Origin of the sequence: Flavobacterium sp. CECT 9288 (assembly GCF_918731615.1) — a bacterium.
GTDB lineage: Bacteria > Bacteroidota > Bacteroidia > Flavobacteriales > Flavobacteriaceae > Flavobacterium.
In genome coordinates this window covers 3,604,628-3,662,298 of record NZ_OU957226.1, presented here as the reverse complement: position 1 = coordinate 3,662,298, position 57,671 = coordinate 3,604,628, and the positions used below count along the sequence as shown (strand labels likewise).

The 57,671-nt window shown below is 35.1% G+C and carries 50 protein-coding genes, 1 tRNA gene and 1 pseudogene (2 of these 52 running past the window's edge); 21 read left to right on the top strand and 31 right to left on the bottom strand.

Translation table 11 applies throughout. The annotated features are described in order from the left end of the window. Positions 1-988 carry the 5' portion of an aspartate--tRNA ligase gene (aspS, locus tag LQ189_RS16100; RefSeq protein ID WP_230158571.1) on the bottom strand. Its footprint begins 758 nt before the window's first position, so the window shows 988 of its 1,746 coding nt (coding positions 1-988); the start codon lies at positions 986-988; its stop codon lies beyond the left edge, outside the window. 226 nt (positions 989-1,214) lie between these two features. Here aspS and LQ189_RS16095 point away from each other — a divergent pair, with 226 nt between their 5' ends. Next, positions 1,215-1,559 carry a toxin-antitoxin system YwqK family antitoxin gene (locus tag LQ189_RS16095; RefSeq protein WP_086453174.1) on the top strand — a complete coding sequence of 115 codons (345 nt, stop codon included), beginning with the start codon at positions 1,215-1,217 and terminating at the stop codon, positions 1,557-1,559. A gap of 195 nt (positions 1,560-1,754) precedes the next feature. On the opposite strand, the gene LQ189_RS16090 is transcribed toward LQ189_RS16095, so the two are convergent. From LQ189_RS16090 to LQ189_RS16060, 7 genes are all read right to left on the bottom strand, one after another. Then, positions 1,755-3,425, bottom strand: a complete 1,671-nt coding sequence (locus LQ189_RS16090) for a sodium/sugar symporter (protein WP_230158569.1) — start codon at positions 3,423-3,425, stop codon at positions 1,755-1,757. A gap of 12 nt (positions 3,426-3,437) precedes the next feature. Further along, complete coding sequence (locus tag LQ189_RS16085; RefSeq protein WP_230158568.1) at positions 3,438-4,496, bottom strand: UDP-glucose--hexose-1-phosphate uridylyltransferase; 1,059 nt, start codon at positions 4,494-4,496, stop codon at positions 3,438-3,440. A 1-nt stretch (position 4,497) separates the two neighbouring features. Next, complete coding sequence (galK, locus tag LQ189_RS16080; protein ID WP_230158567.1) at positions 4,498-5,667, bottom strand: galactokinase; 1,170 nt, start codon at positions 5,665-5,667, stop codon at positions 4,498-4,500. A 107-nt stretch (positions 5,668-5,774) separates the two neighbouring features. Next, the gene (locus tag LQ189_RS16075; RefSeq protein WP_230158566.1) at positions 5,775-8,201 is read right to left on the bottom strand and encodes a DUF4982 domain-containing protein; all 2,427 of its coding nucleotides are present in this window, start codon (positions 8,199-8,201) and stop codon (positions 5,775-5,777) included. A 135-nt stretch (positions 8,202-8,336) separates the two neighbouring features. Beyond that, positions 8,337-9,374 carry a glycosyl hydrolase 53 family protein gene (locus LQ189_RS16070; protein ID WP_230158565.1) on the bottom strand — a complete coding sequence of 346 codons (1,038 nt, stop codon included), beginning with the start codon at positions 9,372-9,374 and terminating at the stop codon, positions 8,337-8,339. Positions 9,375-9,376: 2 nt separating this feature from the next. Further along, positions 9,377-10,480, bottom strand: coding sequence for a glycosyl hydrolase 53 family protein (locus LQ189_RS16065; RefSeq protein WP_230158564.1), 1,104 nt, complete (start codon positions 10,478-10,480; stop codon positions 9,377-9,379). 1 nt (position 10,481) lies between these two features. Beyond that, the gene (locus LQ189_RS16060; RefSeq protein ID WP_230158562.1) at positions 10,482-11,534 is read right to left on the bottom strand and encodes an aldose epimerase family protein; all 1,053 of its coding nucleotides are present in this window, start codon (positions 11,532-11,534) and stop codon (positions 10,482-10,484) included. Positions 11,535-11,639: 105 nt separating this feature from the next. Here LQ189_RS16060 and LQ189_RS16055 point away from each other — a divergent pair, with 105 nt between their 5' ends. Then, the gene (locus LQ189_RS16055) at positions 11,640-12,638 is read left to right on the top strand and encodes a GntR family transcriptional regulator (protein ID WP_230158561.1); all 999 of its coding nucleotides are present in this window, start codon (positions 11,640-11,642) and stop codon (positions 12,636-12,638) included. A gap of 39 nt (positions 12,639-12,677) precedes the next feature. Here LQ189_RS16055 and LQ189_RS16050 read toward each other — a convergent pair. After that, positions 12,678-12,757 (bottom strand) — tRNA-Leu (locus LQ189_RS16050). Positions 12,758-13,044: 287 nt separating this feature from the next. Here LQ189_RS16050 and LQ189_RS16045 point away from each other — a divergent pair. The 7 genes from LQ189_RS16045 to bioB all read left to right on the top strand — a co-directional run bounded on the left by LQ189_RS16045 (position 13,045) and on the right by bioB (position 20,672). Beyond that, positions 13,045-13,986, top strand: coding sequence for a ribose-phosphate pyrophosphokinase (locus tag LQ189_RS16045; protein ID WP_086453166.1), 942 nt, complete (start codon positions 13,045-13,047; stop codon positions 13,984-13,986). 105 nt (positions 13,987-14,091) lie between these two features. After that, positions 14,092-14,703 carry a 50S ribosomal protein L25/general stress protein Ctc gene (locus LQ189_RS16040; protein WP_086453165.1) on the top strand — a complete coding sequence of 204 codons (612 nt, stop codon included), beginning with the start codon at positions 14,092-14,094 and terminating at the stop codon, positions 14,701-14,703. 280 nt (positions 14,704-14,983) lie between these two features. Then, positions 14,984-15,610, top strand: a complete 627-nt coding sequence (gene pth / locus LQ189_RS16035) for an aminoacyl-tRNA hydrolase (protein ID WP_230158560.1) — start codon at positions 14,984-14,986, stop codon at positions 15,608-15,610. Between the two features lie 141 nt (positions 15,611-15,751). After that, positions 15,752-17,800, top strand: coding sequence for a T9SS type A sorting domain-containing protein (locus LQ189_RS16030; protein WP_230158559.1), 2,049 nt, complete (start codon positions 15,752-15,754; stop codon positions 17,798-17,800). A gap of 99 nt (positions 17,801-17,899) precedes the next feature. Next, the gene (locus tag LQ189_RS16025) at positions 17,900-18,823 is read left to right on the top strand and encodes a bifunctional riboflavin kinase/FAD synthetase (RefSeq protein ID WP_230158558.1); all 924 of its coding nucleotides are present in this window, start codon (positions 17,900-17,902) and stop codon (positions 18,821-18,823) included. 96 nt (positions 18,824-18,919) lie between these two features. Further along, positions 18,920-19,375 (top strand): hypothetical protein, encoded by a 456-nt coding sequence (locus LQ189_RS16020; protein ID WP_230158557.1) that lies wholly within the window; start codon positions 18,920-18,922, stop codon positions 19,373-19,375. 211 nt (positions 19,376-19,586) lie between these two features. Beyond that, positions 19,587-20,672, top strand: a complete 1,086-nt coding sequence (gene bioB / locus LQ189_RS16015; RefSeq protein ID WP_230158556.1) for a biotin synthase BioB — start codon at positions 19,587-19,589, stop codon at positions 20,670-20,672. An 85-nt stretch (positions 20,673-20,757) separates the two neighbouring features. Here bioB and LQ189_RS16345 read toward each other — a convergent pair whose 3' ends face one another. From LQ189_RS16345 to LQ189_RS16335, 3 genes and pseudogenes are all read right to left on the bottom strand, one after another. Then, positions 20,758-20,934 carry a T9SS sorting signal type C domain-containing protein gene (locus LQ189_RS16345; RefSeq protein ID WP_370634902.1) on the bottom strand — a complete coding sequence of 59 codons (177 nt, stop codon included), beginning with the start codon at positions 20,932-20,934 and terminating at the stop codon, positions 20,758-20,760. A gap of 2,499 nt (positions 20,935-23,433) precedes the next feature. Further along, positions 23,434-23,655: pseudogene (locus LQ189_RS16340) on the bottom strand (hypothetical protein); the annotation flags it as partial. Positions 23,656-23,668: 13 nt separating this feature from the next. Next, the gene (locus LQ189_RS16335; protein WP_370634900.1) at positions 23,669-23,716 is read right to left on the bottom strand and encodes a hypothetical protein; all 48 of its coding nucleotides are present in this window, start codon (positions 23,714-23,716) and stop codon (positions 23,669-23,671) included. Positions 23,717-25,412: 1,696 nt separating this feature from the next. Here LQ189_RS16335 and LQ189_RS16005 point away from each other — a divergent pair. Beyond that, positions 25,413-25,883, top strand: a complete 471-nt coding sequence (locus LQ189_RS16005) for a regulatory protein RecX (RefSeq protein ID WP_230158553.1) — start codon at positions 25,413-25,415, stop codon at positions 25,881-25,883. Here LQ189_RS16005 and LQ189_RS16000 read toward each other — a convergent pair. The 5 genes from LQ189_RS16000 to LQ189_RS15980 form a co-directional block, all read right to left on the bottom strand. After that, positions 25,869-27,023, bottom strand: a complete 1,155-nt coding sequence (locus tag LQ189_RS16000) for a beta-ketoacyl synthase N-terminal-like domain-containing protein (RefSeq protein WP_230158551.1) — start codon at positions 27,021-27,023, stop codon at positions 25,869-25,871. The genes LQ189_RS16005 and LQ189_RS16000 overlap by 15 nt on opposite strands. 127 nt (positions 27,024-27,150) lie before the next feature. Next, positions 27,151-28,422: an adenosylmethionine--8-amino-7-oxononanoate transaminase gene (gene bioA, locus LQ189_RS15995; RefSeq protein WP_230158548.1), complete on the bottom strand. Its 1,272-nt coding sequence runs from the start codon at positions 28,420-28,422 to the stop codon at positions 27,151-27,153. Positions 28,423-28,479: 57 nt separating this feature from the next. Then, on the bottom strand, positions 28,480-29,097 hold the full coding sequence (gene bioD, locus LQ189_RS15990; RefSeq protein WP_230158546.1) for a dethiobiotin synthase: 618 nt from the start codon (positions 29,095-29,097) through the stop codon (positions 28,480-28,482). A gap of 189 nt (positions 29,098-29,286) precedes the next feature. Further along, positions 29,287-30,165, bottom strand: coding sequence for a TraB/GumN family protein (locus LQ189_RS15985; RefSeq protein ID WP_230158544.1), 879 nt, complete (start codon positions 30,163-30,165; stop codon positions 29,287-29,289). Between the two features lie 74 nt (positions 30,166-30,239). Then, positions 30,240-31,376 carry an 8-amino-7-oxononanoate synthase gene (locus LQ189_RS15980; RefSeq protein WP_230158543.1) on the bottom strand — a complete coding sequence of 379 codons (1,137 nt, stop codon included), beginning with the start codon at positions 31,374-31,376 and terminating at the stop codon, positions 30,240-30,242. A 637-nt stretch (positions 31,377-32,013) separates the two neighbouring features. Between LQ189_RS15980 and LQ189_RS15975 the strand changes: the two genes are divergently transcribed. Together LQ189_RS15975 and LQ189_RS15970 are read left to right on the top strand one after the other, a co-directional pair. Beyond that, positions 32,014-33,090: an exopolyphosphatase gene (locus LQ189_RS15975; protein ID WP_086454112.1), complete on the top strand. Its 1,077-nt coding sequence runs from the start codon at positions 32,014-32,016 to the stop codon at positions 33,088-33,090. A 223-nt stretch (positions 33,091-33,313) separates the two neighbouring features. Further along, a complete protein-coding gene (locus tag LQ189_RS15970) occupies positions 33,314-33,856 on the top strand; it encodes a GNAT family N-acetyltransferase (protein WP_230158542.1) in 543 nt (180 codons plus the stop codon). A gap of 44 nt (positions 33,857-33,900) precedes the next feature. On the opposite strand, the gene LQ189_RS15965 is transcribed toward LQ189_RS15970, so the two are convergent. The 7 genes from LQ189_RS15965 to LQ189_RS15935 form a co-directional block, all read right to left on the bottom strand. Further along, positions 33,901-34,182, bottom strand: a complete 282-nt coding sequence (locus tag LQ189_RS15965; protein ID WP_230158541.1) for a F0F1 ATP synthase subunit epsilon — start codon at positions 34,180-34,182, stop codon at positions 33,901-33,903. A gap of 69 nt (positions 34,183-34,251) precedes the next feature. Continuing rightward, positions 34,252-35,763, bottom strand: a complete 1,512-nt coding sequence (gene atpD / locus LQ189_RS15960; protein WP_086454109.1) for a F0F1 ATP synthase subunit beta — start codon at positions 35,761-35,763, stop codon at positions 34,252-34,254. Between the two features lie 257 nt (positions 35,764-36,020). Further along, positions 36,021-37,619, bottom strand: coding sequence for an SGNH/GDSL hydrolase family protein (locus LQ189_RS15955; RefSeq protein WP_230158540.1), 1,599 nt, complete (start codon positions 37,617-37,619; stop codon positions 36,021-36,023). A gap of 30 nt (positions 37,620-37,649) precedes the next feature. Continuing rightward, on the bottom strand, positions 37,650-40,427 hold the full coding sequence (locus LQ189_RS15950) for a TonB-dependent receptor (protein ID WP_230158539.1): 2,778 nt from the start codon (positions 40,425-40,427) through the stop codon (positions 37,650-37,652). Positions 40,428-40,790: 363 nt separating this feature from the next. Further along, positions 40,791-42,638 carry a glutamine--fructose-6-phosphate transaminase (isomerizing) gene (gene glmS, locus LQ189_RS15945; RefSeq protein WP_230158538.1) on the bottom strand — a complete coding sequence of 616 codons (1,848 nt, stop codon included), beginning with the start codon at positions 42,636-42,638 and terminating at the stop codon, positions 40,791-40,793. Positions 42,639-42,647: 9 nt separating this feature from the next. After that, positions 42,648-44,315: a DUF4270 domain-containing protein gene (locus tag LQ189_RS15940; RefSeq protein WP_230158536.1), complete on the bottom strand. Its 1,668-nt coding sequence runs from the start codon at positions 44,313-44,315 to the stop codon at positions 42,648-42,650. A 20-nt stretch (positions 44,316-44,335) separates the two neighbouring features. Then, on the bottom strand, positions 44,336-45,142 hold the full coding sequence (locus LQ189_RS15935; RefSeq protein WP_230158534.1) for a glycogen/starch synthase: 807 nt from the start codon (positions 45,140-45,142) through the stop codon (positions 44,336-44,338). Between the two features lie 108 nt (positions 45,143-45,250). Here LQ189_RS15935 and panC point away from each other — a divergent pair, with 108 nt between their 5' ends. From panC to LQ189_RS15895, 8 genes are all read left to right on the top strand, one after another. After that, entirely contained in the window at positions 45,251-46,099 is an 849-nt protein-coding gene (panC, locus tag LQ189_RS15930; protein ID WP_230158532.1) for a pantoate--beta-alanine ligase, read from the top strand. Between the two features lie 14 nt (positions 46,100-46,113). Then, positions 46,114-46,464 (top strand): aspartate 1-decarboxylase, encoded by a 351-nt coding sequence (gene panD, locus LQ189_RS15925; RefSeq protein WP_230158530.1) that lies wholly within the window; start codon positions 46,114-46,116, stop codon positions 46,462-46,464. A 255-nt stretch (positions 46,465-46,719) separates the two neighbouring features. Beyond that, complete coding sequence (locus tag LQ189_RS15920) at positions 46,720-47,868, top strand: alpha/beta hydrolase-fold protein (protein ID WP_230158527.1); 1,149 nt, start codon at positions 46,720-46,722, stop codon at positions 47,866-47,868. After that, entirely contained in the window at positions 47,868-49,229 is a 1,362-nt protein-coding gene (gene radA / locus LQ189_RS15915; RefSeq protein WP_230158525.1) for a DNA repair protein RadA, read from the top strand. The genes LQ189_RS15920 and radA overlap by 1 nt, the downstream gene beginning before the upstream one ends. A 33-nt stretch (positions 49,230-49,262) precedes the next feature. Next, the gene (locus tag LQ189_RS15910; protein WP_230158523.1) at positions 49,263-50,102 is read left to right on the top strand and encodes an AraC family transcriptional regulator; all 840 of its coding nucleotides are present in this window, start codon (positions 49,263-49,265) and stop codon (positions 50,100-50,102) included. An 87-nt stretch (positions 50,103-50,189) separates the two neighbouring features. Continuing rightward, complete coding sequence (locus LQ189_RS15905) at positions 50,190-50,738, top strand: YbhB/YbcL family Raf kinase inhibitor-like protein (protein ID WP_230158522.1); 549 nt, start codon at positions 50,190-50,192, stop codon at positions 50,736-50,738. A gap of 215 nt (positions 50,739-50,953) precedes the next feature. Beyond that, a complete protein-coding gene (locus LQ189_RS15900; protein WP_230158521.1) occupies positions 50,954-51,355 on the top strand; it encodes a heme-binding protein in 402 nt (133 codons plus the stop codon). A gap of 209 nt (positions 51,356-51,564) precedes the next feature. Then, on the top strand, positions 51,565-52,077 hold the full coding sequence (locus LQ189_RS15895; RefSeq protein ID WP_230158520.1) for a hypothetical protein: 513 nt from the start codon (positions 51,565-51,567) through the stop codon (positions 52,075-52,077). Positions 52,078-52,222: 145 nt separating this feature from the next. On the opposite strand, the gene LQ189_RS15890 is transcribed toward LQ189_RS15895, so the two are convergent. The 6 genes from LQ189_RS15890 to LQ189_RS16325 all read right to left on the bottom strand — a co-directional run bounded on the left by LQ189_RS15890 (position 52,223) and on the right by LQ189_RS16325 (position 54,415). Next, positions 52,223-52,732, bottom strand: a complete 510-nt coding sequence (locus tag LQ189_RS15890) for a hypothetical protein (RefSeq protein ID WP_230158519.1) — start codon at positions 52,730-52,732, stop codon at positions 52,223-52,225. Next, positions 52,726-53,058 (bottom strand): polymorphic toxin type 23 domain-containing protein, encoded by a 333-nt coding sequence (locus LQ189_RS15885; protein ID WP_255667907.1) that lies wholly within the window; start codon positions 53,056-53,058, stop codon positions 52,726-52,728. The genes LQ189_RS15890 and LQ189_RS15885 overlap by 7 nt, the downstream gene beginning before the upstream one ends. Further along, entirely contained in the window at positions 52,970-53,167 is a 198-nt protein-coding gene (locus LQ189_RS16330; RefSeq protein ID WP_370634899.1) for a polymorphic toxin type 23 domain-containing protein, read from the bottom strand. The genes LQ189_RS15885 and LQ189_RS16330 overlap by 89 nt, the downstream gene beginning before the upstream one ends. Positions 53,168-53,318: 151 nt before the next feature. Further along, positions 53,319-53,789: an Imm44 family immunity protein gene (locus tag LQ189_RS15880; protein WP_230158518.1), complete on the bottom strand. Its 471-nt coding sequence runs from the start codon at positions 53,787-53,789 to the stop codon at positions 53,319-53,321. 109 nt (positions 53,790-53,898) lie between these two features. Next, the gene (locus LQ189_RS15875) at positions 53,899-54,273 is read right to left on the bottom strand and encodes a barstar family protein (protein ID WP_230158517.1); all 375 of its coding nucleotides are present in this window, start codon (positions 54,271-54,273) and stop codon (positions 53,899-53,901) included. A gap of 4 nt (positions 54,274-54,277) precedes the next feature. Continuing rightward, on the bottom strand, positions 54,278-54,415 hold the full coding sequence (locus LQ189_RS16325; protein WP_370634880.1) for a ribonuclease domain-containing protein: 138 nt from the start codon (positions 54,413-54,415) through the stop codon (positions 54,278-54,280). Positions 54,416-55,084: 669 nt separating this feature from the next. Between LQ189_RS16325 and LQ189_RS15870 the strand changes: the two genes are divergently transcribed. Further along, positions 55,085-57,052, top strand: coding sequence for a transglycosylase domain-containing protein (locus LQ189_RS15870; RefSeq protein WP_230158515.1), 1,968 nt, complete (start codon positions 55,085-55,087; stop codon positions 57,050-57,052). A 111-nt stretch (positions 57,053-57,163) separates the two neighbouring features. Here LQ189_RS15870 and LQ189_RS15865 read toward each other — a convergent pair whose 3' ends face one another. Continuing rightward, positions 57,164-57,671, bottom strand: partial view of an aldo/keto reductase gene (locus tag LQ189_RS15865; RefSeq protein WP_230158513.1) — the final stretch only. Its footprint extends 530 nt past the window's final position; only the last 508 of its 1,038 coding nucleotides appear in the window; its start codon lies beyond the right edge, outside the window — the gene reads right to left on this strand; it ends in the stop codon at positions 57,164-57,166.

The window sequence follows — 57,671 nt, the reverse complement described above, 5'->3', positions numbered from 1 at the left end:
TTCTTGTGTAAGCTGCACAATTTGGAGCAGCAATTCCAACTACCAATTCAGCTGCATTGAAAACTGGAAATTCTTTGTGCTGCGCTACTTCGTTTAACTCCCCAAACTGCATTCCGAAACGAATGTCTGGTTTGTCGTTACCGTATGTTTTCATGGCGTAATCGTAGGTAATTCTTGGGAATTTTTCTACTTCTATACCTTTTATTTCTTTTAATAAATGACGTGTTAATCCTTCAAAAACATTTAAGATATCTTCTTGTTCAACAAATGCCATCTCACAATCAATTTGTGTAAACTCAGGTTGTCTATCTGCGCGAAGGTCCTCGTCACGGAAACATTTTACAATTTGAAAATATTTATCCATACCACCCACCATTAACAATTGCTTGAACGTTTGCGGAGATTGTGGCAAAGCATAAAACTGTCCTTCGTTCATACGAGAAGGCACTACAAAATCTCTAGCTCCTTCTGGCGTAGACTTTATTAAATAAGGTGTTTCCACCTCACAAAAATCTAAATCCGAAAGATACTTACGCACTTCCATAGCTACTTTGTGACGAAAAAGTAAGCTGTTTTTTACAGGATTACGTCTGATGTCTAAGTAACGGTACTTCATTCGAATGTCTTCTCCGCCATCCGTTTCATCTTCAATAGTGAAAGGAGGAGTTAAAGCTGCGTTTAGAATTGTTAATTCGGTTACAAGAATTTCTATTTCACCAGTAGGGATATTTTTATTCTTAGCTTCACGCTCAATAACAGTTCCTTTAACCTGAATTACAAATTCACGGCCAAGAGTTTTTGCTAATTCAAAAACAGATTTTTCAGTACGACTTTCGTCAAAAATTAATTGTGTTATTCCATAACGGTCTCTTAAATCGACCCAATTCATAAACCCTTTATCACGTGATTTTTGAACCCAACCCGCAAGAGTTACATTATTACCAGTATGCGAGGCATTTAACTCGCCACAATTATGACTTCTATACATCTTCAAAATTTTAGTTTGTTTTGTCCTTAGACTTGTGTGCAAATTTAGGACTAATTATGAATAATGAATTGTGAAATAAGAATTTTTAGCAATAGGATTTTTAAACCTTTTGAGTTCAAATGTTAAATTTTAGTTCAATGTTACCAAATTGTTAACATAAAGTTTTTTTATTGTAAAATACTTTTTATCTTTGTTAAGCTAATATGAATTTTAAAACCCCCACATCATGAAAAAATATATCATCTTTGCCGTATTACTGTTTACAGGAATCGCATCAGCTCAAGAAAGTAATCCAAAACTAGAAGCCATTGGAGAATTAGTAAAAACAACTTACTACTTTGAAAATGGAAAAGTTCAACAAGAAGGATTTTTCAAAAACGGAAAATTAGAAGGGATTTGGACTTCATTTGACGAAAACGGAAACAAACTAAGTGTTGCTACTTATGCAAATGGAGAAAAAATTGGAAAATGGCTTTTTTGGAATGGAAACAAACTAAATGAAGTTGAATATTCAAACAGTAGAATTGCATCTGTTAAAACTTGGAAACAAGACGCCCTAGTTAACAATTAATTCGTTTTTATAAAGGTTAAAAAAAAGCTTTCGATTTACTCGAAAGCTTTTTTTTTGATTTAGAATTAGTACCAAATTGTAAGGTAATTTCAAATAAAGTTCATTAGATCTAATTTATTAATCAAAATGAACCTCATCAAGATATGAAAACCCTGCTCTGAAGATATCTTTTTAAAATTCAGAGGAGGTTATCGCTTACCAAAAAATAGTATAAAACGCTGCTATCAGAGATAATACCACCAACATCCCAACTATAAAACCAGGTGACATTTTAAACATGGTACGGTCTATTTCTAAACCATTTGTTTTAACTCCGCGCGCAGTTTCATACATGCTTATGGCGTACATGCCAACGATACAAATCAAGAACACAAATCCCATACGGTCAATAAAAGGAATTTCAAAAATACCATCTGCATTTGGAACCGCAAATCCCGTTGAATGTAAAAATGACAAATCAACAACAGCTGGCATAAATTTGAAAGCAAGCGACAATAAGAAACCACCAATGGTTGCAAACAAAGCCGCATTTGAAGTTGTTTTCTTCCAGAAGAAACCAAGAATAAACATGGCAAAAACTCCAGGACTCACAAAACCTGTATACTCTTGAATATATTGAAATCCTCCTTTTTTATCAATTCCTAAAAATGGAGCCACAACTACAGCAATAAGCATAGCAACTACAATTGCTTTTTTACCAATGCTAACAAGTTTCTTCTCATCGGCATCAACGTTTAATTTGGTTTTGTAAATATCTAATGTAAAAATAGTCGCAATACTATTCGCTTTTCCAGCTAACGAAGCTACAATTGCAGCAGTAAGTGCAGCAAAAGAAAGCCCTTTTAAACCTACTGGTAATAAATTTAACAACACTGGATAAGCACGATCTGGATTTACGGTTCCATCTTGAAGCATTTCGGTTCCAAAATGCCCATTTTGATATAATACAAAGGCTGCTATTCCGGGTAATACTACAATTATTGGCATTAATAATTTCAAAAATGCAGCAAATAAAATTCCGTTTCTAGCCGTTTTAAGATCAGCTCCTAATGCACGTTGCGTAATATACTGGTTACAACCCCAATAATTAAGATTAATGATTAACATTCCTCCAATCAAAACAGACAGACCTGGTAAATCCATATAATTCGGGTTCGTTTTTTTAAAAATCATATGAAAATGGTCGTTTGCCTCGGTAGTCATAAGGTTAAAACCATTAATAACTCCTGTTGTACCAAACTCTTCGGCAACTAAATTCAAGGCTAAATAAGTCGTTACCAATCCTCCTAATATCAAGAAGAAAACTTGGATCACATCAGTATAGCCTATTACCTTCATACCGCCGAGCGTAATCATTACTGCAAAAAAAGCTAAGAAAATCATACACAAAGTAATATCAAGACCAGAAATGCTACTAATTGCCAGAGCCCCTAAATACAATATTGAGGTAAGATTGACTAAAACATATAATAGCAACCAAAACACGGCCATAATCATGGCTACATTGCTATTATACCTTTGATTCAAATACTGAGGCATTGTGAAAATTTTGTTTTTCAAATACACTGGAATAAAGAAAACAGCAACAATAATCAACGTAAAAGCCGCCATCCACTCGTAAGTTGCAATAGCTAGCCCCATCTTGAAACCACTACCACTCATTCCTATAAATTGCTCCGCACTAATATTACTGGCAATTAATGATGCACCAATGGCCCACCAAGTCAAGGATCCTTCGGCTAAGAAATAATCCTTACTGCTGGTTTCTTCTTTCTTTTTCTTTTTATAAATCCAAATTCCATACCCTACAATCAGGATGAAATAACACAAAAAGACAATATAATCTTGGGTGGCTAATGTTTGCATGGGTTAAATTTTTTAGTTTTGGATAACAGATTTATAATGAATATTTGATTGACATTTTAATACCTCAGCACTTTTCTCTGGAGTAATATCACGCTGTGACTCGCCCATCATTTCGTAACCTACCATAAATTTCTTTACTGCGGCAGAGCGTAACAAAGGCGGATAAAAATGCATGTGAAAATGCCATGCTGGATGTTCTTGACCATCAGTAGGCGCTTGATGAATTCCCGAAGAATACGGAAATGAGGTTTCAAAAAGATTATCGTATTTGGTGGTTAATTGTTTTAAAATAACAGCAAAATCTGTAACCTCAGCTGAAGTAAAATCAGTGATTTTGGACACGCTACGTTTACTCACAATCATGGTCTCGTAAGGCCAAATTGCCCAAAAAGGTACCAAAGCTACAAAATGCTCATTCTCGATCACGATGCGCTCTTGCACCTTCAATTCTTCTTGAACATAATCTTGCAATAAGGTTCGGCCTTGTTGCTCATAATACTGCTTCAAGCTATTATGTGTTTTTTCAACTTGCGTAGGCAAAGACGATTGCGCCCAAATTTGACCGTGTGGATGCGGATTACTACAGCCCATCACACTGCCTTTGTTTTCAAAAATTTGAACATGATTAATATAATCTATAGCGCCCAAAGTGGTGTATTCTTTTTGCCAAGTCGCTACAATATTCTCGATATTCTCGACCTCTATTTGAGGTAAAGTCAAATCGTGTCTTGGTGAAAAACAAACCACTCTAGAAATGCCTCGTTCTGGTTTTGCTTTAAAAAAAGTAGGGGTATTATTTTCTTCAAAAGCAATAGGTTCTTGTTTTAGCGCAGCAAAATCATTTTCAAAAACATAACAAGAATCGTAGTTAGGATTCACTTCGCCATTAGCACGCACATTACCTGGGCACAAGTAACATTCGGGGTCGTAGTCAGGTAATTGAACAACTGAAATGTTTTCTTTTTGGCCCTGCCAAGGCCTTTTGGAACGATGGGGCGAAACCAAAACCCATTCGTTGATTAAGGGATTAAAACGCCTATGAGGATCTTCGTTGATATCAAAATTTTTCATCTTAATTTGCATTATATAAGGATGTACCGTTTCCGATTTTCACATCATAAATTTTCAATTCAATGTTCCATTTTTCTAGGTACAATTGGGCAAATTTTTGTTTTACAGCTTCTTCATTTCCTTTTTTAATCAAGTTGATGGTGCAACCTCCAAAACCACCACCCATCAATCGGGAACCTATTACTGAATCTTCGGCTAAGGCCAATTCGACCAAGTAATCCAACTCGGGGCAGCTCACTTCATATTCTCTAGACAAACCATCGTGTGTTTCAAAAAGTAACTGCCCCAAAAGCTCAATATTTCCAGCATCCAAAGCTTCGCAGGCTTTAGACACACGAGCAATTTCTTTTACTACATAATACACGCGTGTAAAAACAACAGCATCCATTTTGTCTTTCAAAGTCAACAATTGCGTTTCGGTACAATTTCTGAAACTATTAATTTCAGGAAAATTAGCTTTAATAATCGCCAAACCTTCCTCACATTCTTCTCTTCTTTTGTTATACGCGGATGTAAACAAGGAATGCTTCACATTACTATCGAACAACACCAAAGCATAGTCTTTAAAATCAGCGTTATGGTACTCAAATTCTAAGGTATTGCAATCCAATTTGATAACCTTATTTTCTAGTCCGTGCACACTGGCAAATTGGTCCATAATACCACAATTGATTCCCACCCAATGTTCTGCCTTTTGGCTCATCAAAGCGCGATTTTGTTGGCTAATGTCTAGATTGAAAAGTGATTGCATTCCGAAAAGGAAACCACATTCTAAAGCAGCCGAAGACGACAATCCAGAACCTACAGGAATATTGCTACTAAATACGCAATTGACTCCACTACAATCAAATCCATTGTCTTGTAACTGTTTCAAAACCCCTAAAATGTAATTGTTCCAAACGGTTGAACTGAGTTGAATGCTTTGCGACAAATCGATTTCGAATTCTTGATTCAAATCGATAGCCACAATTCGAGAAGTAGTGGTGTTGCTTTTTTCGAAAGCAAAGCAAATAATCTTATCTATAGCAGCAGGCAGTACATAGCCATCGTTGTAATCTACGTGTTCCCCAATGATGTTAATTCTTCCTGGAGAAAGCACTATTTTTTCGGGTGCATTACCAAATGTTTCCTGAAAAAAAGCGGTCGTTTTTTGTATTAATGAATCATTCATTATTCTTAAAATTATTAAAGTGTTGCATCGCAAAAACTCGCTTTAATGTCTTTGCAATAATTTTGTATTTGAAATATGATAAGGAGGCATACCTCTTGTTTATCTATTTATTTCTTTGCTTCCAAAGTCAATTTACCTGTCTTTAATCCAGCTCCGTTAACTTCTAATTGGATGGCTCCATCGGTAGTTTTCGATCGTACTAGTACAACCAATTTTCCGCTAAACAATTTCATCGTGTCTTTATGGAACATCTCGAGTGAAGTCGCATCTCCATTACAAGCGGCGCGATACGTACCCGCTCCAGACACTTTAAATTTCAACTGGTTCGTTGCTGTTGGACAAGGAACTCCATTTTTATCCACTACAGAAACCGTCACAAACGAAATATCCTCGCCATCGGCTGTGATGGTTTTTCGATCTGCATCCAAAACAATCTGGTACGGTTGACCTGCCGTTTGAATTTCCTTCTCTTCAGCCACTTTGCCATTGTCATCATAAGCTACGACTTTTACCGTTCCTGGTTCATATTTTACATCCATCCACATCAAGCGGTAACGGTTTTGCGGCGTGTTCTTGTTTTTGGTTTGTACGCCCATACTTTTGCCATTGATAAAAAGTTCAGCACTGTTGTAACTGGTGTACACAAAAACAGGAGTTGTTTGTCCTTCACGACCTTCCCAATTCCAATGGGGTAAGATGTGTAGCGTAGTTGCCTTGGTGTTCCAACGGCTTCGGTACAAATAATAACGGTCTTTCGGTAAGCCTGCTAAATCGTTAATTCCGAAATAAGAACTACGAGACGGCCAGCTTTCGTCATAAGGTGTCGGTTCGCCCAAATAATCAAATCCTGTCCAAACGAATTCACCAATTACCCAAGGTTTATCATCCTGAAGTACGAAATCTTCATCGGGAACATTGGACCAACTACAGGCTTCCAAATCATACGATGAAGATTGAAAGTCTGGATACTGCTTCATTTTTTCTTGCACGACAGGAAATTTGTAAATCCCTCTAGAACTCACCGTTGAAGCAGTTTCGGAACCCAAAATGAATCCTTGTGGGAATTTTTTGAATGCCTCATCATACAAATGCACGCGATAATTCAATCCTGGAATATCCAACAAAGCTCCAAAACCAGACTCCATAGTCGCTTTTACTTGATCCATTCCTACGGTTACAGGACGCGTTGGGTCTTCTCTATGAAAAATCTCCTGCAACCATTTGGCTCGTTTTACACCCGCTTCTCCCCACTGATCTGGGACTTCATTTCCTGAACTCCACATCACAATAGAAGGATGATTTCGTGTCGCTTGCACCAAATTCACAATGTCTTTTTCGGCATATTCGTCAAAAAAGCGGTGGTAGCCGTTTTCTACTTTTGGTAAAACCCATTCGTCGAAACTCTCTGCCAAAAACAAAAAGCCCATTTCGTCTGCCAACTCCAATTGCTCGAAAGAAGGCATATTGTGCGAACTGCGAATGGCATTGCATCCCATATCTTTTAAAATGGTCAACTGTCTACGCAAAGCGGCTTTGTTTACCGCAGCACCAAGAGGTCCCAAATCGTGATGCAAACAAACCCCTTTGAATTTGGTCACTTTTCCATTAAGACTAAATCCTTTATTGGCTTCATACTTTATTTCTCGGATTCCAAAACGGGTGGTAAGCTCGTCTTTCAATTCATTGCCAACATACAATTGAGCAACCGCTTTGTACAAATAAGGAGTTTCTGGACTCCACAATTTTGGATTCTCTACTTTTAAATTTTGATCGAACTCTTTTCCGAAGCGTAAGGAAGATTCCTCTGCACTTATTTTGTGTCCTTCGGCATCAAAAATGGTGGTCACCAAACGCGTGTTTTCGCCTGAGGCTTTGGTCTTAATATTCACTTTGGCCACGGCATCACTAATAAAAGGTGTCGTTATAAATTGCCCCCATTGGTCAATGCTTTCATTGTTCTTAATAATAACACTTACTTTTCGATACAAACCAGCTCCGGGATACCAACGGGAGGCAAATTCTTTATTGGATAATTTTACAGCTAATGTATTGTCTCCTTCTTGAATAAATTGAGAAACATCAAAATAAAAATAACTATAGCCATACGCCCATTCTCCCACTTTTTTCCCATTCAAATACACTTGAGGTTCGCTCATAGCGCCTTCATAAAGCAATAGTATCTTTTTTCCTTTGGCATCTTTTGGCAAAGTAAAAGTATTGCGATACCACGCGGTGCCAATATGTGGTAAGGCTCCGGTTCTTCCTGTTTTTTCGGTAGCTACATTTTCTCCATTTTGAATAATGGCTACATTTTGTATGTCCACTTTTTTATCAAAAGGACCATAAATTGCCCAGTCGTGTGGCACAGTAACCGATTCCCATTTCGAGTCGTTGAAGTTGGCATTAAAAGCGTCTTCAAAATTTCCTTTTTGAAATTTCCAATGAGTATCCAATACCTTTACCACTCGGGCTTGAGAAAAAACTATGGCGGTGAAGGCTATAAAAACCAACAAAAAAGAGAGTGTTTTTTTCATTTATACAACATATTTTTGAACTATATAAGGCATTTAAGGCCATATAAGGTTTTTATTTCAATCTATAGAGTTTCCTCATTTCTAACATTCAGAAATATGGTTTACTTATTTCGTTTTTATTCTGAATCCAATTCATTATTCTTTAAAAGCATCCAATGCTGGTGAAGGTTTTCCGTCTTGTTGCCAAGCACTCAAGCCATAACCACTCCAAGATTTGGCTCCTTGCGGCTCCCAATACAAAACGCCCAAGCCTTTATGATTAGGAACGGCTCTTACGGCTTTGATCGTAGCAACTAGAAGTTCTTTGGTGTTTTGTACTTGTTCATCAACACCGCCAACTTCTACCACCATTACCTCTTTCTGATAACGAGAAGCCATATCGTTTAGGTTTTTTTGTAAATCGGCTATGGTTTCTGAATAGTCTTTCTTGATCCAAAATGGATAGTAAGACAGACCAATAACGTCATACTTTACTTGATGTTCAGTAGCTTTATCAAAAAACCAACGGAATTTTTCGTTGTTGTTTCCCTCATCTACGTGCACAATTACTTTGATTTTGTCATTCACAGCTTTGGTCGCTTCGTAACCTTTATTCAATAATTGCGCTAGTTGAGCCAAATTGTTCGTACTCCCATCAGGCCAAAGCATTCCGCCTGGAATTTCATTCCCCACCTGAACCCATTCTGGAGTAACACCTGCTTTTTTTAAAGCGGTCAACACATCAAATGTATGTTCATAGACTTTATTTTGTAACGCATCGAATGATAAATTGGCCCAAGCAGCAGGTTTGGCTTGTTTGGCTGGATCGGCCCAAGTATCGCTATAATGAAAATCAATCATAATGCGCATTTTGGCTTTTTGAGCACGCAAGGCCATAGCTACTGTTTCTTCCTTACTGCAATGACCACTGGCTTTGTCTTGACTTGGATTGACAAACACACGCAAACGAATGGTATTCATACCGCGTTCTTTTAGCAATTGCAAACAATCTTTTTCCTTTCCGTCGGCATCATAAAAACGGTAACCAGTGGCTTCCATTTGAGGTAACCAACTCACGTCTGCCCCTTTGGCGAAAGCCAATTTATTTTTCTTTTGTCCCAAAGCGATAGTGGTACTACTTATAAAAAGAAGCAGTAACACTAATCTTTGAAAAATTCTAACAGTGGCAATCATGACTAATTGGTAAAGGCTTGTAAAACCGGCAATGATTTATTAGAAAAATCATAGAATGCTTGGTTTTCGAAAGTAGAACCATTGGTAGCTTTGTCGCCTTTAAAAGAAACCCATTCGCCTCCCCAATACGCAAACCCTTGTCCGTAAGTAGAGGATTTTACCAAATCTTTAATCGCCAAAACAAAACTCTTTTGACCTTCGGGAGTCGCAGGAAATCCAGATATTAATTGTGATTCTAGACCCATAATATTATTTGTCCAGTCATTCCAACTTAAGGTAAAAGGATAAGCAGTTTCTGCAATGATAACTTTTTTAGAAAAGTTTTTTCCCAAGGCATCAATGGTCGTTTTTACCGCAGCCATATCTTTCCCATGCCAAATAGGGTAATATGACAAACCGATATAATCATAATCAACACTTTTTACTTTATTAAAAAACCAATTAGTATCTGTAGCCGAAACGCCTGCATAGTGAATCATAAGTTTGGTACTTGGCGCTTTGCTTCGAATGGTGGCACTCGCTGTTTTTAACAAATCTATACATTGTGCTTCTTGATTGATTAAATGCCCTTGAGGCCAAAGCAATCCGGTATTGATTTCGTTCCCGATTTGAATAATATCTGGATTAATTTCGGTCAAAATAGTTGTGGTGTAAGTGACTACCGCAGCTTTTAAATCGGTAAAAGATAAGTTTTTCCAAGAAGCTGGAGTGGTTTGAACCGCAGGATCAGCCCAATCGTCAGAAAAGTGAACAGTTAACCAAACTTTTAAGCCCGCTTGTTTTACGCGCTGCGCCAAAGCCTTTACCTCGGTCAATCCAGAATGTCCGTTGGCTGGATCTTTCCACAAACGAATTCTGATGGTATTACAACCAACACTTTTTAGTGTGGTTAACATGTCTTCTGTTTTTCCGTTGTTAGTGAAAATTACTCCCGCAGCTTCTATTTCTGGCAAATACGAAATATCAGCGGCTTTGATAAACTCCTCAGTAACCACAGGTGGTTTTGCAACAGGAGTTTCTGTAGCGCTACTGTCACCAGCATCAGAACAAGAAAAAACAAATATGACAAGCGAAAGCAATGCCGAGTTTTTAAAGTATTTTTTCATCTCAAAAAGATTTAAATTTATAAATAGTTTTATGGTAATATAGCTCGCCTTTTTTGAGAATCGCACTCGGGAAATGATCATGATTAGGAGCATCAGGGAAATTTTGAGTTTCAAAACAAATCCCACTAGTAGCGTGATATGCCGCGTTATCTTTCCCTTTTATTTGTCCAAAACAATTCCCGCCTACATATACATGTACAGCAGGTTGATTGGTGTAAACAGACATTCTTAATAATTTATCGCTGCTGTACAAAGAAGCAGCGTACTCTTTTTCTTTGTTTAAAACAAAAGTAGTATCTATTGTAGCGGGACAATTTCTGCTATTTGTAAAATCGAAAGGGCAATTAGCAACATTCAAAAATCGACCGGTGGGAATTCCTGAACTTGTGGTTTCTAATATTCTTTGTGAATTAACACGCATCTCCTGATCAGCAACAGAATTATGATGTCCATCTAGGTTAAAATAGCTGTGATGCGTTAGGTTTAAAATAGTGTCTTGTGATGCATGCGCCACATACTCTACTATCATTTCATTTTCATCGGTAAGCATATAAGTCACATCAACCACAACGTCTCCAGGAAAAAATTCTTCATTATGCTTACTGCAATAGGTGAACGTAACAGATGGATTTTTACCTTCTTTTTTACTCTTTAGTTTCCAGTTTCTCTGGCTCAGGCCAATGCTACCTCCGTGTAACGAATTTCCATTGTTGTTTTTATTTAACAAGTAAGATTTTCCACCAAGCTTGAATTCGGCATTACTTATCCTTCCTGCAAACCTTCCTACAATAGCACCAAAATAAGGAGCACTTGGCAAATCATAGGATTTTATATATTCCTCTAGGGTTTCAAAACCCAAAACTACGTCAACCAAATTACCATTTTTTAAAGGCACTTTTAAAGATGTAAGTGTAGCTCCATAACCCATCACCGTCATTTGCATTCCCTTACTGTTGACAAGTTCACAAATAGAGACCTCTTCACCATTAAGCATAGAACTAAATGATTTCAGTACAGAAACCGTATTAAAATGTGATATATGTTTTATTTTCATGAATAAATTATGAAATGTGAAAAACCAAAAGTAAAATAATTGTTAAGCATTACATACCAGTACCTACCAGTTTTTGTATATTGCGATTTGAAAAACACTTTTTACATGAAACTAATCAGCATTCAAAACAATAAAGGCATTCCTAAATACCAGCAAATCATAACCTCTATTGAAGTAGCCCTACAACAAGAATTATTACAAAAAGGAGACAGACTTCCATCAGTAAATAAAGTGCGTTTAGAATTCTCTTTGTCTAGAGATACCGTTTTACTTGCCTATGATGAGTTAAAGAAAAGAGGGATAATTTATGCCATTCCTGGCAAAGGGTATTATGTAAAAAGCGTTGAAATATCCATAAAACAAAAGATATTTTTACTCTTTGACGAATTAAACATTTTTAAAGAAGATTTGTACAATTCCTTTCTCGAAAACATAGGGACTACTGCTCAGGTTGATATTTTTTTTCATCATTTTAACGTTCCCGTTTTTCAAAAACTAATTCATGACAGCAACGGTAATTACACAAAATACATTATCATGCCAACCAATCTTGAAGAAGCTGCATCAATTATAAAAACCCTACCAGTTCAGGACGTTTATATTCTTGACCAAACAAATCCAGAATTATTGAACTATCCTGCAGTGTACCAAAATTTTGTAAAAGATATTTATGAAGGCCTATTAAAAGGAAAAGCAAAGCTGAACAAATACAAAAAACTAATTATGATTTTTCCGGGATTCCGTGAACCACTAGGAATGAAAATAGGCTTTGAAAAATTTTGCAACGATCACGCTTTTGAATATGAAATCATAACCGAGTTCAAAAATCGTGAGATTACAAAAGGAGAAGTATACATTATTCCCAGCGACCGAGACTTAGTAAGTGTCATAGAAAAAGCTAAACTTCAAAACTTACAATTGGGGAATGACTACGGAATCATTTCTTATAATGAAACCCCATTAAAAAAAGTGGTAGAAAACGGAATCACAACCATTTCAACCCATTTTGAAATGATGGGACAACTCTTAGCACAAATGATTCTAAAAGGTAAAAAAGAGCAAATAGAAAACAAAAGTGATTTGATATTGAGGAACTCGTTGTGATATAAAACAAAAAAACCGCTTCTTTCGAAGCGGTTTTTGTACCCGGAGCCGGAGTCGAACCGGCACGGTTTCCCACAGGTGTTTGAGACCAGCGCGTCTACCAATTCCGCCATCCGGGCTTAGCAGACAGAAACAACAACAGTTGCTTCACGCAATAAAGAAATATCTAGTGGTAACTATTTATCTTTTCCTTTAACACGGTGCAAATGTAAAAAAATTAATTAAATGTTCAACTAAAAATACTTAATTTTTTCCTTTCAGTGTTAAATATATTTTATAAATTTGCACCTCGTTAAAAAACGAAACACACAACTAACTACATCTTAGGCAAATAGATTTATTTTGAATTTAAGCAACAGCTAAAACAAAACTTTCTTGAAACCTAAGATAAAAACAACACACAATAATGTCACACCTAGAACCAGAAGCTAAAATATTTGCTTGTTCGCAAAGTGTTTATCTTGCTGAGAAAATAGCAAAAGAATACGGAATTCCTTTAGGAAAAATCACCATGTCAAAATACAGCGACGGTGAATTTCAACCTTCATACGAAGAGTCAATTAGAGGTTTACGCGTATTTATTGTTTGCTCTACTTTTCCAACAGCAGATAATTTAATGGAATTGTTACTAATGATTGATGCTGCAAAAAGAGCATCAGCCAGACACATAACAGCTGTAATTCCTTATTTTGGATGGGCAAGACAAGACAGAAAAGACAAGCCTAGAGTTCCGATAGGAGCTAAATTAGTAGCTAATTTATTAGATGCTGCGGGCGCAACAAGAGTAATGACCATGGATTTGCACGCTGATCAAATTCAAGGATTTTTTGAAAAACCAGTAGATCACCTTTTTGCATCTACTATCTTTTTACCTTACGTAAAAAGCTTAGGGCTTGACAATTTAACAATTGCTTCTCCTGACATGGGTGGTTCAAAAAGAGCTTATGCCTATTCTAAATTTTTAGAATCAGATGTGGTAATTTGCTACAAACAGAGAAAAGCTGCCAACGTGATTGACACAATGGAACTAATAGGAGAGGTTAAAGGTCGCAACGTCATTCTTGTAGATGATATGATTGATACCGGAGGCACTTTGGCGAAAGCCGCAGATTTAATGATTGAAAAAGGTGCTTTGAGCGTACGTGCTATATGTACACACGCCATTTTATCTGGCGATGCTTACGAGAAAATTGAAAACTCTAAGCTGAGCGAATTAATAGTTACCGATTCTATTCCGTTAAAGAAAGAGTCAAACAAAATAAGAGTGTTGAGCTGTGCTCCACTTTTTGCCGAAGTAATGCACATGGTTCACCATAACAATTCGATTAGCGGAAAGTTTATCATGTAACTAAAAGTACTTAGTACATAGTCCTTAGTCTAGCAGCAAAGAACTTGAGACTAACGGCTAAGGACTTAAAAAAAGAGTTTAATTAATAACTATAATAAATTTAGAATGAAATCGATTACAATTAAAGGATCAGAAAGAGAAAGCGTGGGCAAAGTAGCTACAAAAGCCTTACGTAATGCTGGAATGGTTCCTTGCGTATTATACGGAGGAAATCAAGCAGTTCATTTCTCAGCAGAAGTTATGGCTTTCAAAAACTTGATTTACACTCCAAACGCTCACACAGTTGAGATCGATCTTGGTAACGGAAAATCATACAACGCTGTACTTCAAGACATTCAAGTACACCCAGTATCTGACAAAATTTTACACATTGACTTCTTTCAAATCTTTGAAGACAAAGAAATTACTATTGAAGTTCCAGTAAAAGTTGTTGGAAAATCAAAAGGTGTTATGGCAGGTGGTGATTTACGTATGAACAACCGTAAATTAAAAGTAAGAGCACTTCCTAAAGATCTTCCGGATTTTGTTGAAGCTGACATTACTCCACTTGATATGGGTAACAAATTATATGTTACTAAAGTTCCTACGCCTAACTTTAAAATCATGCACCCAGACAACACAGTTATTTGTCAAGTGAAGATTTCTCGTGCGGCTATGAAAGCAGCTCAAGAGGCAGCAAAAGCAGCAAAAGCTCCTGCAAAAGGAAAGAAAAAATAATTTTTTTTCAATCATACATCAAAGCGTCAGTTGCAAAACTGGCGCTTTTTTTGCTTTTACTTTTTTAAGATACTTAAGAAGCAGCTAAAATACTTATACACATACCTTGTCCCGCTTTCCGTTGCAATCTTTTTGCACGCAAAAAAAGCGCGCAAAAAGGATTTTCACTACAATCGGGTCTAATACACACTAATTTTGCATCTCAGCCACAACCCACACAAACCTCTAAAATATCCACTACAGCATAGACATTTTATTGAATTAAGCTTACTTTTGCAGCATGATACAATGGATTCTAAATCTTTTCACAACCTCACAACCAGAGCATAATAGCAGTAGCATGAAGAAATTTTTAATAATAGGACTTGGTAACATTGGAGCTGAGTACGTAAATACAAGGCACAACATCGGTTTTAAAGTAGTAGACTTTTTAGCTAAAAAAGAAGGAATACAATTTGAAACGGTAAAACTAGGCGCTCTAGCCAAATACAGTTTTAAAGGGAAAGCGTTTTTCTTGCTAAAACCAAACACCTATATGAATTTGAGCGGTAAAGCCATTCAATACTGGATGGATAAAGAAAACATTCCACTTGAAAATATTTTAGTTATCACAGATGACCTTAACCTTCCATTTGGCACCATCAGAATTCGTCAAAAAGGGAGCGATGGTGGTCACAACGGCTTAAAAAATACTAGTTTAGTTTTGAACACACAAACCTATGCACGATTCAGATTTGGTATTAGCGACGAATTCAAAAAAGGAAAACAAGTTGATTATGTTCTAGGAGAATGGGAAACAGCTGAAAAAGAATTACTACCAGAACGATTAGAAATCGCTAGCGAAATCATTAAATCTTTTGGAACCGAAGGTATAGAAATTACAATGACAAAATACAACGGTAAATAAAGCACTTACATACTAGATAAATAAATTATTTTTTTATAATTTTATATCAAATTTTTACTAAACTTAAAGTTAGCGTGAATTTTCTTTAACTATTTTAGAAAAAAGATACAAAATTCCCTAATATAACAAGGTCCCAAACCTATGAAGAAAATTACCTACTTTTTATTTATTGCGCTCGGCTTATCTAACTTGGCAATTAGTCAAGAAAAAGTAACTGACGAAGGCTTCTTGTTCGGAAAAAGAAGAGCCGTTTTACAAAACGAAGTCATTCGTTGTGCAACTACCGAATATGAAGAATATCTCAAGCTAAAAGATCCTAAAAGATTATCAGACTCTGAGTTTGAAAAATGGCTTAAACCCGTAATAATTAAAGAAATAAGCGAGAAAAAAACAAGTACCTCTTTACAAAGAACATCGGCCGTTATTACAATCCCCGTTGTAGTTCACATAATTCATAACGGAGATAATATTGGTATCGATGAAAACATTTTTGATCAACAAGTAGCATCGCAAATTAGGGTACTTAATGAAGATTTTAGAAGAAGATCAGGAACACCAGGATTCAACTCAAATCCTGTAGGTGCTGATATTGAAATAGAATTTGCATTAGCAAAAAGAGACCCGCAAGGCATTTTGTCAAACGGAATAAATCGCGTTAATCTAGGCGAAGTAAGCTGGTCCACTACAGATATTGATGACATAGTAAAACCACAGACGATTTGGAATCCTGACAAGTATCTTAATATTTGGGTTGTAAATTTCACAAGAGCAAACTTGTTGGGCTATGCACAATTCCCAAGTAATTCTAGCTTACCAGGCTTAAGTCAGAATTCAAGCGTAGCAAATACCGATGGTGTTGTGCTAGGGTATAAATTCTTTGGATCAAGAGCCTATTTCCCAAATGGAACTTACGGATCCCCGTATGACGGAGGAAGAACAGCATCACATGAAGTAGGCCACTGGCTTGGTTTAAGACATATTTGGGGAGATGGCGGTTGTGACGTAGATGATTTTTGTGCAGACACACCTAATGCTGGTCAAGAAAATGAAGGCTGCCCAGTAAATATAGATTCATGTCCTGATTCCCCAGGATTAGACATGGTAGAAAATTATATGGATTATACTAATGATGGCTGTATGAATATCTTTACCCAAGATCAAAAATCTAGGATAATTTCCATAATGAATAATTCACCACGTAGAGCTTCCTTAAAAACATCAGATGCATTGACACCAGGAACAGTTTTTGCTAATGATGGCGCCATTAGAATTTCTAATCTCAATCTTACTACTTGCAATAATTCATTTGCTCCTACAATTGAAATAACCAATAAAGGAAACACAGCCTTAACAAGAGCTAGCATCCGTTTTGCCATAGACAATACTAGTTTTCAAACTGCAAATTTCACAGGCAATATCGCCCCAAATGCCACCCAATTAATTACACTAAGCACCTTAACAACTACCGCTGGAAATCATTCTTTCAATGTTACATTAGAAACTGTAAACAATACTACAGACCAGAAAAATTCTGATAATAGTGCGGCTAGCAATTTTAAAATTTCAAAAAGCTTTGCAGGAACAACCGTTACCTATAGATTACAAAGAGATAATTTTGGATCAGAAACAACTTGGAAACTTACTACCGCAGCAGGAGTCGTTTTGTATGAGGGCGGACCATACATGGACAACCCCGGAACAACAGCAAATCCCAACCCTGCATTACCTGAGCCCATTATTTTAAATTTTGAACTAGCTAATAACGCCTGTTACATTTTTACCATAGAAGACAGTGAAAGCGATGGCTTGTGTTGTGATTACGGCAGTGGCTCATATAGTTTAAATGCTACAAATGGCGAACTTATAGTATCTGGCGGAACTTCTTTTGATAAGGAAACAACCACATTTAGCATTGGTACACTTGGTGTGAATGATATCACAGAACCGGAAGGCATCGTGGTTTACCCAAACCCTACAAGTGACAGAATCACCATAAAACTATCAAAACCAGAGGACACACCAGAATCCTACACTATAATTAATACAGCAGGTCAGATAATTGAAACAAAGGAATTAGGTTTAGAAAATGACCTACAAATTTCGGTTTCTCACCTATCAGAAGGGTTATACTTTTTAAAACTTTCAAAAAAAGGAACACCATCTAAAACCATTCAGTTTATTAAGAAGTAAATAAATGATTTATGTCACAAAAAAGGGTTGAAGTTTTCAATCCTTTTTTAATTATATCAATAGGATACCGTAAATTTGCAGCATTATAAAACACTTGCTTTGAAGATTTTTCATTCTATAAACGATTTCCAGATTACCAAAAAAACAATTTTAACCCTTGGCACGTTTGATGGTGTACATATAGGTCATAAAAAAATCCTGCAAAAGCTAACACAAAATACGCCTAATGAGGATTATGAAAGTGTTGTTCTTACTTTTTTCCCACATCCAAGAATGGTTTTACAAGAAGACTCTAACATTAAACTGCTCAATACCATAAAAGAAAAGCAAGATCTACTTGAAGAGATTGGGATAGAAAATCTAGTCATCCATCCATTTGACGAAACTTTTTCGCAATTAACTGCCGAAGAATTTGTAAAAACAGTTTTAGTAGAAAAATTTCACATCCAAAAAATAATCATTGGACATGACCATCGTTTTGGAAGAAATAGAACCGCCAATATTGATCATTTAATAGATTTTGGAAAACAATATGGTTTTGACGTGTCTCAGATATCGGTTCAAGAGCTTAACGAAATATCGGTTAGTTCAACAAAAATTCGCAATGCCATACTTGACGGCAACATTCAACTAGCAAATGATTACTTAGGGTACTCCTATTTTATTACCGGTACTGTCATTACTGGAAAACAACTAGGACGCACGATAGGTTTTCCTACTGCAAATATCAAAATAGAAGAGAACTATAAGCTCATACCACAAAACGGAGTATATCTAGTACAAGCAAGTATCAATTCTCAACTTATAAATGGTATGATGAACATAGGCACAAACCCTACTGTAGGCGGCCAAGAAAAATCTATTGAAATTCATTTTTTAGACTTTGATGCCGACATTTACAACCAAGAATTAAAGGTCTCAATTTTGCACAGAATTCGAGATGAGAAAAAGTTCAATTCCCTGCAAGATTTACAAGAACAGTTGCAAAAAGACAAAGTAATTACAAAAGAATACTTTAATTAATAACAAGTTAACATATTTATTGCTTTTTTTTAATTAAATTTGGGTATTACTCTTTGTTTTTCAATAAGATATACATTAATTTAAAAGAACTGCGGTATGAAACTTCCAAAAGAATTATTAAACGGATTGGTTATTATTTTAGGAATAGGTCTCTATTTTTTAGTGATGGAACTACTTGGATTTGCAGACAACCCTATATTGAGAGTTTTTAATGTCCTATTTATTTTTTATGGTACTAATAGAACATTAAAACAAAATTACGCTGAAGGAAATACTGTTATGGTTTCTAATGCGGCATCTGCCTTTGCAACTGCATTTACAGGGGTTATTCTTAGCATTGCAGCATTAATTATATACAGCTATGCAAAAGGTGGAGAAGCATATATTGGATCACTATCAAAAACATTTCTATTTGGCGGAGAACCTACCATTATGACGTATTCCATTTCGCTTTTATTTGAAGGAATCAGTTCAGCTGTCATCGTAACATTCATGCTGTTACTATACTGGGACACCCGATACTCTAGTGACAAACATGGAGCTAAATCATAAACACACATCATTATAAATAGAGCAGCTTAGTAATTTATCTTTTAGAATCCAACAAAGTACTAAATTGATAGCTAAGCTTGTACATTTTAAAGTTTATTACAAACAACTTTAACTAATTTTGAGTCATTTAATTGCTTTTCTCTTTTCGAAAGGTTACCATTGTTACTTTAGAACAATTTAACTACTTTTGATGCATCAAAAATATGTATCGATGAGCATTAAAAGACACAATTGGACAAAAGACGAAATAATCGCAATATATAACAAACCCTTAATGGATTTGCTTTATGAAGCAGCCACTATTCATAGAGAACATCATGACCCAAACGTAGTTCAAGTATCTACACTGTTATCTATAAAAACTGGTGGGTGCCCAGAAGATTGCGGCTACTGCCCACAAGCAGCACGCTACCACACTGAGATTGAAGGAAATGATTTGATGTCAGTAAGCCAAGTAAAAGCGCAAGCATTACGTGCAAAATCTGGTGGTTCCTCAAGAGTTTGTATGGGAGCTGCTTGGAGAAATGTTAAAGACGGACCAGAATTTGACCAAGTTCTTGAAATGGTACGTACGATTAACAAACTTGACATGGAGGTTTGTTGCACACTAGGTATGATTACTGAAAACCAAGCACAACGTCTTGCAGAAGCTGGTTTATACGCCTACAATCACAATCTTGACACTAGTGAAGAATACTATAAAGAAGTAATATCTACACGTGGTTTTGAAGACCGCATACAAACCATTGAAAACGTTCGTAAAACTAATGTAACGGTTTGTAGTGGTGGTATTATAGGAATGGGCGAAAGTATTGAAGATAGGGCAGGCATGTTGGTTGCTTTGTCGACTTTAAATCCGCAACCAGAATCAGTGCCAATTAACGCCTTAGTTGCTGTAGAAGGTACTCCATTAGAAGAAGAAAAACCAGTTGAAATTTGGGAAATGATTAGGATGGTAGCCACCACCAGAATCATCATGCCAGAAACGCAAGTACGACTTTCAGCAGGACGAATGAACATGAGTCGCGAAGGTCAAGCTATGTGCTTTTTTGCGGGTGCCAATTCTATTTTTGCTGGAGATAAATTATTAACTACTCCTAATCCTGATGTAAATGAGGATATGAAAATGTTTGAAATGTTAGGTTTAAATCCTCAAAAACCATTCACAAAAGTTTCACAACCTCAAACAGTAGAGGCCGAAGATTCTCAATATGCTCCTCTTGGAGAAAAACCTAAATGGTCAAGACCAGGACACACTATTGAAAGAAACCTTGAAGCTTCTGGCAAAGAAAAATAACAGATTACATATTATTTTTACCCATAAAAAAACTCCATTTTTAAGAAATGGAGTTTTTTTTTAAAGGTATTCAAGGTGTACTGTATTAATAGATAATTTTATTAGTGACTACATTACCGTTTTTTAGAACTGTTTTTACAATCAACACTTGTTGCGCTGCAGGCAAACTTGATATTGAAAACGTAAAGGTATCTACTTTTTGCTTTTCATAGATAGCAGTTCCTGATACAGTGTACACATAAATCTTATCAATAGACTCCATTCCCGAATCTACTTTGATTACCTTATTCTTTAGCGAAACAAGAACTTGATTTGACTTAATATCAACATCATCAACACCTAGTGTTTTATCAGTGTAACGCAATACAAATCTTTCGTTAAAAATACCTTTACCTGTTTCAAAAGTATATGGGCCTTGTTTTAAATCATGCACTATGCTTTTAATTTTATCTTCAAGGTAAATTTTTCTAGAAGCCAATAGACCATCAACCTGATCTATACCAATTGAAAAACTACCTTGAATAGTAGTACTGTACCCTAACGGGATTTCATCATTTTCTTCAAATGGAAGTGCTCTACCTTGTATGGTTAATGTTTTATTATCATTAACACTATAAAAATCTACAAATTCATTTCCGTTAAAACTCAGTCCATCATAAGTGCTATCGTAATTATTTGTAGCTCCCGAGATATAACCTACTAACATCTGTTTAAAAGCGCCTTGCGTATTGGTTAAATTCAACCAAACACGATGTTTTTCAATAGCAGAAGCGCTTTTTGATTTGCTTGCAGTAGTTTTGAAAAACTGACTGTTGTCTAGAATTGTATTACCAGCACCCATACGCATGTTATTATTGAAAACAATTGATGTTCCAGTCATGTTCTCAAGTGTACTTGCAAAGAAAGCTTGTCCAGCTGCAATTTTACCTGTTGGTCTATATGGATTTGTAATGGACTTATCAGGATCACTTGCAGCCACAGCAACACCTCCTGTAGTATTATAAGTAGCATAATCATCAGCGGAGTAGGCAAAAAAGCCTGTACCAGGATTACTCACACCTACTCCTCTAGCCGTGTTATGTGTCCAAAAATATAAAGTCCCAAAAAGCACATTGGAATTTGCAGCGATAAACGCATCAGCATCTAGTGCAGAAGGATATGGATTCCCTATTAAATACGGCTTAAAAGCCACAACAGGACTTAAAGCAAATGAACCATTATGAGGTATTCCCTCAAAAACTCCTAAATATGGACTTAATGGCGACGGTGGAGTAGCTGTGTTTTCTGGAGCTCTTATAATATATCCTATTCCTTTATCCATTAAATCTTGAGGGTCTTCTTGTGAATATGCCTCAGTTACGGGATTAAAAGAATAATACCTACCCGGATTCGTTAAAGGAGACAAATCAAATAACTTTTGATTTGAAACTGGTGATGACCAGTAAGTATAATCAAATCTTTTTATTGGTGTAGTTTCTCTTTGATATTTTATATTTCCGGTATTTGCAACATCATTTACTTGTACTAAACTAGTATTGTTCTCAAAAGTCAACATTCCATTTACAGTAAGTTTGTCCTGAAGCTTCATACTAACTCCTGTTGATACAACAGCATTTATTCCCGTATTAACGGTACAATTACAAAGCTGCACATCAGCAGTTATAGGAGTATTTGAATTAATAACACCAATCATATCTATAGTAGGTGTTACTGTCAATCCAGAGCTTGTCCATCCAGAGTTTGTGTATGTGGTAATAATTACGGGATCAATTACCACATTTCCTGTAGGCGTACTAGTACAGCCCCCACTTGCAACAGCAAATTGATAGGTTCCTGGTGCTAAACCGGATATAGTAGTTTCTGAACCTGAACCATTAATTGATAGGCTTGACAAACCAGTTCTTATTAATGTCCAAGAACCCGAAGGCAAACCAGTTAATCGTACACTTCCTGTAGGCGTAATACAGTTTGGCTGTACTCTTGATGCTACTGTAGGTCTTTCAAGAGGTATAAAAGATGACGAAAATCGCACTCTTGCCTGACCCGCAGCTTCAAAATACTCTAAAACAAAATTAGTATTCCCACTAAGATAAACTGAATACGTTTCTTCTTTATATGAATGAGTAGTCCAGTCATTTATAACAAATGTAGCACCCCCATCTAAACTTAAACGATAACCATCATCAGCACCCACTGTAAAAGTGTAACAACCAGCTTGTAAATTTCTATTCATTTTAAAACGGATAGCATAATTATCAGCAAATGAGCCACACATACCGACTCCCGAAATAGGATCATTGTTTAAATTCAAATCAAAAATTTCTGTTTGAGTTATACTGCCCACATAATTTGTACTAAAATTACTGTTTTGTGGATTTGTACCTGGATAAACGTACCCTATCCAAGAATTGTTACCATACGACACCTGGTTACCAGTTACCGCACCTACTGTGACAGTTGCACTACCCGTTAAGTTTGTTGAACAATTAGGAAAACCTACACTATTTGCAACACTTAGTAAATTATAAACAAATACACCCGTTGATGCTGTTGATGCTGTTATATAATTTATTGAGGAACTTGGACCTACATAAACTTCATTATTCGTACCACCATTAATATTGTAGGTGACATTAACTCCATAGGTTTGTGGATTGGTTATTGTAATTGCTGGAGCAGGCGCACCAACACATACTGCTGTAGTTCCAGATATTGTAGCACTTGTAGGTAAATCTCCAACCTGAATATTAATAGATGAACTGCTAAAACTCTGCCCGCATCCATTAGTTGCAAAAACTATAAGATTTCCTGATGTAGCTGTTGGCCCAAAAGCAATTGATACAGACAAACCATTAGCTGCTGGAGTTATTGTCCAGCCAGTGGCGGTAGTGCTCCATGCATAACCTGCAGCATTTGTTACTGCTGCAATACTATAACTTGAAGAAGTAGTCCGACATTGTGTTGTATTACCTGTAATAGCACCTGGACCATTAGGTCTATCTCCACTTGTTGTTACAGTTACAGCACTTGTAAAAAATTCGCATGTTCCAGAACCTAATGTTGTTGGCCTAAAAATTCTTCTAAAATAGCGCACATTATTAGCAGCACCTGGACCAACAGCTACTGCCGGCACATTGTAGTTTTGTGATGTAGCGCCCGATATATTTGAAAAATTTGTATTATCCGTTGAGGATTGCCATTGATAAGCGGTATTAGTGTTTACGTTACAACTAATAAGATTTGAACCTGTTATAGTAGTCGTTCCGTTTGAACACAAAGCAACATTGGGTGCACTAGAAATAGTATTACCTGAGCCATCAAAGGGCGCTAGACTAAAACCTAATACATTCCCTCCAGCATTTTCATAATAATCTAAAACTATAACACTATTCCCTGTTAAGTTTATTAAATTGTTACAATAAGAGGTATTACCTTGCTCTTTCCAACGGTCAAAAACACGCACTCCGTCAACATAAACACGTATACCATCATCACCATTAACATTCAAAATATAACACCCAGCAGGTCTTGTAGATCTCATACGATACCTTACTGCAAATGTCTCTGTATAGATGGTTGCAGGAGCACCATTTTTTGTTATTGGAAAACAAGCTGTATTACTACCAAAACCTTCACTAATTGTTTCAGTTGGTATAGTATAAAATCCTTCATAATTTGCTGTAATAAAAGGATTCGTGCTTGTAGACAAAGGATTTGGGGAGGGATCTCCTCCAGGACTAGCTCCAGAAGTAACTCCAGGATTATAACTACTATATACGTGTCCTACCCACTGATTGACTCCCAAAGCTGTTTGATCATCTGTAGCATTTCCTCTAACTAGTTCAACCATTGTCATTGTCCCTACTGTATCAACAGTATCGTTATTAAGACAAGACCCTCTAGATACAAGTACTTTTATTTGACCTGAAATAGGTGACACCCAGTTGAAAATCGATACACCACCGGCATTTGAATTAAAACCTCCTGCAAGACTTGCATTAGTAGTAGCATCTAAAATTGTTAAATTTTCATTGTCTGAGAAAAGATTCCCAACGGTGAAACGATAAGTAGACCCTGCCAAGACATTAACTAACGCATATTGTCCTGCCTTAATATTTGGAGTAATTATAGGCGTACCAATACAGGACGAAAATGTGTAAGGAGTGGCACCACCTACTGATGTAAGCGGTGATCCTGTATACGCACATTGCGAATAACTCGATAAAAAACAAAATAAACCGGTTATTAAGAAAAGTAATTTTTTATTCATGTGGTATTATTATGAGAGGTTAATCTTATTTTATATTAGGGCTCAGAATTTGATAAAATATAAATTTTTGAAATATACAATCACGTTTTAAATTAAAAACAAATTAATCGATATACTACTTGTTTTAACGATGAAGTGCTCTAAATTCAAGATTAGTAATACCTTATCAAAGCCGCCATTTAATTACGGTTATCTAAATAATAAATTTAAAATTTGATACAAAAAAATACTCCTCGATATCTCTTAAAATGAATTCAAAATTGTTTCACACTTAATCTTATTTACGAATAAATTTACCAATCGGATTTAGAATGGAATCGCTGCCATTAAAATCTGTTTCTAAAAAATTTATAGCTTAATCACATCTTTTTTTATGTAAGGTTATCTCATAAAGTTACTTTTTACAAAAACTGTTACACTAGGTTATTAGATACTATTGTTGCATTTTTGTTTACAAATTAACCTCAATCATGAAAGAAGTATTCTCTATAAAGGAAGCTATTAAAAAAATAGAGCATTATTGCGTTTATCAAGAACGATGCCACGACGAAGTAGTTCAAAAACTACGAACCATGAAAATGGATACTGATGAAATAGACACCATCATTGTCAAACTTATACAGGATAATTTCTTGAATGAGAGTCGGTTTGCTTGCAGTTTTGCTAGAGGAAAGCATCGAATTAAATTTTGGGGAAAAAACAGAATTGTGAACGAACTTAAATTCCGAAACATTGGTCAATACAACATCAATCTAGCGCTAAAAGAAATATCAACTGAGGAGTATTTAGATACTTTTGAAAAAATAGCCACACGAAACTGGGAAAGCATCAAAGAAACTAATCTTCAAAAAAAGCGAAAGAAATTCTGCGATTATTTACTCAGAAAAGGATTTGAAAGTAACTTGATTTATGAAAAAGCAAAAGAATTAGAGGCTCAATAAAACACTTACCGCATTACCGCCAAAACCTACTGCATTCACTAAAACTTTTTTTACGGGTCTTTTTTGTTTCTGCGCTTTCGCAAAAGGAACTCCCACAAACGTATTGTGCTGCATCATTAATATGGCAAACTCCATGCTTAGAATTCCTGAAGCACCAAACGTATGACCGATTTTCCATTTATTAGTAGTTACTAATGGCAGGCTTTCGCCAAAGACTTTTTGGATTGCTTTATACTCTGTCAAATCACCTTTTATGGTTCCTGGTGCATGCATGACAATTACATCAACATCTGATAATGCAGTATCTTTTAAAGCCATAGCCATCGATTTTTGAAAGCAAACAGCTTCAGCAGAAATGGAAATATTATGCTCTAAAATTTCAGTGGCATAGCCAATTCCCTCAATGTATGCTAATGCGTTTTCTTTCTTACCCATTTCCAGACAACAAACTCCTGCACCTTCACCTAGAATCATGGTGTTTTGTGTTTTATCCAAATCTAAAGCGCGGTTTGGGTACAACTCATTAGATCTGGAATAAATCTTCAATGCTTTCATTTGCGCAATTGTAAAATCAGTCAATGGAGCTTCACTACCTCCAACCAAAAATTTATCAACCATTCCTGATCTCAGCCATGCTACACCATTTAAAACAGCGTGCAAAGCAGTAGAGCAAGTGATGGAGTGGGAAATTTCAGGTCCTGTACTTTGCAAATCATGTGCTACCCACGAAGAAATATTACCCAAAGTAGTGGTTGGTGATGCTAGTGTTTGCGCCTTTCCTGTTTCTAAGTATTCTTGATGGTGTTTTTCAAATAAATCAGTTGCACCACGTGATGAACCAATATTGATTCCGAATACATCATTTTCACCCCAGCCCGCTTGCTGTATTGCGTTACGAGAAGCCTCAATAGCATATAAAACTGAATTATCAAGGAATTTATATTTTATATCAGACTGTTTTAATTGTTCCACTTTAGCCGCCGAAACGCTATCCAAAGGCGCTACAAACGCTGGTGTTTTATCAATTACTTTATTTACAAAACAATGTTGCTCCTTTAGATAATTCTCCCATATTATTTTAGGACTATTCCCTAACGGGGAAACTGACGAAAGCGCTGTAATGGATATAATTTGTGACAAGATACTATTGATTTGATTGCAAAGGTCGCAAAGTTTTATACAAAGTTTGCTAAGGTTTAGGCCTAAATAACAATTTCGCAACGCTTTGTGACTTCATTTGTAATTACGAAAAAAATTCTTCAAAAACTTATACTATTTCTAGGACGTCTTCGACTACTTGATAAATTTTTTGCAACTGTTCATCACTGATGATGTATGGAGGTAAAATATAAACAATGTTCCCAACAGGTCTTAAAATCACACCATTTTCGATAAAAAAATCATATAGTTTGTTTCGCAATGAGCCATAGTAACTAGCTTTACCCTCTTTTTTGATTTCTAAAGCAAATATAGTTCCCAAGACTCGCGTAGTTGTTACCTTAGAGTGCCCCTTGATTTTACTTTGAAAATCCAAATGATTTTGATTCACCCGAACCAAATTAGCTTGCATCTCGGGAGTATTTAACAACTCTAAACTTGCTAGAGCAGCAGCACAACCCGTGGGATTTGCTGTAAAGGTGTGTCCGTGAAACAAGGCCTTATTAATATCATCATCATAAAAAGCTTCAAAAATATCTTGTGTAAAAGTTGTTATTGCCATAGGAATGGTACCGCCAGTAAGCGCCTTAGACAAGCACATGATATCTGGTTTTGTTACCACATAATCCATCGCGAAGTTTTTACCTGTTTTTCCAAAACCAGTCATGACTTCATCAGCAATGGTCAAAACCTGGCTTTCATTACAAATTTGCAACAAAACATCTAGTGTTTCCGGTTCATACATCACCATTCCCGCAGCACCTTGCACTAAAGGTTCAAAGATAAAAGCGGCACACTTGTTATTTTTTAGATGCTCGCGTAAAGCTTGGTAACTTTCTTCCTCTTTTCCGGGAACGGGCACAGGAATTCTCACTACATCAATAAACATTCCTTCAAATGCTTGAGTGTAAAATGAAATTCCGCTAGCAGCCATCGCTGCAAAAGTATCACCATGAAACGCATTTTCAAATGCAACGATCGTAGTACGTTGCTCTCCTTTGTTAAAAAAATATTGCAACGCTACTTTGATACCAACTTCAACAGCAGTAGAGCCGTTATCAGAAAAGAATACTTTTTGTTGGTTATTAGGTAAAATCTCAAGTAATTTCTCCCCTAAAACAATGGCAGGTTCATGTGTAAAACCTCCAAAAAGAACATGTTCCAGAGTTGTTAATTGCTTGTAAATAGCATCGGCAATAAATGTATTGCTATGTCCATAAGGATTCACCCACCATGAGGCAATGGCATCGATGTATTCTTTATCATTTTCGTCCCAAAGTAAAGCTCCTTTACCTCTTTTGATTGCAATAGGAACGGCTGCCGTTTTATGTTGTGTATAAGGGTGCCAAAGATGTTTTTGGTCTCTTTCAGTTAATGTCATTTCAAATAATATATTTCGCAAAGATACATAGAGATGGCAACGTATTTTACAAAAATGTTACAAACTCAATAGCTTTTCCCTGAACATATCAGCGTATTCTTTAATTACATTTTGATCAAAATAAGGTTCTTGTTCAATTCTGCCAATACAGTTTAAACCTGTTTTAGAAAGGATAATGGTTTCGGTAGCATTATTTTCATCACCCGAAAAAAGAATTCCCGCCACTTCAATTTTCCTGTTCTGAAGCGCCTCAATCGTTAATAATGTGTGATTGATACTCCCCAGATAGTGTCTAGAAACTACAATGACTTTATAGTCAGATTGAATCAAATCTATCACACAATCTGTATCATTTATTGGTACAAATACACCACCTGCACCTTCTACCACAAGGTGATTGTCAGTTTTTGGTTCCACTATTTTTTGTAAATCAATGACAACACCATCACAAGCTGCGGCATAATGCGGACTTGCTGGAGTTTTTAAGTCATAAGCATTGGGGTGAAGTCTTGTTATAGAATTTGACAGAAAGGATTTCACTTTATGACTGTCTGAATGGTCTAAATCACCGGCTTGAATAGGCTTCCAATAATCGGCCTCAAGCGCCTCTGTAATAATAGCAGCTGCAATAGTTTTACCTACATCGGTTCCTATTCCTGTTATAAATAGTTTCATAGATTATGAATTTTTACAAAAATAGAAAACCCATCATAAAGATGGGCTTATTTCTAATTTTCTTTTAAATCTTATAACACTTAACATCGATTGACGGTAAGCATTCAACTCTTACATCAACACAAAAAATTGATAATTATAATTTTTGTTTATCTAATCTAAAAATTACTATTCGATTTAAATTCAACTTTAGTTCAATATCGGCTTTACGGTATATCCGGCTTTTTTTAGCAAGTTGATCACTCCTTTTTCACCTAACAAATGTCCTGCTCCTACTGCAAAGAATGAACTTTTATCTTTCATAAGACTCGGCATTTTCTCAACCCAATTGGTATTGCGTTCTTCAAGCAACCATTTTTTTGAGTTTTCGTTTAGGAATTTAGGGTTTGTAATTTGGCTGTACAATTCTACTAAATTTTCATTTTTATAAGACTGAACCATTTTCTGGGTATCTTCAAGTTTTGATTCCTTTAACATAGCAATCATTTGGTCATCATTATAGGCTTTACCCATGAATTGCATTTGCGCCTCACCCGTTTCTAATCCTCCTAATTTTTTATTCGCCGCTTTAGCAATACTTGATAGTTCCATCTCATAAAATTTCAAATTGGTACACCCAAAAGATTTCATGGTAATCAAACTTATTACAGTAAACAAACTAAAATTATCTACCTGTTGAACAGTCATACCTGTTTTTTCTTTCAAGATAGAATCCAAGTCTGCAAGTTGTTGAGCTGTAAGTTTTTTGCTTAAAGGCTCTGCACCCATTGCCGATTTTTGCAAATAAGCCATTTCATTAGGATCATTCAAATCAATTTCAAGAAACAAGTTATCGGCATTATTTAACGCTTTTTTTGTTTTATCCGTAAGAAAATAATCATCATTGCAAATCATGTGTACTGTACCATAAAGATAAGACGGTTTTGCATTTCCGTTACCTGAAATCTCCCATAATAATGAGTTTTCATTTTCTGGAATTGCTGCTTTTTTATTGTTTTGCGATATACTTACTTGCGATATTAAAAGCATTGCAAGAGCAGATAATGATCTTCTAATTACGTTTTTCATTTTATTTTTTGTTTATTTATTTACATGACATAAGTAATTATATTTACAAAACGTTACAAAAAAACGAAACTAAATTATAAAAGTGAGTAGATACAATGCATCACAGCCGAAATTTCTTGAGTAGAATTATAACTGTGTAAACAAAAACGAAGACGCTCTTGTCCCTCTGGCACCGTAGGGGAAAGAATCGCTTTTACGTCAAAACCCTTTTCTTGCAATTGACCTGCAATAGCTTTTACTTTTTCATTACCAGGAATAATAGCAGATTGTATTGCTGATTTACTACGAACAAAAAGAGGTTTTAATCCTAACAAGTTCTTTTGTTGATTGAATGAAACGATATTTTTTCTCAATTTTAAAATTGAATTTGAATCCTGTTTTAAATACCCATAAGCAATTAAGATAGAAGCAACAGCATGCGGCGAAAGTCCTGTAGTGTAAATAAAACTTCGGGCAAAATTTACTAAATAATCCCGTAAACTTTGCGATCCTAAAATAGCAGCACCGTGACAACCCAAACCTTTACCATAAGTCATTATCCTTGCAAAAACATAATCTTGCAAACCAAGCATTTGCACATAACCTTCTCCTTTATCCCCAAAAACACCTAATGCATGTGCTTCATCAATTACTACGTAACAATTGTGTTTGGTTGCAACCAAAATTAATTCTTCAAGATTAGGACAATCCCCATCCATAGAAAAAACCGATTCTGTGACAATGTAAATAACTGTATTAGGATTTCGTAGAATTAATTTTTCTAAATCTTCAAAATCATTATGATTGAATTTATAGGCCTTGGCTCTTGATAATTGAATCCCATCACGTATGGAGGCATGGCTCAACTCATCGTATAGAATTAAATCTCCTTTTTGCGGTACCGAACCAAAAAAACCAAGATTAGCATCATAACCTGAATTGAAAAGTAATGCCGCTTCTGATTGATGAAATCTAGAAATGTACTCCTCGGTTGTCTTATAAAGCTTGTGATTTCCAGAAATCAATCTAGATCCCGTTGCGCCGTTTTGAATGATTTCGTTGGTAATTAAATACTGATGCGTCTCGTTAAAAATTATTTCTGATTGTGAAAACCCTAAGTAATCATTTGATGAAAAATCAACTTCTCTTCGCAGCGTGGGTAATGTGCGCAAGGCATTTTGCTCTTTTCTAATTTCAAGTTTTTGAGATAAATGCTCTGGAATTTTTTTCATAGAACACAAAATTAAGCATTTTAAGTGAATTTGTTTATTATAAACAAAATACTAAATGATGAACTAAATAATTAGCAAACTACTCAAAAAAAGTGTTTTTTTTTCATTATGACAAGCTTTAAAATCAAATGGAATACACCAATGCGAGAAAACTCAATTTAAATTTTTGAATTACAAAAAATAAATTTAAACCACTACATTTTTTGAATACACGATAACAAAGGACAAATAAAGTCCTGAGATCATTTACTATTACTTTACCTAAATACCATATTTAACGATGAACCAAATGAGTTAAACACCAACTTAAACCATTACTTGATACGTCAGATTAACATCTCAATAAATACACTATCTCCATGATAATTAACAAACAACCCAATTAAGGATGTATTTTGTCGAGTATTTTTTTAGTTCAACGAGTATTTAACAATACCTATTCTCCAATAGATTTAAACCTATACATTTGCATCGAATTATAATTTTTTGTTAAAATAAAGTCATATTAAATATTTTGTCCGCCATAATAATTCATTAATTACAAAAACCATATTTTCAAAAAGAAAATTCAAAATCAATAGAATTTAAAAAAATTAAAATCAATTAAACAGCAATGAAAATTAACAGTATATCTTCTATGAAGAATAAAATACAAACAGCAACTGCCTTAGTTGTATTCATGTTCGTAAACAACATGATTGCTCAATCCAACAAAGATTTATATGCAGGTATAGAAATTGGGAGTAAGGGAGTAAAGGTTTCTGTTTTAGATGTAGATAACATCAAGAGAGGAAATTATGAAGTAAAAAAGTTTTGGACAGAAAACGTAGGTATTGCAAAAGGCATTTCTATTAATGGAAATCTTGGAGAAGAAGAAATTCTTAAAACGATCAAAGTAGTTAAAGAAAACCTAAAAACAATAGAAACCGAATTCAAAGTACCAAGCGAAAATGTTTTCTTAATAGGTTCATCTGGAGTTGCAATGGCAAAAAACCACAAGGACTTAATAGGTCGAATGAAAGCCGAAACAGGAAAAGACTTGGATTTTATTGATGCAAGCCAAGAAGGAAAGATGTTAATGAAAGGATTAATTCCACCTAACAAATACAAGAATTCATTGGTATTAGATATAGGAGGAGGAAATACAAAAGGAGGTTACGTAGATGTATCTGCCATGGAAGAATTTGTATTTTTCCCTGTAAGCTTAAATTACGGTTCTATCACACTAACTGAAATTGTAAACAAAAAAACAAAATCAGAGGAAATAAGCGATTATAATTCAAAATCTTTTGAATATATGCCTGAGTTACGTGCACAAACAACAGCAATGTTTAATTCTAAGCCAAAAGCTATGGACAAAAGTTCTGTCTATTTTTCTGGTGGTGCCGTTTGGGCTTTCTTTACTCTAAGCATGAACAAAACAGATGAAAATTTTTGCGAGTTTACCATGGATGATGTTATTAGTTACGATGTTGTTATCAAAAACAATTACGCCCGATACAAGCAAATGGCAGCTACTGACAAAGAAATAGAAAGAGTACTGAATACATACTCACAAAAACACCTCATTTCTGGAAATAATATTTTAATAACGCTACTAGAAAACATTCCAGATGTAAAAAATAAAAAATTATATTTCAGTAAAGAAGGACAAATAGCTTGGCTTGTTTCCTACATAGCAGATAGATCAAAGAGAGTTAAGAAAATAATGTAATTTTAAAAAGCTCCTACTTAAAATAGAATCGAAATCGTAAACTACTCTTTATGATTTCGATTTTTTTTATTTTAATGATTTGATACGAATTTTAAATAATGCTAATAAAACTAGTATTTGCCTATAAACATCAAAATTGATCTAAACAAAAAAACAATAATTAAATAAAAGCAAGCTTCATTATTTTTAACTTGCATGGGCACTATGTATTAAACGTAAGACCATGAAAAATATTCAACTTCAAAGAGCATCAACTTCAAAAGAATTACAAGAAATTATCACCCTACAACAGCAAAATGTATCCAATGCCATATCTGCAGAGGAGAAAAAGAAAGAGGGTTTTGTTACTCTTCGGCATACTTTTGAATTATTAGAACAAATGAATAATGCCTGTCCGCATTGTATTGCTAAAGCAAATGATACTGTAATAGGTTATGCACTTGTGATGAAACCAAGTTTTAAAGACACTATTGAAGCTTTAGAGCCCCTGTTTGATGAAATTCAAAACCTAGTACCACAACATAAAAACTATCTCATAATGGGACAAATATGCATTTCAAAAGAATACCGAGGATTAGGTATCTTTAGAAAACTGTACCATTTTTACAAAGAGGAATTGAGTTATCAGTATGACTGTCTTATTACCGAAGTAGCGTCCATAAATACGAGATCGTTAACCGCACATCAAGCTGTGGGATTTAGAACCTTAAAAACATATCAGGAACAAGACATTACTTGGCATATCATGATTTGGGATTGGGCATAAAAAAACCCCGCATGTAGCGAGGTTTTATATTTTTTGAAATTATCTTAATCAACTAAAACAATTACTTTATTGTCTTTCATTTCAATGGTACCCGAGTTAATTTCCAAAGTATAGTTTTGAGAATCAACCATAGTAAATTTAGCAGCAACTTCTTTGGCAAATTTGAAATTTGAAGCTGTAATTTTTACAAGTCCTTTTTCTAAAATAGAAACTATTGGAGCGTGATTATTCAATATTTGAAAACTACCATCAACACCTGGTAAAGCTACCGAAGTAACTTCTGCTGAGAACAATTTTGCTTCTGGTGAAACTATTTCTAATAACATATTTTTTAGTTTACAGTCTCAGTTAACAGTCTCAGTACAAAATACTGAGACTGAACACCGAATCTTAATTTATGCTTCCGCTAACATTTTCTCTCCAGCTTCTATAGCCTCTTCAATAGTCCCTTTAAGGTTGAATGCTGATTCTGGTAAGTGATCTAATTCACCATCAATAATCATATTAAAACCTTTGATAGTATCTTTGATATCAACTAAAACACCTTTTAACCCTGTAAATTGCTCAGCAACGTGGAAAGGTTGAGATAAGAAACGTTGTACACGACGAGCTCTTGAAACGGCTAACTTATCTTCTTCAGATAACTCTTCCATACCAAGGATCGCAATGATATCTTGTAATTGCTTATATTTTTGTAAAATTTCTTTTACTCTTTGTGCGCAATCATAATGCTCATCACCTAAGATTTGAGGAGTAAGGATTCTTGAAGTTGAATCCAATGGATCAACCGCAGGATAAATACCTAACTCAGCAATTTTACGAGACAATACAGTTGTTGCATCTAAGTGAGCAAAAGTCGTTGCTGGAGCCGGGTCAGTTAAGTCATCCGCAGGAACGTAAACCGCTTGTACAGATGTAATAGAACCTTTATTAGTAGATGTGATACGCTCTTGCATCGCTCCCATTTCTGTAGCTAATGTTGGTTGGTATCCTACCGCAGATGGCATACGACCTAAAAGTGCCGATACTTCAGAACCCGCTTGAGTAAAACGGAAGATGTTATCCACAAAGAACAATACATCTTTACCTTGATCAGTTCCTGCTCCATCACGGAAATACTCAGCGATAGATAATCCAGAAAGGGCCACACGAGCACGAGCTCCTGGAGGCTCATTCATTTGTCCGAAAACGAAAGTAGCTTTAGACTCTCTCATTCCTGGCAAATCTACTTTTGATAAATCCCATCCTCCATTTTCCATAGAGTGCATGAACTCATCACCATATTTTATAATTCCTGACTCTAACATCTCACGAAGCAAGTCATTCCCCTCACGTGTTCTTTCTCCTACTCCTGCGAATACCGAAAGTCCACCGTGACCTTTTGCAATATTGTTAATCAACTCCTGAATCAATACTGTTTTACCAACACCAGCTCCACCAAACAATCCAATTTTACCCCCTTTTGAGTAAGGCTCAATCAAATCAATTACTTTGATACCTGTGAATAAAACTTCAGAAGAAGTTGATAAGTCTTCGAATTTAGGTGCTTGACGGTGAATTGACATTCCGTTTTCACCTGTTTTAGGTAATTCTGGCAAACCGTCAATAGCGTCACCAATTACGTTAAACAAACGTCCGTAAACATCTGCTCCAATTGGCATTTGGATAGGATTTCCTGTTCCAACTACTTCATAACCTCTACTCAAACCATCTGTTGAGTCCATCGAAATGGTACGAACCGTGTTTTCACCAATGTGAGATTGTACTTCAAGTACTAATAAAGTACCATCTTTTTTTGTGATTTCTAACGAATCATAAATTTTTGGAAGTTCAACATCCTTACCGTTGAAAACTACGTCAACTACTGGTCCAATGATCTGGGCAACTTTTCCTATTACTTTCGACATTACTTATGTATTTATTAAATAGCTATTTAGGTTTATGAAATAGTTCCAATCGAAACGTATCGATTAAATGCTTTTTTCAGTGTGCAAAGATAATTTTTTAAAATATAAAATCAATTATTTTTTAGAAAAAATGGATATTTTTAGTAGATCCCACATAAACAACTAAAAAAAAGAAAAATGACAACATTATTCTCAAAAAAAAGAAAGACCACTTACAAAGCGTAAGTGGTCTTTAAAATATCATTTTAAATAAGAATTTATAGAGTTTCTGGATATAAAATACGATACAAACTTACATCTTTGTTTTTGAAATTTGAACCGAATTTTGCATTTATAGCATCTGTAAACAAATTAGCTATAATTGCATATCCTCTTGGACTTGGATGAACACCATCTAAAGAAAACATACCACCTGTTACAAAGGCCGAAGTTACTCGGTAATTATTATATACTATTCCTCCATTTGCCAACTGATCCGTTACTGATTTTAGCTCTACAAATGCCAAACCTTTTGAATCAGCAATAGATTTAATAGTAGCATTGTATGCATCGGTAGCAACCTTAACCTCTGCAACTTCTGCTTTTGTTAATACATGAACATCTCGCATTGGAAACGTTACACCAAAAGCATTTAAAGGCGCAGATGGCGCAAAACCAAGTCCAGAATTTGCAGCTGTTGGAGCAGCAGCAATTGCAGACTGAGCTGTAAGTACCACAAGATCTTCTCTTGTAGCCTGTCTAGCTTGACCAAAAACTTGCCCGTAGAACGCTGCAGTTTGAGCTCCTAAAGTAGGTGTAAACGCAGCAGTTAATTGTGCAGAAAGATTTGGAAGACTCTCATCCATTATCAGCAAAGGGTTTGCAGCAGTAGTAGACAATAATTCTATCCTGGATCCAGCACCAAATGCAGTTAAAGCTTGTTTTAATGGCCCGTATAATTGTAGATTCAAACCTTGAATAGTAGCAGTTCCAACAGCAACATTTCCACGACCTAAAACTGATGCAGTCAATGGATTAAAAGGAACTGTTGTAAAATACGGCAAAGCCGTTACATAAGGTAAATTTGCCACAACACCTTTTGCTCCCTTTGCAGTCATTGCATTCACGATGTTATTGTAAGCGCCTGCAAAAACAGTTGGATCAGTGATATCATTACTTGCATAAGTTGCAGGATTCATGTTACCGGTTTGATTTCTTCCTGAACCTCCAGAAGTAGCATACCCGAGCACATCATTACCACCAATCCACAATGAGAAAAAAGTAGGATCTTGAGCAACTGCATCAGCAACAACCGTTGCCGAAGCTGATGTAGCAAATCGAGCGAAGTATGGATTTGCAGCACCCGAAGCTACACCAGCCACATTACCATATCCAGGTGCTACTAAATGATAACTTTTTGCACCTGGAACACCCAAGTTACTAAAAGGACCTGTAAGTTTTGTAGTAACTTCTGTTGAAGGTCTTCCCGAAACAGGCAATGGCGTTGGAGATGTTAAAGGCGGAGGTGGCGTTGTATCAAAAAACAACCGCACTCCTAGTATAGGATTTCCTCCCAAAAGGAGACCTCCAAGATTATCAGCCATTAAAGGAGTCTTAAATTCCCCACCACCTACTAATGCAAACTGCTGCGCTATAATGTTAGCATAGGAACCTTTTTGTCCTTCAATAAATAAAGCATTATCACTAAAACCTGCGGCATAAGAATCTCCAAGCGCTACATATTTAGTAACCACCGCAGTACCAGCAGTCAAGGCTTCTCCATTTGAAGAATTAGCGTCTATTACAACTTCATCCTCATTATTACACGCTACAAATGCTAGCGAAGCAAATAATAGCCATTTGAAATTTTTTATCATTGTTCTTTTATTTTACTGTTAATTTAATCCTTACGGGTTGATTGTCCAAGATGCAAAATACTGTTGTCCAATAAGACCTGCTCCCAACACTTGACCATATTCTTTACCTCCTATGTTTGAAGCCCCTACTTTTAGAGTAGATTTCAAAGCAGGAAAGTTATAATTCAATTGAGCATCAATTACAGTTGCAGCATCTATGGTTCCATCAGCAAAAGAAGATTGCCATAAATATTCACTGTTCCAACGTCCGCTTACATTAAATCCGAAATTTTTGAATAATTTCTCATTTCCAATAGAAGCCTTAACTCTGTGTTTTGGAGTATTGAACCCTGCTTCAAAACTAGCATCTTTAGACTGATCAAAATCAAACTCAGCATAGTTGTAGTTAGCACCTACTTCAAAATCTTTATATACTTTTCTAGACAATCCTATACCAAAACCTAATGATTTTATTTCTAAAGCTGTGTTTGTGTATAATTGAAAAGTTCTTGTATTACCAGTACGTAAAGCATGAACAGATCTACTACCTTCATCAGCAGGAAAAATAGACAAATCACCACCAGTAGGAGTTGGTGAATCCTGGGCTGTACCATACAATGGAGCTACAACATTCAGGTTTCCAATAAAATTATTATAAACATTATAGTATCCGTTTATATCAATTGAAGTTCTATTAATAAAAGAGCGGTATCCCAATTCAATCGCTTTAACTTCTTCAGGTTTTACCAAACCTGCATTTGTTTTTTGTAATAATGCAGCGTTACCAGCAGCACTAAAAGCCGTTACCGATGTAGCAGTGTAAGAATTATCATAAGCAATTGTGCCGTTTATATTTCTTGATGCTCCAACTGTTGAAACTGCCGCTCCCGTAATAGGTAATGTCTCTGTAAAACGAGTCAAGTTATCAGGCGCCGAACCTAACAAGATTGCACTACCAACATTAAATCCGATGTATTGATCTTGAGTAGAAGGATTTCTAAAACCTGTTTGAAAAGACCCTCTAAAATTATGATTTTTGTTTTGCCCTGCAGAATACACAACAGAAACTCTAGGAGAATAATTCCCAACAAAATTTTGTGCCTTGTCAAAACGTAGTGAAGCCGTTAGTTTCAAACGATCGTCAATCATTTTTTTCATCACTTGCGTGTACGCTCCGTATTCATTATATTTTATAGGGCCATTAGCATCTGTATAAATTCGACCAAATGAATTTAACTGATATTCTCTGTAAGAACCACCCACTTGAATTTCAGCAAATTTGATCAAATCTTTAAAATTATAATTGACATCAGAGTGGTAAATCTTTGAATTATCAACAAGTTTTGATCCTGTTAAAACACTCGCTTCGTTTGTTACTTGATTGAACGCATTTTTAAATTCAGGAGTTCCCGGCAAGAATCTTCCTGTATCTGCTTTTACTCTAGCGGCTCTATGAGCATCTGCAGGCAACATACCACCTAATGTTGATTGTACATATGAATTGGCATAATCACCAAACCATTGTTGATCCGACTTCCACTTGCGATTTATGTTAATCCCCGTAAACAACATGTCATAGGACTGCCCTCCATCCTCAGTTGTTGTATACCCTCTCAAAAAGAAATTCTTTCCTTTGAATTCTAATTTATGTTGTTGCATGAAAAAGTTATTCAAATAATAACGGTTAGCACCTTGATAAACAGTATTACCATAACCAAATTTACTTTGAACTATTACTTCTAATCTTTCATCACCAAAAGGACGAATATGCAAAGACGCGTCTATTTTAGTATTTGAAACTTTATTATCAGTTAAATCAACCTCGTTATAACCTGTTCTTGAAACTTTATCAGTTGGCAAAGTAGGAGCAGGAATTACTGTTGACACTTCGTCACCATAAACATTGATACCATCATATCCATAATGATTTCTATCTCTACCAGCTACCGTTTTATCATCATAATTTACAGCATGCCATTCAGTTCCTCTCATGTAAGCAAAGTTGGCTTTTGCTGCAAAATATTTATTAAAAGCCTTAGCCATACGTACACCATAATCTACGTAATCATTTGTTCCGGCTGCTTTTTGGCTGGTTTGACCAAATTTAGCATACGCTCTTATTCCTTCACTAGTAAATGGGCTTTTACTAGTCATAAACAAAATTCCGTTAAAAGCATTGGCACCATACAAAGCAGAAGATGCTCCTGGTAACAACTCCACTGATTGCACATCAATTTCAGAAACACCGATTAAGTTTCCTAAAACAAAGTTTAATAATGGCGAAGAGTTATCCATACCGTCTACTAACTGCATAAATCTTGTATTTGCAACTGTAGCAAAACCTCTAGTGTTAATAGACTTAAAAGACATACTTGAAGTGTTCATTTGAACTTCTTTCATGTTCTCTAAACCGTCGTAAAAAGAAGGAGAAGCCGTTTTCTTGATTTCAGCAATTCCCATTCTCTCAATAGTTACTGGTGATTCAAGAACACGCTCAGGAGTTCTGGACGCAGAAACTACGATTTCATCAAGCTTGTTCTCCTCATCTAGTAATTTCACAGTAACCTTTTGGCTACTTGAAGTAATAGATACTCTTTGTGAAGTAAAACCAACAGTGGATACCTCTATTACAAAGGGTGGTCTTTTAGGTGATTTCAAAATAAAGGCACCTGTTACATCACTTGTGGTCCCTGCAGATTCTCCAACAACCTTAATGTTGGCTCCAGGAATTGGCTGGCTGTTACTGTCTGTAACAACACCTGAAATTGTGCTTTGCGCAAAAGATAGGCTGCAAAAAAACAATGTCAAAAAAAGTAAATACACTCTCATTGGTCTATAATTTGTTGGTTTATGTAGCCAAAGTACAAATATTTTTGATATTATTAAAAAAGGAACAAATAAATTTCATATTTAGCATATATATTACTGGAATTACGATTAATTCATATTTTGTGATTGTTATTTTTCTGTTAATTTTTAAGCCCTAAAAAAAGGTTTTCATTATGCATGCATACAAAAAATGAATATTTCATAATTATTATCATAATTTTTAGCTATTTCGTAAAAGTGCAAAAAACTATAAAAATCAGGAGCTAAAAGAATAAATTTCATATAAAAGAGGCAAAAATAGTAGTCATAAAAAAACCCCGAAAATTAATTTCGGGGTTAAACTTATATTCTATCAATTACTATTTATTCAACAGTAACTGATTTTGCTAAATTCCTAGGTTGATCCACGTTACAACCGCGCATTACTGCAATATGATAGGATAATAATTGTAAAGGTATTGTTGTAATTAATGGCGATAAAGCGTCTGAGGTTTCAGGTATTTCAATCACATAATCAGCTAATTCTCTAACTTGTGTATCCCCTTTTGTAACTACAGCTATAATCCTTCCACTACGGGATTTAATTTCCTGAATGTTACTTACAATTTTATCATAGTGACCTTGTTTTGGTGCAATAACAATAACCGGCATAGATTCATCTATCAATGCGATAGGTCCATGTTTCATTTCAGCAGCAGGATAACCTTCAGCATGAATATATGAAATCTCTTTTAACTTTAAAGCTCCTTCTAGTGCAACCGGAAAATTATAGCCACGACCAAGATATAAACAATTAGGAGCATCTTTAAACACAGCAGCTATTTCTTGTGCTTTAGCATTCGTTTCAAGAGCTTCTTTTACTTTTTCGGGTATGATTTCAAGTTCTTCTAAGTATGTATGAAATGCAGAGTGTGACAAAGTTCCTTTGGCTTTTGCTAATCTCAAAGCAATCATTGTTAAAACAGTAATTTGAGTAGTAAACGCTTTGGTTGAGGCAACCCCAATTTCTGGACCCGCATGTGTGTAAGCACCCGCGTGAGTTTCTCTTGAAATAGAAGAACCTACCACATTACAAACTCCAAAAACAAAAGCACCGTTTTCTTTAGCTAATTTAATGGCAGCCATTGTATCGGCAGTTTCACCTGACTGTGAAATTGCAATAACGATATCTTTTTTGTTTATAATTGGGTTTCTATATCTAAATTCAGATGCGTACTCTACCTCTACAGGTATTCTTGCAAATTCTTCAAAAATATATTCAGCTACTAATCCTGCATGCCACGAAGTACCGCAAGCAACAATAATAATACGATCAGCGTTTAAGAATTTTTCTAAGTTATCCTCTATACCTGCCATTTGAATCAAACCTTCATTAGCATGCAAGCGACCACGGTAAGTATCTTTAATTACGTTAGGTTGCTCATATATCTCTTTCATCATGAAGTGATCATAACCTCCTTTTTCAATTTGCTCTAAATTCATTTGGAGCTCTTGAATGGTAGGATTTACAAGTGAATCATCTTTAATTTTTCGAACTTTCATAGGTTTGTGCAACCTAATATTTGCCATTTCACCGTCCTCTAAATAAACAGCATTTGATGTAAATTCTATAAATGGGGAAGCATCAGAAGCAACAAAAAATTCTCCTTCACCAACACCTATAGCTAGTGGGCTACCCAAACGGGCAGCAACAATTTCATTTGGATTTTTTTTATCGAATACAGCAATTGCATAAGCACCTACCACTTGGTTTAAAGCAACTTGAACTGCTTTACCTAGTTTTAATTTATCTTTTTTCTGTACTTCCTCAATTAAATTTACTAAAACCTCGGTATCTGTATCAGAATGAAAAACGTATCCTCTTTTTGAAAGCTCTGCTTTTAACGGAGCATAATTTTCAATAATTCCATTGTGAACGATAGCTAAATCTCCTGAATTTGAAAGATGCGGATGTGAGTTTACATCATTTGGAACCCCATGTGTAGCCCAACGGGTATGCCCTATGCCTATACTTCCGTTGGTGGTTATTTCTTGAGATGCTTTTTGTTCTAAATCTGCTACTTTACCTTTCGTTTTTGAAACTTTTAAATTTTCTCCATCAAAAAGCATAACACCAGCACTATCATAACCTCTATATTCTAGTCTTTTTAGTCCTTTAATTACTATAGGGTAAGCTTCTCTATATCCAATATATCCAACGATTCCACACATATTTTTTTCTTAATTAGGTTTTGTAAAATAAATTTCAAGTTTCAATCTCTTATCTGCCGGAACAGAACTATTCCCTCCAAATAAAATAGTCCCTAAAGGATTCATAACTGATCCAACAGGTACTTCACGTACAAATGAATTGGCTGATTTTACTTTGTATGAGGTAGATTTAATTATATCCTCAGTAACAACTAATCCAAGCTTCACATTAGTAGAGTCTTTATTGTTGATTAAATTCCTAAGATGGTTGGTAATTCTAATCTTATAAGAAGCACCTCTTTTTGTGGTTGCATTTTTAACTAATTGACCTCCATAAATAACTTTTCCTTTCTTGGCATCAAAAGTATTATCAGTATCGTCTACAGCATAATCAAACATTACTCGGTTATTTGTAAAGTCATACAAATATATTCTTTGAGGCTCCACACTACTAGCCATTGCAGACGCATCTATATGAAAAACCAAATTAGCTTCATTGACCAAAAGTTTTTTACCATCAGCTGGAAATCTTAAATCATCTAACTGATCTGAAATACCGTTTGGACCCGTAAGAGTACCCGTAGCAGTATATCCTTTTACATCTGTTTTATCAAAAAGTTCTACTACAGCAAGCGAACCTTCTCCTCCTCTTAAGAAAAACTTATCATCACCAGTAGAAGTGTTTCCAGTAAAAGGCAAATTATTGTAAGCAGAACCACTAGTAGAAAAATCATTACTCAATAAACTAACGGCATTACCCGTCATGTTTAGTTCGATTGTCTTTTTAACACGAGTAGTTGTGGTTACTCCGCCTGTTGTAGTGACTAAATCCTCATTGTATTTAATGGTAATCTTACCACTTTTAAAATTAAGCATAGCTAGATTTCCTGGACTAGTTCCTGCTTTTTCAATTTTAAAATACAAACCTCTAAAATAGTTCTTGAAAACATCGTTATTTGCTAATTTCCCAGAGTTAATTGCATCAATAATTCGGGTTTTAAAATAACTTTTATTCAAATTCAACTGCATTTCAGGCGGACCATAAGTAGTTGTTTCAACCTTTGTAACCGTGTCTTTTGCAATAGTCTTTTTTGCAGTAGCATCAAAGAAAAATTCATCGTTTTGCGATTTATCAGAACTATCATTTAAACGATTTGGCTTCTTAAAATTATCAAAGTCTGCATTTTGATCTGAAAAATAACGCTGTTGTTGCTGAAAACCTCCATTAGGATCAGCATCACGCATAAAAAAACCTGACTCATAAACGCTTAGTTTCATCTTGGCTTTTTCAGGACCATAAATAGAATCTAATACATAGGTACGTGAACCATCGGTGTTATTTTTTGTTTGGCTGTTATCCACAAAGTAAGGAACTGTTAATACTACGCTTTCTATAAAAGGATTTGTACTAACAGAAGTTACTGCTGTAGCTAGTGTAAGTTGTGTATTAAAATTGGCAGTAGTTTCACCAAAATTGCTACTATTGTAAATTCCAAGCGGGTTTACATCTAAATTATTAGACTGTACAACTCCTGTTTTTTGATTGTAGCCAGATACGCCGAACGATTGTTTATTGAGTTCAAAATTGTTATCTCCTAATAAATCACCACCTATTTCATTGAAATCTTTATCGCATGAAGCCATAAAAATCACAGTTAAACCAAGGAAAACTTTCTTGAATAAAGAATTATTAATCATATGTATTAAAAAGGGTTAATTTAAAGCATTTCGTTTATGTAGAAATTTGTATACGCCTCGGCGAATGCATCTTTCGGTGCGAAAGGTAAAAAAGGTTTTCCTGAAGATTCTATAAATTTTGTTAAACTTGGCGTCAGTGAATCAGAAGCGATAATTACTGCGTCAGAATGCTTTATGGTGGTTTTAATAATATTCTCGTAGTTAGGGATTTCAAGATCAGCTATTGCATCTTCTGGAACACCATCAAATTTTACTTTATTGATCATTTCAACATCAAGAGTACCATCAAAAGACTGACTGTAAACAGATGTTACAATTTTTGTTTCTGAAAATAAAGCTTCGTTTTTGTAAAAATGCTTCATATAAACAGGCAACATAGCTGCTAACCATCCATGAACGTGGATAATATCTGGAACCCAGTTGAGTTTTTTTACTGTTTCTACTACACCTTTTGCAAAGAAAATAGCGCGCTCATCATTATCAGAATACATAACACCCTCTTCGTCAGCAAAAGTTGCTTTACGTTTAAAGTAGTCATCATTATCAATAAAATAAACTTGTATACGCTCTTTTGGTATCGATGCGACCTTAATAATTAAGGGCATATCCAAATCATTTACTACCAAATTCATCCCCGAAAGTCTAATTACCTCGTGTAATTGATGTCTTCTCTCGTTAATATTTCCATACCTTGGCATAAAAATTCTTATCTGTCCACCTTGATCATTAATCATTTTTGGAACGTCATAAGACATTAAAGAGACCTCGTTTTCAGCGAGATACGGCACCACTTCAGATGATACATATAATATCCTCTTATCTTTCATATTGTAATTTACTTTATTTATTGGCAATAAAAACCACGCAAAATTACAAAAATTTATGCAGTTATTAACTAAAATAGTAAGTTTGCATTTAATTTTAATAATACTACCATGCCAATTTTCTATGGAAAAGCACCTTTGATGGACTATTTAAAATCTATTAAAGATAGTCAAAAGACTATTGGGTTTGTTCCTACAATGGGCGCTTTGCATGAAGGTCACCTTGCATTAATGAAAAAATCATTGCAAGAAAATGACGCTACAGTGGTTAGTATTTTTGTTAACCCTACACAGTTTAACAATCCAGAGGATCTAGAAAAATATCCCAGAACTCTTGAAGAAGATGTTAAAAAGCTTACAAATCTAGACGACCGTATTATTTTGTATGCACCAACTGTTGAAGATATTTATGACGGAAAACCAACTTCTCAGCCCTTTGATTTTGATGGACTTGAAAACCAAATGGAGGGCAAGTTTAGACCTGGTCATTTTAATGGCGTAGGTACTATTGTAAAACGTTTGTTTGAGATTGTTACTCCCAATAATGCTTATTTTGGAGAAAAAGATTTCCAACAATTACAAATTGTAAAAAAGATGGTTTCAAAAAGTAAACTTCCAGTAAATGTTATAGGTTGTCCCATACACAGAGAAGCCAACAATCTTGCTATGAGTTCCAGAAACGAACGCTTAACACCTCAAGAACGAGAGCAAGCATCACTGATTTACAAAATTTTAAGAACTGCAAAAGAAAAATTCTCAAAAGACAGCACGCTTACGATTTCTAAATGGGTTCAAAAAGCGTTTGAAAATAACACACAATTCACCCTAGAATATTTTACGATTGCTGACGAAGCTACACTTTTAACCTGCACTCGAAAAAATAAAAATAAAAAATACAGAGCTTTTATAGCGGTAATAGTCAACAATATTAGATTGATTGATACCATTTCATTAAATTAATTTACCTTTGTAGCATGCAAATCCAAGTCTTAAAATCAAAAATTCACCGCGTTAAAGTAACCGGAGCAGATTTAAATTATATCGGCTCTATTACTATTGACGAATCACTGTTAGAAGCATCTAATATTATTGAAGGTGAGAAAGTTTCAATTGTAAACATCAATAACGGAGAACGTTTTGAAACCTACGCAATCAAAGGAGAAAAAAACTCCGGAACCATTACACTAAACGGTCCCGCTGCCAGAAAGGTACAAAAAGATGATATCATTATTATTATTTCGTATGCAGGCATGGATTTTGAGGAAGCAAAAACATTTAAACCATGGATTATTTTCCCTAATGAAAATGACAATTCACTAACATAAATCCACTAGCAGAAGTGGGTTATAATGACACTACCACAAACACGCACCTCAGTTACAGGCAGTGTTTGTGGTTTTTTTGTGAAAAAAAATAGAGAAAACTAATTGAAACGCAAAGCAATTAAAAACCTAAAATCACAGCTAAATCACGACTTACAACATAAAAAAAGAGAACTCCTGTAATAAAAAACAAATATTATAGTATCTTGCTTTGTAAATTACACATAAAATAAGACCCCTACCAAATCTAACCTTGTAATGAAAAAAACACTATTATTATTGCTGTTTAGCGTGACCGTTTTTTCTCAAAAAACATCCTTTACATTCGATTCTCAAATACTCGGAGAGAAGAGAGAACTGACTATAAGCCTGCCGCTATCAATAGAAAAAAACCCAAATAAAAAATATCCAATCTTGATCCTTTTAGATGGAGATTATTTATTTGATCCTTTTTATGGAGCGTTACAATATGGTGCCTACTGGGATGATCTTCCTGAAACCATTATTGTTGGCATTCATCAAAATCAAAAAAACGAACGCATAGATGACTCTATGCATGATGACATAGAGGATGAACTCACTGGTAAAGGAGCCCAGTTTTTTAATTTTATAGGAGGAGAATTGATCCCTTATCTAGAAAAAAAATATCCCACAGCACCGTTTAGAATCATAGCTGGACATGACACTACCGCAGGGTTTTTAAACTATTTTTTGTACAAAGAAAATCCGCTATTTCAAGCCTATATTTCACTTGCACCTGAACTTACAAAAGGTATGCAGGAAAGATTACCTGATGAACTTTTAAAAACCAAAAAATCTATTTTCTATTATCAGGCAAATGGAGATGGTGACATCCGCAAAATTCAAAATGGAATCAAAAACCTAGATACTGGCTTACAGGAGGTTAAAAATCCATTAGTACACTATAAATTTGATAATTTTAAAAACACATCACATTATGCTGTGGTACTTCAAGCAATTCCTAATGCGCTTTACCATTTCTTTGAATCTTACAAACCCATTTCTTCATTAGAATTTAGTGAAAAAATAGCCAGTTTACCCTCTGGTTATGTAGATTATTTAGTGGCGCGCTATGACACTCTTTATGAAAATTTAGGTTTAAGAACACTAGTGAGACTCAATGATTTTAAAGCCATTGAAGCAGCAATACTAAAAAATAAAGCTTACTCAGAACTGGGACAACTCGCCGAAATTGCAACAGTTAACTATCCGAAATCCATGCTTTCAGATTATGAACTGGGTTTAATGTATGAAAAATTGGGCGACCCCAAACGAGCAGCAAAATACTATCAAACAGCATCTCAACAAGAAGAAATAGGTGATTTGACTAAAACAATGATGCTTGAAAAATACGAGGATATGATTACTCAAATACCAAAAAAATAATGTCAAAAGTAAAAACTACTTTTTTTTGCCAAAATTGCGGTTCTCAATATGCCAAATGGCAAGGACAATGCAATTCTTGCAAAGAATGGAACACTATTGCCGAAGAAATAATTCAGAAACAAGAAAAAGTGGCTTGGAAGAGTGAGCCCACTCCTACTAGCAAAGCACCACGACCATTGCGCATTAATGAAATTGATTCGGCGCAAGAGATTCGCATGGATACTACTGATGGCGAATTGAACCGCGTTTTAGGTGGTGGTATTGTTCCAGGTTCTTTGATTCTTTTAGGCGGTGAACCAGGCATTGGAAAAAGTACGCTTTTGCTGCAAATTTCCTTAAAATTACCTTACAAAACGCTATACGTATCCGGCGAGGAAAGTCAGAAACAAATAAAAATGCGAGCCGAAAGGATAACACCAAGCGGTGACAATTGCTACATCTTGACCGAAACCAAGACACAAAACATCTTCAAACAAATTGAAGCCATTCAACCAGAGATTGTAATTATAGATTCCATTCAAACTTTGCATACGGATTATATTGAATCGACTCCAGGGAGTATTTCTCAAATCAGAGAAACTACTGCAGAACTAATAAAATTTGCCAAAGAAACCAACATTCCTGTGATTCTCATCGGTCATATTACAAAAGATGGAAACATAGCAGGCCCTAAAATTCTGGAGCACATGGTGGACACGGTGTTGCAGTTTGAAGGAGACCGCAATCACGTTTATCGAATTTTACGCTCTTTAAAAAACAGATTTGGCTCTACGGCCGAGATTGGCATTTATGAAATGCTCGGTAGCGGATTACGAGAAGTGGCAAATCCATCTGAAATATTGATTTCGCACAAAAACGAGGAATTATCAGGTACCGCAATTGCCTCAACTCTGGAAGGCATGCGTCCTTTGATGATAGAAATTCAAGCACTCGTAAGCACCGCAGTCTACGGAACGCCACAGCGAAGTACCACAGGATACAATGCCAAACGACTCAACATGATTTTGGCAGTACTCGAAAAAAGAGCTGGTTTTAGGCTTGGCGCCAAAGATGTATTTTTGAATATTACAGGCGGAATTTCGGTAGACGACCCCGCGATTGACTTAGCCGTTGTTGCTGCCATTCTATCTTCAAATGAAGACATTCCGGTTAATAAAGATTTTTGTTTTGCTGGCGAAGTAGGACTTTCGGGCGAAATACGTCCTGTAAACCGAGTAGATCAGCGCATTCAAGAAGCAGAAAAACTAGGATTTTCGACCATTTTTGTATCTAAATACAATAAAATCACATTAAAAAACACGGGTATACAAATTAGGATGGTCGCTAAAATAGAAGATGTAGCAAGTGAGCTATTTGGATAACTATATTTATTGTAGAAAAATTTAAATTATAAAATGGAAATTCAATATTTACCTGAGCAAATAGAAACCAACAGCGATAGTGAACTACAACTGTATGAATATTTTATTTCAAAAAGTATCAATAAAAACAAGGTGCAACTTTCTAAAAATGTTTTTAGTTTTCTGCTCAACGGAACAAAAGAACTTGTTACTCAGAGCCATACAAGACGCATAGAAAACGATAAATTTGTCATTATCAAAGCGGGTAATTGCTTGATGAGCGAAAGCATTTCTATGAGTCAAAATTACCGAAGTATGCTGCTTTTTTTTTCAGACAAAGCCGTTGAAGACTTTCTAAAAAAATACGATTACAAGAACAATCACAAACAAAATAACGATCCTTTTATTATCACAGAATACGATCGGGTAATTCAAAATATTGTTAAGAGTTTAATTCACCTCCAGACACAACCTATTGATTTTATCAACAAAATGCTGCCGTTAAAATTTGAGGAAATTCTACTGTATCTTGTACAAATCAAGGGTATCGATTTTTTATTAAACTTTGTACATCACCAAAATCCATCGGCAAAATCATTTGTAGACACGATGCACAAAAATGCTTTGAACAATTTAAGCATCCAAGAACTCTCGTTTTTATGTAACATGAGTGTTTCCACTTTTAAACGCAACTTTGATAAAGAATTTCAAACAAGTCCAATCCGATGGTTTCAAGAAAAAAGATTAGAACATGCGGCTTACTTGTTGCAAACCAAGAAAATGCGCGCCTCTGATGTCTACGAAGTAATAGGTTTTGAAAATTTATCGAGTTTTGTTCAAGCGTATAAAAATAAATTCGGAACTACTCCCAAACAATCACAAATCAACATTTGAACTTTTAGCAACATTTTTTGAACTTTTTAGTTTTAGAGTTTACCTCCATAATAATGACTTTTGCATTGTAATTTAAAAGCATTCATCATGCAAAAATCAATTTTATTTTTATCAGCTGTACTACTTTTTACAGGTACTCTTTTTGCTCAAAAAACATTTACACTAAGCAGTAAAGATATGGGCGGATCCTTTACCATTCAAAATGAATTTAATGGATTTGGCTGTAACGGAAACAATGCATCGCCACAATTAAGTTGGGAAAATGCTCCTGAGGGAACAAAGAGTTTTGCCATTACTTGTTATGATCCAGATGCACCTACAGGAGCAGGATGGTGGCATTGGGTAGCCTTTAACATCCCAACCAATGTGAATGAAATTGTTTCAAAAGCAGGAAATCCAGCTTTAAATTTAATGCCAGCGGGAACTGTACAAAGTACTACAAGCTTTGGAGCGACTGGTTTTGGAGGTCCATGTCCGCCAGTTGGTCACGGAATTCACACCTATATTTTCACCGTTTACGCACTAAAAACGGACAAACTAGGACTAGACGCTACTGCAAACCCAGAGTTAGTTGGTTACAATTTATGGGCCAACACCCTTGCAAAAGCAACTATTGTAGCACATTATAAAAGATAATAAATGCGAAGTCAAATTAGCACTTGACTCCGTTGGTGATGGATTTAAAATCTTCAAAATCAACAATCCTATATCGGGTGAAGTAAGCAGAATGATCGAAGCACAATTTAACGAATTAGCCGAAGCACTAAAACTAAAATACACAAGTAGCGAAGCTTTAAGTGCTGCCCCAATTGAATTACGTACCCAATTTAAAATTAAATAAGAATACAAAAATGAACATTACATTACAACAAGCAGAAGCAGTAATCGCTGCAGCAAAAAACAAATCAGAAGAAATTGGAACTAAAATGGACATTTGCGTAGTAGACGCAGGTGCAAATTTAGTTGCTTTTGCTAGAATGGATGGCGCATGGATAGGATCTATTGACATTTCATTCAAAAAAGCAAAAACATCAGCGTGGTTCACCATGGACACTGCAACTTTAACACCGTTAGTAAAACCTGATGCTCCGTTATACAATATTGAGCACAGTAATGGCGGATTGATTACTTTTCCTGGAGGTGTTGTTATCAAAAACAATGATGGTGAAGTAATAGGAGCTATTGGAGTAAGCGGAAGCACCGTAGAAGACGATCACCTTGTAGCTGACTTTGGAGCCAAAGCGATCCTGTAACCTACAAAACTACATACTAAAACAGCCTAACAAACTTTTGCTTTGTTAGGCTGTTTTATTTGTAGTCAGAGAAGATAAAATAATAACTTGACTAGGAATAAAAATCAACTACATTTTGACTGCATCCTATTTAATAAAAACAAATAAAGTATATTTACCATGCATTTCGCATCTATAAAAACTGAAATAAACCGCACTACTACCCAACAATGAAAACCTATCAAGACCAACTACAAATTGTAAACTCCTTTCATGAAATGGGGGAAACTATTGCTGCAGCAAAGTTCTTGATAGAAGAATACGGCCTTACACACCCCAACTTTAAAGGTTTTGAACTCAGAGAAAAAGCCAAGCCTGAATTCATCCTAATGACTACCGAAGGTGCTTTGGGTGAACCACAAATTATTCGGATACCGGAGAATACTTTTGAATATCCACTTCCCTTAATGCTCAACTTACTCCTTCATGAGATGATTCACGTGGCACAAAAAACGCCTGAAAACACCATTCATGATAAAAATGAAAGGGAATGGCAAGCCTATTATGAAATGCTTTTTCATGAACAATACCCGCAAGTTCCTGAACTATCTCATTTTCACAAACGTTTTTTTGCCCATAAAGCACTGGAATATTTCACTCGAATGGGCGAAGGCTCTCCGCTACAAATAAAATACGGAACACAAAAACAAAAAGTAGACAAATTACTGCTAGATTTAGCCTAGAAATGTTCAGGACCATAGTTAAGGGAAAGTCACTTTGCAAATGCTACAATTCATTTTCATAAGGTAAGTTGGTACTCGATAAAATCGAGCACCAGTTAACATGAACAAACGAGCCAGCTGTATTTTCTTGTTTTTTAATCCTTTCTTACCAATCAGGCTTGTAAATTAAAAAATCTTTGGGTAAATCTAGAATTTTGTATTGATACAAATAACTGTCATTAATTAATTCTAAAGTATCCCTTTTAATTTCTTTAAAGTTCTTTTTGATTAATCCTCCACCTTGTGGGTGTTCAAAATAAATTTGAATTACTAAATTTTTACCATCATAATTGTAATATGCCATTTTAGCTTTTTTAGGGTCTAATGATTTAATATCACTCTCATAATAAACTTCAAATTCTCCAACTCTACCATTGGCATAGAATTTTAGAAACTCCTTTTTTAAACTGTTTGGCCTTTGATTGTATTTTATATTTATAGCATCAACCAATTCATATAATTTTGTGGTATCAATGATTTTATAAACATCAGGATTTGAATTTGATTTTATTGTAAACCGATAAGGCTTTAATCTAATATTACCATAATCAGTTCGGGCATAAAAACAACTTGCCATACAAAGTAGAAGTGCTAATAGTATTGTTTTTTTTACCATGATGTAAAACCGTTAGATGTTCTGTATTGAGAATAAACTTTCCAATTCCAAGAAGTATTTACAAATTCATTATCGCCTATCATTCTGTGTATAACTGCATTTTGGATGGCGTGTCGAACGTGTTCACTATTTACGCCCACACGATAACCACCATAACCAACAGTTAATGCCCCTAGCCTGTATTTTGTTCCTTGTTCGTTTGTTGCTGAATTTTGGTGACAAACTCCCATTGGGTCTTTAAAACCATATTTTTTTTCCTTCTGTTTCCTGATCAGTTGTATTTCTTTGTCCAGTAAACAAGTTAAATCCTGCGGTAAATTTCCCAACAGATAAATTTAAAGCTGCAGTTCTATAATTATCGTTAGCATCTCCAAGTTTACTTAAAACATGACCCCCATCATTTTCATACGTAGCTCTAAAGTCGCCACTATGAATACCTAAAACTCCTGTTCTTTGGCTAAATTCTTTTATACCTCCAGTGCCACTCCAACTGTTTGCTCCTAAAAAAACTCCCTGTTTCCATCGTCATAACTAGCTAAAATAGAGTATTTCTGTCTTGTTTTGTCTGTTCTTGCTTAATTAATGACTACATATACTGAATCAAAATATTTTTTAAATCCGATTTCAATAACTCCATATTGGTATCTAACTTTTTCTTTTTTACTACTTCTCCAAGCAAATCTAATTTTTGCAAAATAGATTCTTTCAAAAAATCATAACGCTCTGATTCACTTTTACTAAAGAAATTACCATAATTTACAATTATCGGAATACCAATAGATTTTTCTTTTTTTCTATAACTTTCTATATCCTTTAAAGCTTGCCCCATCATTGGTATTGGATTTATATAGAATTGAAACAAAGCTAATTTCAAATCCTTGCCATAATCGTCTCGGTTCAACTTCTTAATAACTTCACAAATACCTTTTTCACTCCATACATAAGCCCTAAATAACTGTCCTTGCTCTGTTGCTAAATCCTTTGTTTTTTGGTCAGAATCGAGATATGCTTGTGTAACAGATACATAGCAACCAAATATATTTTTATCATCAATCATCTTAGTGCATATTAAGGTTTAGGGGTGTAATTTTGTGGTACTTGTCAATCTTTACGGGTACGGAATAAAATTCCGCTCTATCTAGCGTGGACAAATCCGAGAGATCGGGTTAATTCTCAAACAAAAATTTTATCTTATCTTCTAATTTAATTGAAAATACAACTTCAAATAAATGTTTATCAGATTCTTGCCAATTAGTCACCACATCTTCTAAAATATTGAGATAAATTTTTAAATCATCATTGTTTGAAATATTCAAATCATCATGAATTAATGATATTTTCTTTTGTTCAATCCATTTTAAATCTATTAAACAATCATATAAAGCATCCCAATTATATCCAAAATAATTTGGGAAACTTAATCTTGAACTTATGTACTGTAACAATCCATTTTTATCAATAATTTCTGGAGGAATAACCAAAACACAATCGTTACTTGATTTATAATTTAAAACATTTGGCAAAAACTTAAAAGAATTCATTTTTTTATTTTTTTATTAATATAAATGATTTGTAATGATCGACTGTAAACCACACTTCACCATTTTGTCCCGTTACTATTCTCATTAGTCCAGGACCACTAACACCCGGGGTTGGATGAACAAATTCATTATAATATCCCACTGGCGCTCGTTTGTAACGAGTGTCATCTTACTTTCAAAAAAATAATCCATAGCGTTTGCAACGCGGTAAACTAAAACAAGATTTAATTTATACATGTAAATTTTTCTATTAAAATAGCGGATTCAAGTCATATATGAAACTTTTTCTTGATTTGTTAATTTATGTAAATATACTTGGTTAGGTGTTTTATAACCAAATCTTTTTCGGGGTCTATTATTTAGTTTATTCTCTACTGCTTAAACCTGTCTCGCGCTCTACGAAGTGTTCTCTAAAACAAAACGTTGTTAAATACTAGGTGCATTGCGAATATCTCCGAATTCGTACCCAATCCGATACACCACCATAACTTTGTCAAACTCAATATTCATTGTACCTCGTAAAATTATTCAAATTCAAGACATCAACAAGGGGAAAGTCTGCTTTTTCGATTTTCACCAAGCCTGTATCAGAAACATAATTACTAGCACTGGAGTAAATATAGTGTGATGCTTTCTCTACAATTCCTGCATGAACAGGGTGATAAAATAAGTAGTTTGTACCACAACCAATTTTAAAAGCAAGATAGCCCTAAACAATTTATATGCTAATGGTTTATTAAACTTTAGGTTAACCGCATACAAAACAAGGGAAAAGTTGCTATTTTAGCCACCCCAAATCAATACAGTAAACATGAAAATCACAAAACAAAAAATTGGTCTTTTTTTTAAGATACTCCTCGTGGTAATATGCCTTATTGTAGGAGGTTTTTTTGTGTTTAGAGATGCCGTTTTACAACAAACACTTGACAAAATTTCAAATGAAATGACGGTAGAATACAACAGTAGTTTCACCGTTAAAAAAGCCTCATTTGATGGTTTATCTGGACTAAGTATGTCTGAAATCACACTAATCCCTAAAGATGCTGATACCCTTTTTAAAATTGAAAAAATAAAAACAACCGTTAACCTCTTAAAACTAATTTCGGGCGAGGTGCAACTGGGAACATTAGACATACAAAACGGTTACATCCAACTAGTAAAAAAAGGAAAAAAAAGAAACTTTGATGCGTTCTTGAAAAAGGATCCCTCAGCGGAAAAAACCAATAAAAAAAGGGACTATGCCGAATTTGCTTATGCTCTTATCACCAAAATATTGAATTTAGTTCCTACAGATATGGTGCTAGACAATCTTGCTTTTAAAATAGATGATAACGGCAAAAAAACAAACATCAATTTTCAAAAACTACGTTTGGCCAATAAACAATTGGAGACATCCATAAAAGTAGAAACCAATACCATCTCACAACGGTGGAAACTTAAAGGTTTTGCAGATCCAAGAAATAAAAAAGCAGACATTCAGTTTGTAAACATTGATACTGGCGCCATTAAACTCCCTTATTTTGATGAACGTTTCAACCTGAAAACTAGTTTCAACACCATACGATTGAATCTTGAAAACATTGACAAAGATGGTGATGAGCTACACATTGATGGTTTTATGGCTATTGCCAATTTAAAAATCAATCATCCTAAAATAGCCAATAAAGATGTAGTGTTGCAAAATGCTAAGTTTGACTACCGTTTTTTATTAGGATCTGATTTTATTTCTATTGACAGTACTTCAACCGTACAACTCAATAAGATAAAATTCCATCCTTACCTAGCCTATGACACTGCTCTTGACACGCTCTACAAACTCAAGGTAAACATCCCAAAAATGAAGGCTCAGGATTTCATAACCTCTTTGCCTGAAGGCTTATTTACGCATTTCAAAGGCATGGAAGCAAGCGGAACTTTCTCTTATAAATTGGATTTTGCTTTCAATAAAAACAAACCCAACCGTTTGGTTTTTGACAGTACTTTAAAGAAAGAAAACTTAAAAATTACAAAATATGGCGACGCGAACTTAACCAAGCTCAATGGAGAGTTTGTATACCGCGCCTTGATTAATAACGTATTGCAAAGACCTGTACTTGTGGGTACCGCAAACCCTAATTACACCCCATTAGATCAAATTTCGCCTTACTTACAAAAATCAGTTTTAACTACTGAGGATCCTTCGTTTTTCTCACATCGCGGCTTTATCAGTGAGGCTTTTAAACAATCGATCGTAAAGAACATTAGAACCAAAAAATTTGCTCGTGGCGCTAGTACCATTAGCATGCAACTCGTGAAAAATGCTTTTTTGAGCAGAGAAAAAACACTTTCGCGCAAGCTAGAAGAAATATTATTAGTTTACATCCTTGAAAACAACAGGATTGTGAGCAAAGAACGCATGCTGGAAGTGTATTTTAACATTATCGAATGGGGTCCAAATGTATATGGAATTGGCGAAGCAAGTCAGTTTTATTTCCAGAAAACACCAGCGGAGTTGTCTCTAAACGAATGCCTATACTTGGCTCGAATTATTCCGAGTCCAAAGAAATTCATGTATCAGTTTAACGATCAAGGATTGTTGAAAGATTTTGCAACAAAACAGGAAGTTTTTTTGACAAAAATAATGTTACGAAGAGGACTCTTGACTCCAGAAGACACCTTGTATACTTCAATACCTATTTTTATCTCAGGACCTGCACGTTCTTTTATAAAGTTCAAAGTACTAGATTCAACCCTGATAAAAGTAGATTCACTTGCCGCAGGGACTGAATTTGATTTCTAAATCTCTCAAAAAAACTAAAAACTCCAGCCGAAAGATTCATTTTTCTGCTGGAGTTTTTGTTAAGGAAGGCTCATTGCTAATAGTTGTTCTTAAAAAAATACTATTATCAAATTATGGTGCCGGATCCGGAATTAAAGCTTGCACCTCATCAATAGCTTTTAAAATATCATCTGAAAGTGTTACGTGTATGGTATTACAATTTTCTTTTAATTGATCTAAACTGGTCGCGCCAATAATGGTGCTGGTAACAAACGATTGTTGCGCGACAAATGCCAATGATAATTCCGTAAGCGTAAGTCCGTTTTTTACCGCAATTTCCTGATACATTTGTGTAGCTTGTGTACTTTGTGCACTGTTATATCTTGAGAACTGCGGAAACAATGAAAGTCTAGCATTTGGATGACTTTCACCAGTAAGAAACTTACCTGACAAAACTCCAAAAGCCATTGGCGAATAAGCCAGCAACCCTACTTGTTCTCTTGTACAAATCTCAGCTGAACCATTTTCAAAAAGTCTATTCAATAAAGAATACGGATTTTGAATGGTTTTAATTTTAGGTAAGTTTTTATACTTCGCCTCTTCTAAGAAACGCATAATTCCCCATGGAGTCTCGTTAGAA

Coding starts and splice junctions, on each gene's coding strand:
- LQ189_RS16095 (WP_086453174.1), top strand. CDS start 1,215: ATGAAAAAATATATCATCTTTGCCGTATTACTGTTTACAGGAATCGCA.
- LQ189_RS16090 (WP_230158569.1), bottom strand. CDS start 3,425: ATGCAAACATTAGCCACCCAAGATTATATTGTCTTTTTGTGTTATTTC.
- LQ189_RS16085 (WP_230158568.1), bottom strand. CDS start 4,496: ATGAAAAATTTTGATATCAACGAAGATCCTCATAGGCGTTTTAATCCC.
- galK (WP_230158567.1), bottom strand. CDS start 5,667: ATGAATGATTCATTAATACAAAAAACGACCGCTTTTTTTCAGGAAACA.
- LQ189_RS16075 (WP_230158566.1), bottom strand. CDS start 8,201: ATGAAAAAAACACTCTCTTTTTTGTTGGTTTTTATAGCCTTCACCGCC.
- LQ189_RS16070 (WP_230158565.1), bottom strand. CDS start 9,374: ATGATTGCCACTGTTAGAATTTTTCAAAGATTAGTGTTACTGCTTCTT.
- LQ189_RS16065 (WP_230158564.1), bottom strand. CDS start 10,480: ATGAAAAAATACTTTAAAAACTCGGCATTGCTTTCGCTTGTCATATTT.
- LQ189_RS16060 (WP_230158562.1), bottom strand. CDS start 11,534: ATGAAAATAAAACATATATCACATTTTAATACGGTTTCTGTACTGAAA.
- LQ189_RS16055 (WP_230158561.1), top strand. CDS start 11,640: ATGAAACTAATCAGCATTCAAAACAATAAAGGCATTCCTAAATACCAG.
- LQ189_RS16045 (WP_086453166.1), top strand. CDS start 13,045: ATGTCACACCTAGAACCAGAAGCTAAAATATTTGCTTGTTCGCAAAGT.
- LQ189_RS16040 (WP_086453165.1), top strand. CDS start 14,092: ATGAAATCGATTACAATTAAAGGATCAGAAAGAGAAAGCGTGGGCAAA.
- pth (WP_230158560.1), top strand. CDS start 14,984: ATGATACAATGGATTCTAAATCTTTTCACAACCTCACAACCAGAGCAT.
- LQ189_RS16030 (WP_230158559.1), top strand. CDS start 15,752: ATGAAGAAAATTACCTACTTTTTATTTATTGCGCTCGGCTTATCTAAC.
- LQ189_RS16020 (WP_230158557.1), top strand. CDS start 18,920: ATGAAACTTCCAAAAGAATTATTAAACGGATTGGTTATTATTTTAGGA.
- bioB (WP_230158556.1), top strand. CDS start 19,587: ATGAGCATTAAAAGACACAATTGGACAAAAGACGAAATAATCGCAATA.
- LQ189_RS16345 (WP_370634902.1), bottom strand. CDS start 20,934: ATGGAGTCTATTGATAAGATTTATGTGTACACTGTATCAGGAACTGCT.
- LQ189_RS16005 (WP_230158553.1), top strand. CDS start 25,413: ATGAAAGAAGTATTCTCTATAAAGGAAGCTATTAAAAAAATAGAGCAT.
- bioA (WP_230158548.1), bottom strand. CDS start 28,422: ATGACATTAACTGAAAGAGACCAAAAACATCTTTGGCACCCTTATACA.
- bioD (WP_230158546.1), bottom strand. CDS start 29,097: ATGAAACTATTTATAACAGGAATAGGAACCGATGTAGGTAAAACTATT.
- LQ189_RS15985 (WP_230158544.1), bottom strand. CDS start 30,165: ATGAAAAACGTAATTAGAAGATCATTATCTGCTCTTGCAATGCTTTTA.
- LQ189_RS15980 (WP_230158543.1), bottom strand. CDS start 31,376: ATGAAAAAAATTCCAGAGCATTTATCTCAAAAACTTGAAATTAGAAAA.
- LQ189_RS15975 (WP_086454112.1), top strand. CDS start 32,014: ATGAAGAATAAAATACAAACAGCAACTGCCTTAGTTGTATTCATGTTC.
- LQ189_RS15970 (WP_230158542.1), top strand. CDS start 33,314: ATGAAAAATATTCAACTTCAAAGAGCATCAACTTCAAAAGAATTACAA.
- LQ189_RS15965 (WP_230158541.1), bottom strand. CDS start 34,182: ATGTTATTAGAAATAGTTTCACCAGAAGCAAAATTGTTCTCAGCAGAA.
- atpD (WP_086454109.1), bottom strand. CDS start 35,763: ATGTCGAAAGTAATAGGAAAAGTTGCCCAGATCATTGGACCAGTAGTT.
- LQ189_RS15955 (WP_230158540.1), bottom strand. CDS start 37,619: ATGATAAAAAATTTCAAATGGCTATTATTTGCTTCGCTAGCATTTGTA.
- LQ189_RS15950 (WP_230158539.1), bottom strand. CDS start 40,427: ATGAGAGTGTATTTACTTTTTTTGACATTGTTTTTTTGCAGCCTATCT.
- glmS (WP_230158538.1), bottom strand. CDS start 42,638: ATGTGTGGAATCGTTGGATATATTGGATATAGAGAAGCTTACCCTATA.
- LQ189_RS15940 (WP_230158536.1), bottom strand. CDS start 44,315: ATGATTAATAATTCTTTATTCAAGAAAGTTTTCCTTGGTTTAACTGTG.
- LQ189_RS15935 (WP_230158534.1), bottom strand. CDS start 45,142: ATGAAAGATAAGAGGATATTATATGTATCATCTGAAGTGGTGCCGTAT.
- panC (WP_230158532.1), top strand. CDS start 45,251: ATGCCAATTTTCTATGGAAAAGCACCTTTGATGGACTATTTAAAATCT.
- panD (WP_230158530.1), top strand. CDS start 46,114: ATGCAAATCCAAGTCTTAAAATCAAAAATTCACCGCGTTAAAGTAACC.
- LQ189_RS15920 (WP_230158527.1), top strand. CDS start 46,720: ATGAAAAAAACACTATTATTATTGCTGTTTAGCGTGACCGTTTTTTCT.
- radA (WP_230158525.1), top strand. CDS start 47,868: ATGTCAAAAGTAAAAACTACTTTTTTTTGCCAAAATTGCGGTTCTCAA.
- LQ189_RS15910 (WP_230158523.1), top strand. CDS start 49,263: ATGGAAATTCAATATTTACCTGAGCAAATAGAAACCAACAGCGATAGT.
- LQ189_RS15905 (WP_230158522.1), top strand. CDS start 50,190: ATGCAAAAATCAATTTTATTTTTATCAGCTGTACTACTTTTTACAGGT.
- LQ189_RS15900 (WP_230158521.1), top strand. CDS start 50,954: ATGAACATTACATTACAACAAGCAGAAGCAGTAATCGCTGCAGCAAAA.
- LQ189_RS15895 (WP_230158520.1), top strand. CDS start 51,565: ATGAAAACCTATCAAGACCAACTACAAATTGTAAACTCCTTTCATGAA.
- LQ189_RS15890 (WP_230158519.1), bottom strand. CDS start 52,732: ATGGTAAAAAAAACAATACTATTAGCACTTCTACTTTGTATGGCAAGT.
- LQ189_RS15880 (WP_230158518.1), bottom strand. CDS start 53,789: ATGATTGATGATAAAAATATATTTGGTTGCTATGTATCTGTTACACAA.
- LQ189_RS15875 (WP_230158517.1), bottom strand. CDS start 54,273: ATGAATTCTTTTAAGTTTTTGCCAAATGTTTTAAATTATAAATCAAGT.
- LQ189_RS15870 (WP_230158515.1), top strand. CDS start 55,085: ATGAAAATCACAAAACAAAAAATTGGTCTTTTTTTTAAGATACTCCTC.